This window comes from Agarilytica rhodophyticola (assembly GCF_002157225.2).
GTDB classification, from domain to species: Bacteria; Pseudomonadota; Gammaproteobacteria; order Pseudomonadales; family Cellvibrionaceae; genus Agarilytica; species Agarilytica rhodophyticola.
The window spans coordinates 2976199-3033474 of the sequence record NZ_CP020038.1 but is presented as its reverse complement, the minus strand read 5'-3'; the positions used below and the strand labels follow the sequence as shown (position 1 = coordinate 3033474).

General features: G+C 42.0%; 68 protein-coding genes and 2 tRNA genes (2 of these 70 cut by a window edge). 29 read left to right on the top strand and 41 right to left on the bottom strand.

The genetic code is table 11. The annotated features are described in order from the left end of the window. The 13 genes from BVC89_RS12940 to BVC89_RS12895 form a co-directional block, all read right to left on the bottom strand. Positions 1 to 102: the start of a hypothetical protein gene (locus BVC89_RS12940; RefSeq protein ID WP_086931584.1), read on the bottom strand. It extends 183 nt beyond the left edge of the window; only the first 102 of its 285 coding nucleotides appear in the window; it begins with the start codon at positions 100 to 102; the stop codon falls past the left edge of the window. Position 103: 1 nt separating this feature from the next. Beyond that, positions 104 to 346: a hypothetical protein gene (locus BVC89_RS12935; protein ID WP_086931583.1), complete on the bottom strand. Its 243-nt coding sequence runs from the start codon at positions 344 to 346 to the stop codon at positions 104 to 106. 79 nt (positions 347 to 425) lie between these two features. Then, on the bottom strand, positions 426 to 575 hold the full coding sequence (locus BVC89_RS29730; protein WP_158657912.1) for a hypothetical protein: 150 nt from the start codon (positions 573 to 575) through the stop codon (positions 426 to 428). 2 nt (positions 576 to 577) lie between these two features. Next, a complete protein-coding gene (locus BVC89_RS12930; protein ID WP_086931582.1) occupies positions 578 to 901 on the bottom strand; it encodes a hypothetical protein in 324 nt (107 codons plus the stop codon). 2 nt (positions 902 to 903) lie between these two features. After that, positions 904 to 1269 carry a hypothetical protein gene (locus BVC89_RS12925; RefSeq protein WP_086931581.1) on the bottom strand — a complete coding sequence of 122 codons (366 nt, stop codon included), beginning with the start codon at positions 1267 to 1269 and terminating at the stop codon, positions 904 to 906. Between the two features lie 80 nt (positions 1270 to 1349). Further along, positions 1350 to 1496 (bottom strand): hypothetical protein, encoded by a 147-nt coding sequence (locus BVC89_RS29725; RefSeq protein WP_158657911.1) that lies wholly within the window; start codon positions 1494 to 1496, stop codon positions 1350 to 1352. A 181-nt stretch (positions 1497 to 1677) separates the two neighbouring features. Beyond that, positions 1678 to 2064 carry a winged helix-turn-helix domain-containing protein gene (locus BVC89_RS12920; RefSeq protein WP_158657910.1) on the bottom strand — a complete coding sequence of 129 codons (387 nt, stop codon included), beginning with the start codon at positions 2062 to 2064 and terminating at the stop codon, positions 1678 to 1680. After that, positions 2039 to 2221: a hypothetical protein gene (locus BVC89_RS12915; protein ID WP_086931579.1), complete on the bottom strand. Its 183-nt coding sequence runs from the start codon at positions 2219 to 2221 to the stop codon at positions 2039 to 2041. Before BVC89_RS12915 ends, BVC89_RS12920 begins: the two co-directional genes overlap by 26 nt. Then, positions 2218 to 3579 (bottom strand): replicative DNA helicase, encoded by a 1362-nt coding sequence (locus tag BVC89_RS12910; protein WP_086931578.1) that lies wholly within the window; start codon positions 3577 to 3579, stop codon positions 2218 to 2220. Before BVC89_RS12910 ends, BVC89_RS12915 begins: the two co-directional genes overlap by 4 nt. Next, a complete protein-coding gene (locus BVC89_RS12905) occupies positions 3569 to 4378 on the bottom strand; it encodes a helix-turn-helix domain-containing protein (RefSeq protein ID WP_086931577.1) in 810 nt (269 codons plus the stop codon). Before BVC89_RS12905 ends, BVC89_RS12910 begins: the two co-directional genes overlap by 11 nt. Positions 4379 to 4389: 11 nt before the next feature. Beyond that, on the bottom strand, positions 4390 to 4554 hold the full coding sequence (locus tag BVC89_RS29720; RefSeq protein WP_158657909.1) for a hypothetical protein: 165 nt from the start codon (positions 4552 to 4554) through the stop codon (positions 4390 to 4392). Between the two features lie 23 nt (positions 4555 to 4577). Next, complete coding sequence (locus BVC89_RS12900) at positions 4578 to 4772, bottom strand: hypothetical protein (RefSeq protein ID WP_086931576.1); 195 nt, start codon at positions 4770 to 4772, stop codon at positions 4578 to 4580. A 48-nt stretch (positions 4773 to 4820) separates the two neighbouring features. Continuing rightward, positions 4821 to 5027 (bottom strand): helix-turn-helix domain-containing protein, encoded by a 207-nt coding sequence (locus BVC89_RS12895; RefSeq protein WP_086931575.1) that lies wholly within the window; start codon positions 5025 to 5027, stop codon positions 4821 to 4823. A 108-nt stretch (positions 5028 to 5135) separates the two neighbouring features. Here BVC89_RS12895 and BVC89_RS12890 point away from each other — a divergent pair, with 108 nt between their 5' ends. Continuing rightward, complete coding sequence (locus tag BVC89_RS12890; RefSeq protein ID WP_086931574.1) at positions 5136 to 5543, top strand: helix-turn-helix domain-containing protein; 408 nt, start codon at positions 5136 to 5138, stop codon at positions 5541 to 5543. Here the strand turns inward: BVC89_RS12890 and BVC89_RS29715 are convergent. Both BVC89_RS29715 and BVC89_RS12885 read right to left on the bottom strand, forming a co-directional pair. Then, the gene (locus BVC89_RS29715; protein WP_158657908.1) at positions 5485 to 5853 is read right to left on the bottom strand and encodes a helix-turn-helix domain-containing protein; all 369 of its coding nucleotides are present in this window, start codon (positions 5851 to 5853) and stop codon (positions 5485 to 5487) included. The two genes, BVC89_RS12890 and BVC89_RS29715, sit on opposite strands and share 59 nt — an antisense overlap. Before the next feature lie 5 nt (positions 5854 to 5858). Next, the gene (locus tag BVC89_RS12885) at positions 5859 to 6053 is read right to left on the bottom strand and encodes a hypothetical protein (protein ID WP_086931573.1); all 195 of its coding nucleotides are present in this window, start codon (positions 6051 to 6053) and stop codon (positions 5859 to 5861) included. 374 nt (positions 6054 to 6427) lie between these two features. Here BVC89_RS12885 and BVC89_RS12880 point away from each other — a divergent pair, with 374 nt between their 5' ends. The 22 genes from BVC89_RS12880 (at position 6428) to BVC89_RS12775 (ending at position 16442) form a co-directional block, all read left to right on the top strand. Next, the gene (locus BVC89_RS12880; RefSeq protein WP_086931572.1) at positions 6428 to 6796 is read left to right on the top strand and encodes a helix-turn-helix domain-containing protein; all 369 of its coding nucleotides are present in this window, start codon (positions 6428 to 6430) and stop codon (positions 6794 to 6796) included. Between the two features lie 316 nt (positions 6797 to 7112). Continuing rightward, positions 7113 to 7523, top strand: coding sequence for an LPD29 domain-containing protein (locus BVC89_RS12875; protein WP_086931571.1), 411 nt, complete (start codon positions 7113 to 7115; stop codon positions 7521 to 7523). Between the two features lie 188 nt (positions 7524 to 7711). Further along, positions 7712 to 7993, top strand: coding sequence for a DUF6948 domain-containing protein (locus BVC89_RS12870; RefSeq protein ID WP_086931570.1), 282 nt, complete (start codon positions 7712 to 7714; stop codon positions 7991 to 7993). Then, positions 7978 to 8280 (top strand): hypothetical protein, encoded by a 303-nt coding sequence (locus tag BVC89_RS12865; protein WP_086931569.1) that lies wholly within the window; start codon positions 7978 to 7980, stop codon positions 8278 to 8280. Before BVC89_RS12870 ends, BVC89_RS12865 begins: the two co-directional genes overlap by 16 nt. 45 nt (positions 8281 to 8325) lie before the next feature. Beyond that, positions 8326 to 8664: a hypothetical protein gene (locus tag BVC89_RS12860; protein WP_086931568.1), complete on the top strand. Its 339-nt coding sequence runs from the start codon at positions 8326 to 8328 to the stop codon at positions 8662 to 8664. A gap of 165 nt (positions 8665 to 8829) precedes the next feature. Next, entirely contained in the window at positions 8830 to 8991 is a 162-nt protein-coding gene (locus BVC89_RS12855) for a hypothetical protein (protein WP_158657907.1), read from the top strand. Continuing rightward, positions 8975 to 9403, top strand: a complete 429-nt coding sequence (locus tag BVC89_RS12850) for a Rad52/Rad22 family DNA repair protein (RefSeq protein WP_086931567.1) — start codon at positions 8975 to 8977, stop codon at positions 9401 to 9403. The genes BVC89_RS12855 and BVC89_RS12850 overlap by 17 nt, the downstream gene beginning before the upstream one ends. Positions 9404 to 9405: 2 nt before the next feature. Further along, positions 9406 to 10137 carry a ribonuclease H-like domain-containing protein gene (locus BVC89_RS12845; RefSeq protein WP_086931566.1) on the top strand — a complete coding sequence of 244 codons (732 nt, stop codon included), beginning with the start codon at positions 9406 to 9408 and terminating at the stop codon, positions 10135 to 10137. A gap of 1 nt (position 10138) precedes the next feature. Next, positions 10139 to 10477: a hypothetical protein gene (locus BVC89_RS12840; RefSeq protein ID WP_216825133.1), complete on the top strand. Its 339-nt coding sequence runs from the start codon at positions 10139 to 10141 to the stop codon at positions 10475 to 10477. A 99-nt stretch (positions 10478 to 10576) separates the two neighbouring features. Further along, positions 10577 to 11248 (top strand): KilA-N domain-containing protein, encoded by a 672-nt coding sequence (locus BVC89_RS12835; RefSeq protein WP_158657906.1) that lies wholly within the window; start codon positions 10577 to 10579, stop codon positions 11246 to 11248. Then, the gene (locus BVC89_RS29710; protein ID WP_158657905.1) at positions 11245 to 11421 is read left to right on the top strand and encodes a hypothetical protein; all 177 of its coding nucleotides are present in this window, start codon (positions 11245 to 11247) and stop codon (positions 11419 to 11421) included. Before BVC89_RS12835 ends, BVC89_RS29710 begins: the two co-directional genes overlap by 4 nt. A gap of 164 nt (positions 11422 to 11585) precedes the next feature. Beyond that, entirely contained in the window at positions 11586 to 12065 is a 480-nt protein-coding gene (locus tag BVC89_RS12825; protein WP_086931563.1) for a hypothetical protein, read from the top strand. A gap of 358 nt (positions 12066 to 12423) precedes the next feature. After that, the gene (locus tag BVC89_RS12815; protein WP_216825132.1) at positions 12424 to 12720 is read left to right on the top strand and encodes a nucleoside triphosphate pyrophosphohydrolase family protein; all 297 of its coding nucleotides are present in this window, start codon (positions 12424 to 12426) and stop codon (positions 12718 to 12720) included. Further along, the gene (locus BVC89_RS12810; RefSeq protein ID WP_086931561.1) at positions 12704 to 13027 is read left to right on the top strand and encodes a hypothetical protein; all 324 of its coding nucleotides are present in this window, start codon (positions 12704 to 12706) and stop codon (positions 13025 to 13027) included. Before BVC89_RS12815 ends, BVC89_RS12810 begins: the two co-directional genes overlap by 17 nt. 6 nt (positions 13028 to 13033) lie before the next feature. Continuing rightward, entirely contained in the window at positions 13034 to 13399 is a 366-nt protein-coding gene (locus BVC89_RS12805; RefSeq protein ID WP_086931560.1) for a hypothetical protein, read from the top strand. Next, the gene (locus BVC89_RS12800; protein ID WP_086931559.1) at positions 13396 to 13719 is read left to right on the top strand and encodes a hypothetical protein; all 324 of its coding nucleotides are present in this window, start codon (positions 13396 to 13398) and stop codon (positions 13717 to 13719) included. The genes BVC89_RS12805 and BVC89_RS12800 overlap by 4 nt, the downstream gene beginning before the upstream one ends. After that, entirely contained in the window at positions 13720 to 13905 is a 186-nt protein-coding gene (locus BVC89_RS12795) for a hypothetical protein (RefSeq protein WP_086931558.1), read from the top strand. Between the two features lie 19 nt (positions 13906 to 13924). Further along, entirely contained in the window at positions 13925 to 14176 is a 252-nt protein-coding gene (locus tag BVC89_RS12790; protein ID WP_158657904.1) for a hypothetical protein, read from the top strand. Positions 14177 to 14187: 11 nt separating this feature from the next. Next, entirely contained in the window at positions 14188 to 14847 is a 660-nt protein-coding gene (locus BVC89_RS12785; RefSeq protein ID WP_158657903.1) for a hypothetical protein, read from the top strand. Positions 14848 to 14886: 39 nt separating this feature from the next. Next, entirely contained in the window at positions 14887 to 15219 is a 333-nt protein-coding gene (locus tag BVC89_RS12780; protein ID WP_086931555.1) for a hypothetical protein, read from the top strand. A 36-nt stretch (positions 15220 to 15255) separates the two neighbouring features. Then, complete coding sequence (locus BVC89_RS29705) at positions 15256 to 15549, top strand: hypothetical protein (protein ID WP_158657902.1); 294 nt, start codon at positions 15256 to 15258, stop codon at positions 15547 to 15549. A gap of 179 nt (positions 15550 to 15728) precedes the next feature. Beyond that, positions 15729 to 16442, top strand: coding sequence for a tyrosine-type recombinase/integrase (locus tag BVC89_RS12775; RefSeq protein WP_158657901.1), 714 nt, complete (start codon positions 15729 to 15731; stop codon positions 16440 to 16442). Positions 16443 to 16496: 54 nt separating this feature from the next. Here BVC89_RS12775 and BVC89_RS12770 read toward each other — a convergent pair. From BVC89_RS12770 to BVC89_RS12750, 5 genes are all read right to left on the bottom strand, one after another. Beyond that, a tRNA-Leu gene (locus BVC89_RS12770) sits at positions 16497 to 16584 on the bottom strand. 123 nt (positions 16585 to 16707) lie between these two features. Then, positions 16708 to 16781: transfer RNA gene (locus BVC89_RS12765), tRNA-Cys, on the bottom strand. Between the two features lie 270 nt (positions 16782 to 17051). Beyond that, the gene (gene pgsA, locus BVC89_RS12760) at positions 17052 to 17624 is read right to left on the bottom strand and encodes a CDP-diacylglycerol--glycerol-3-phosphate 3-phosphatidyltransferase (protein WP_086931553.1); all 573 of its coding nucleotides are present in this window, start codon (positions 17622 to 17624) and stop codon (positions 17052 to 17054) included. Between the two features lie 44 nt (positions 17625 to 17668). Next, entirely contained in the window at positions 17669 to 19507 is a 1839-nt protein-coding gene (gene uvrC, locus BVC89_RS12755; RefSeq protein ID WP_086931552.1) for an excinuclease ABC subunit UvrC, read from the bottom strand. After that, a complete protein-coding gene (locus tag BVC89_RS12750; protein WP_086931551.1) occupies positions 19508 to 20161 on the bottom strand; it encodes a response regulator in 654 nt (217 codons plus the stop codon). Positions 20162 to 20959: 798 nt separating this feature from the next. On the opposite strand from BVC89_RS12750, the gene BVC89_RS12745 reads away from it, so the two are divergent. Genes BVC89_RS12745 through BVC89_RS12735 form a run of 3 tightly spaced genes read left to right on the top strand, consistent with a single transcriptional unit; the run spans position 20960 to position 22448 of the window. Next, positions 20960 to 21574 carry a pseudouridine synthase gene (locus BVC89_RS12745; RefSeq protein WP_086931550.1) on the top strand — a complete coding sequence of 205 codons (615 nt, stop codon included), beginning with the start codon at positions 20960 to 20962 and terminating at the stop codon, positions 21572 to 21574. Further along, positions 21571 to 22095 carry an NUDIX hydrolase gene (locus BVC89_RS12740; RefSeq protein WP_086931549.1) on the top strand — a complete coding sequence of 175 codons (525 nt, stop codon included), beginning with the start codon at positions 21571 to 21573 and terminating at the stop codon, positions 22093 to 22095. The genes BVC89_RS12745 and BVC89_RS12740 overlap by 4 nt, the downstream gene beginning before the upstream one ends. A gap of 44 nt (positions 22096 to 22139) precedes the next feature. Continuing rightward, positions 22140 to 22448 carry an isoamylase early set domain-containing protein gene (locus BVC89_RS12735; protein WP_086931548.1) on the top strand — a complete coding sequence of 103 codons (309 nt, stop codon included), beginning with the start codon at positions 22140 to 22142 and terminating at the stop codon, positions 22446 to 22448. 134 nt (positions 22449 to 22582) lie between these two features. On the opposite strand, the gene sthA is transcribed toward BVC89_RS12735, so the two are convergent. From sthA to BVC89_RS12690, 9 genes are all read right to left on the bottom strand, one after another. Further along, a complete protein-coding gene (gene sthA, locus BVC89_RS12730) occupies positions 22583 to 23983 on the bottom strand; it encodes a Si-specific NAD(P)(+) transhydrogenase (protein ID WP_086931547.1) in 1401 nt (466 codons plus the stop codon). Positions 23984 to 24291: 308 nt separating this feature from the next. Then, a complete protein-coding gene (gene nqrM / locus BVC89_RS12725) occupies positions 24292 to 24528 on the bottom strand; it encodes a (Na+)-NQR maturation NqrM (RefSeq protein ID WP_086931546.1) in 237 nt (78 codons plus the stop codon). Further along, on the bottom strand, positions 24528 to 25595 hold the full coding sequence (locus BVC89_RS12720) for an FAD:protein FMN transferase (RefSeq protein WP_086931545.1): 1068 nt from the start codon (positions 25593 to 25595) through the stop codon (positions 24528 to 24530). Before BVC89_RS12720 ends, nqrM begins: the two co-directional genes overlap by 1 nt. Positions 25596 to 25601: 6 nt before the next feature. Beyond that, entirely contained in the window at positions 25602 to 26825 is a 1224-nt protein-coding gene (gene nqrF, locus BVC89_RS12715) for an NADH:ubiquinone reductase (Na(+)-transporting) subunit F (protein ID WP_086931544.1), read from the bottom strand. Positions 26826 to 26843: 18 nt separating this feature from the next. Further along, positions 26844 to 27452: an NADH:ubiquinone reductase (Na(+)-transporting) subunit E gene (gene nqrE, locus BVC89_RS12710; RefSeq protein ID WP_086931543.1), complete on the bottom strand. Its 609-nt coding sequence runs from the start codon at positions 27450 to 27452 to the stop codon at positions 26844 to 26846. Continuing rightward, a complete protein-coding gene (locus BVC89_RS12705; protein WP_086931542.1) occupies positions 27453 to 28112 on the bottom strand; it encodes an NADH:ubiquinone reductase (Na(+)-transporting) subunit D in 660 nt (219 codons plus the stop codon). 3 nt (positions 28113 to 28115) lie between these two features. Next, on the bottom strand, positions 28116 to 28889 hold the full coding sequence (locus tag BVC89_RS12700) for a Na(+)-translocating NADH-quinone reductase subunit C (protein ID WP_086931541.1): 774 nt from the start codon (positions 28887 to 28889) through the stop codon (positions 28116 to 28118). Beyond that, positions 28882 to 30087, bottom strand: a complete 1206-nt coding sequence (locus tag BVC89_RS12695) for an NADH:ubiquinone reductase (Na(+)-transporting) subunit B (RefSeq protein WP_086931540.1) — start codon at positions 30085 to 30087, stop codon at positions 28882 to 28884. Before BVC89_RS12695 ends, BVC89_RS12700 begins: the two co-directional genes overlap by 8 nt. A gap of 3 nt (positions 30088 to 30090) precedes the next feature. Next, positions 30091 to 31434, bottom strand: a complete 1344-nt coding sequence (locus BVC89_RS12690) for a Na(+)-translocating NADH-quinone reductase subunit A (RefSeq protein WP_086931539.1) — start codon at positions 31432 to 31434, stop codon at positions 30091 to 30093. Positions 31435 to 32264: 830 nt separating this feature from the next. Here BVC89_RS12690 and mfd point away from each other — a divergent pair. Genes mfd through BVC89_RS12675 form a run of 3 tightly spaced genes read left to right on the top strand, consistent with a single transcriptional unit; the run spans position 32265 to position 37217 of the window. Next, the gene (mfd, locus tag BVC89_RS12685; RefSeq protein WP_086931538.1) at positions 32265 to 35729 is read left to right on the top strand and encodes a transcription-repair coupling factor; all 3465 of its coding nucleotides are present in this window, start codon (positions 32265 to 32267) and stop codon (positions 35727 to 35729) included. A 1-nt stretch (position 35730) separates the two neighbouring features. Next, positions 35731 to 36798, top strand: coding sequence for a CsiV family protein (locus tag BVC89_RS12680; protein WP_086931537.1), 1068 nt, complete (start codon positions 35731 to 35733; stop codon positions 36796 to 36798). Positions 36799 to 36821: 23 nt separating this feature from the next. Continuing rightward, positions 36822 to 37217: a transmembrane 220 family protein gene (locus tag BVC89_RS12675; protein ID WP_086931536.1), complete on the top strand. Its 396-nt coding sequence runs from the start codon at positions 36822 to 36824 to the stop codon at positions 37215 to 37217. Here BVC89_RS12675 and BVC89_RS12670 read toward each other — a convergent pair. The 12 genes from BVC89_RS12670 to BVC89_RS12615 all read right to left on the bottom strand — a co-directional run. Beyond that, complete coding sequence (locus tag BVC89_RS12670; protein ID WP_086934613.1) at positions 37198 to 38568, bottom strand: alkaline phosphatase family protein; 1371 nt, start codon at positions 38566 to 38568, stop codon at positions 37198 to 37200. The genes BVC89_RS12675 and BVC89_RS12670 overlap by 20 nt on opposite strands. Before the next feature lie 98 nt (positions 38569 to 38666). Next, on the bottom strand, positions 38667 to 39890 hold the full coding sequence (eboE, locus tag BVC89_RS12665; protein ID WP_086931535.1) for a metabolite traffic protein EboE: 1224 nt from the start codon (positions 39888 to 39890) through the stop codon (positions 38667 to 38669). Beyond that, a complete protein-coding gene (locus tag BVC89_RS12660; RefSeq protein WP_086931534.1) occupies positions 39890 to 40780 on the bottom strand; it encodes a TatD family hydrolase in 891 nt (296 codons plus the stop codon). The genes eboE and BVC89_RS12660 overlap by 1 nt, the downstream gene beginning before the upstream one ends. A gap of 406 nt (positions 40781 to 41186) precedes the next feature. Next, positions 41187 to 42065: a UbiA family prenyltransferase gene (locus BVC89_RS12655; protein WP_086931533.1), complete on the bottom strand. Its 879-nt coding sequence runs from the start codon at positions 42063 to 42065 to the stop codon at positions 41187 to 41189. A 90-nt stretch (positions 42066 to 42155) separates the two neighbouring features. After that, complete coding sequence (locus tag BVC89_RS12650) at positions 42156 to 43463, bottom strand: 3-dehydroquinate synthase (RefSeq protein WP_245929392.1); 1308 nt, start codon at positions 43461 to 43463, stop codon at positions 42156 to 42158. Positions 43464 to 43919: 456 nt separating this feature from the next. After that, positions 43920 to 45482 carry a hypothetical protein gene (locus tag BVC89_RS12645; RefSeq protein WP_086931532.1) on the bottom strand — a complete coding sequence of 521 codons (1563 nt, stop codon included), beginning with the start codon at positions 45480 to 45482 and terminating at the stop codon, positions 43920 to 43922. Between the two features lie 134 nt (positions 45483 to 45616). Continuing rightward, positions 45617 to 46027 carry an RING finger protein gene (locus BVC89_RS12640; RefSeq protein ID WP_086931531.1) on the bottom strand — a complete coding sequence of 137 codons (411 nt, stop codon included), beginning with the start codon at positions 46025 to 46027 and terminating at the stop codon, positions 45617 to 45619. Positions 46028 to 46312: 285 nt separating this feature from the next. Further along, complete coding sequence (locus BVC89_RS12635; RefSeq protein ID WP_086931530.1) at positions 46313 to 47629, bottom strand: DUF1552 domain-containing protein; 1317 nt, start codon at positions 47627 to 47629, stop codon at positions 46313 to 46315. A 56-nt stretch (positions 47630 to 47685) separates the two neighbouring features. Next, positions 47686 to 54381, bottom strand: coding sequence for a starch-binding protein (locus tag BVC89_RS12630; RefSeq protein WP_158657900.1), 6696 nt, complete (start codon positions 54379 to 54381; stop codon positions 47686 to 47688). 396 nt (positions 54382 to 54777) lie between these two features. Then, positions 54778 to 55794: a substrate-binding domain-containing protein gene (locus tag BVC89_RS12625; RefSeq protein ID WP_158657899.1), complete on the bottom strand. Its 1017-nt coding sequence runs from the start codon at positions 55792 to 55794 to the stop codon at positions 54778 to 54780. 725 nt (positions 55795 to 56519) lie between these two features. Beyond that, complete coding sequence (locus BVC89_RS12620) at positions 56520 to 56732, bottom strand: cold-shock protein (RefSeq protein ID WP_086931527.1); 213 nt, start codon at positions 56730 to 56732, stop codon at positions 56520 to 56522. 124 nt (positions 56733 to 56856) lie between these two features. Further along, a protein-coding gene (locus tag BVC89_RS12615) for an S-methyl-5'-thioinosine phosphorylase (RefSeq protein WP_086931526.1) crosses the window boundary here: on the bottom strand, positions 56857 to 57276 show its 3' portion. Its footprint extends 318 nt past the window's final position; the window shows 420 of its 738 coding nt (coding positions 319-738); the start codon falls outside the window, past its right edge — the gene reads right to left on this strand; the stop codon is at positions 56857 to 56859.

Sequence of the window (57276 nt, the reverse complement as noted above, 5' to 3'; positions counted from 1 at the left end):
TCTTATAGGCTCCTGCAACCTTTCAAGAGGTTCAGCTAACTCTATTGATGAGCCACCGCTCCAATAAGTCCCGTCCACTTGCACCATCACTCTAATATTCATATCAACATGAACCTCCGTCACAGCCAGAACCACCAGTATCATAATTGTTTACAGACGTATAACTTGTATTAGAATCTGATTCTTTGCACATTTGTTTTTCGACTTTTTCTTTTTCCTTTTTTGTAAGCTTTGGTGGCAAAAACAAGTGGCCAAACTTACGATCAAAGAACACGAACAGTCCTGTTGTGCCAATAAACAATAATATAAATACTGCGAATATCCCCCACTCACTTATATCTGTCATTGTTCCGAGTTACTCGCTATAAATAAAATGATGAGTACAATCATAATGATTACTAGAGTGCTGAGGTTTTGACATCCGCTCATAACTCACACGCCTTTATGTAAGTATCGAACGCTTCTCTAGAATCATGCTCAACCATAATGTCATTCCCTTGCTCTGAAATGATCCAGCACTCACGATGAAATACACCGCTTGAATCACTATAATTTCTTACCTTTCTAATTGACATAATTAAATATTCCCTTTACGTTGGTTGCTGTTAATAGATCGCCACATTTCAATCTGTAGCTCTGCACTTTTCCTTTGATTCTGTATTAAATACCATTCTTCATTGGCGTTTCTTAAGCTCTCGATATGGTTTTTATAGTGCTCACTTCCTTCCGCTTTCTTAAGCCTGTCAGCTGCTGAACCTTCTGTCTCCTCGTTATAAAGCAAGGCAATCATTGTTTTACGCATATCGTCTAAAGCTCCAGATAGTGCCCGTAGTCTCGCCGCTTCTTTATCCGTACTCTTTAAATAATCAAGCGCTTTTTCTGCGTCGTTAATGTCAATCATGGCTAGTCCTTAGATTCTTCCTGCGAATATTCTTCTAAAAACTTATTGGCTGCATTGACTAGATTTTCAGGTAGCTTATCTGCATTCTTTATGTTTGTTATCTGGTGAATAACAAATACTTCATATATCTGCTTTTTATCCAAAGAAACAGTATGTAGCGTTAATGTCACAGCAAATATGTACGCATAAGACTTAATTAGCTTCTTATTCTTCTCAAATCCTTCCGCTACTCTATCGCCATCTAAATATGCAAAGCAGAAGAACATCAGTCCAAAGAGACCAATGCAAATAACTACAACCATGCCGAACCTTAAAATGTCTACAAGATTCCCCGCCCAATTAATAAACAACAAACTAGCTAAACTCATCTCTCTACCCTCTCAAATAAATCAAAAACAAAACTAAAATTAATGCCGCTATAGACCACGGTAAGCCAAGGCTTTTTAAATCATTCATCGTATATAAAACCATGCTCATCAAGTGGCGGCTCTAAATCGTCCAGAGCATCTTCAAGGGCCTGCTGCAAAGCCTTTACTAATTCATCACTGCTATCTATTTTGCACAGTTCTCGCGGCGTCATGTATTCAGGCTGCATACTTATTCTCCTTTTTTGCTTGCTCAACCGTTTTCTTAACTAGATCAAGCGGCTTACCTCTGAATTGATTTTTTTCTGTATTTATCCAAAGCCACGGACTCAAACTTAATTCTTACCGATTCTTTAATCTTTGCTTTGTCACACTCGAATCTAAACATCTGCACAAAGAAATCTAATTGATTCATGATGCCTCTCTCTCGCTCAGCGGATAATAAATACTATATGAACGCTTCTTTTTAGCTTTTGCCGCTCCGCAATTAACAGCGCGTCTAAGTTGTTCACTGCAAACCTTTGCGCTTAACCCGGTATGATCAGCAACTTCTCTTGCTGTCATTGCGCCGTATGTCTGGATGCAATTTAAAACCACTTTTGTACTAGTCTGAGGAATATATTCACCAACAAGGCCTTTTAGTTCAGCTCTCTTAATTGCCGACCTTAGCGTTGTGTACTTTAATAAAAGCGCTCTAGAAATCTGTTTTAAATCCATGTCAGTGGTCATATACAGCTCGTATGCACGCACTAGCTTGTTCAAAGGTATAGAATTACTTCTTCGAACTACTGTTTGCATTTTCACGGCCTCTGGTTTCCGATATGTATTTATCAATGGCATCATGTGCCTTTGAATAAACTCTTGATAAACCATGTCCCGGCTTAACCCATTCTTTTTTAAATATCTCGAATAAATCAGCTCTTAATTTTTCCAATTGCTCCAATTGCTCGATCATTTCTTTTTACCTTTCCCGTATGTCTCGGCAAAACTTTTACCTTTGTATTTTTTTTCCGTGGGTGTATTTTCAGGGATTGCGTAGTCGGGAGCTAAATTAGCAAACCGGCTATAATTGAACTGATGAACCGCGTATGTAGTTCCTGTTTCACCGTCTCTTTGCTTCGCCGTTATAAATTCTGCTATGCCCTTATGTAGCGAATCTTCGTTGTAATAATCATCTCGATAGAGAAATGTAATTATATCCGCGTCTTGCTCAATGCTTCCTGACTGCCTTAAGTCTGAAAGAAGAGGTCTTTTATTCGGTCTGCTTTCAAGAGATCTATTTAATTGAGCCAATGCTATTAACACGCTGTTAGTGTCTTTTGCGATACGCTTTAAACCCTGAGATATCACTGTTATTGATTCCGTTGAATTATCTTTGCTTGATGTCATTAGCTGAAGATAATCCACCATGATTAAATCTATACTTTTTTCACGATTATGTTTTTTTGCGATAGCTTCAGCTCTAGAGATTGGCAAGCCGGAAATATCAGACAAGAATAAATTTGCATCTTTAATTTTCCTTACTGCCAGCTCCAAGCTCGCCCAGTCATCTTCATTAAACTGCGCTGTCTTTATTTTTTCGTAAGGAATATTGCCAACATCAGCAATCATTCTCTGCATGAGCTTTTCTTTTGTCATTTCGACGCTAAATACCAAACAGTTGAGATCGTTTAATATCGCATTGCGCACAACGTTCATGCCGAATACTGTTTTGCCCATGCTGGGACGAGCACCTACAACAAAAAAATCACCCGGTTGCAATCCGCCAATTTTTTTATCTAGATCGACAAAACCGGTCATTAAGCCTTTAGGAGCCATCCCTCTAAACCTACTGTCAATCGTGTCGACGACATTTTTCAATACTGTGTTTACATGTTCGCCGTCTTCGTCCCGAGATCTTTCAACGCTTGTTAGCAGTGAGCTTGCCTCTTGTATTTTTTCGTCAACTGGTTTTTTCTGATCAGCTAAGTCCATGACCTTGAGAGCAGTATTTTTAAACGCTCTGTCACGTGATCGAGCTTTCACTATTTCGCCGTAAGCAAAAATATTACTTGATCTACACGAATTTAAAGCTAGGTCAGTTAGATACTCGAACTTTTCTGGCATTAACTCTGCAACGGTTATTACGTCAACAGCCTTGCTTTGGCCAACTAAATCATCAATCACTGAAAATATCCTGCCGTTCTCGCTTGAAAAGTCTGACGCTGACAAGTCGCTAGGCAAATCAAACCTAAGCGACTGATCTTTCAGTAGCGATCCAAGTACCGATTGCTCGGCGTCATAGGAAAATAAATCTGGCAATTTAATATCCATTAGCTCGATTCGCCTTATCAATAATTTTTTCAATCATCGAAATGAATTTTTTTGCAGTAACCAACCATTCAAGATTGGCCCTCCAGCCGCGATCATTGTTACCAATGTAAAACCCGTTATTTAGATCCCTCACCTCGCTAAAGTACGATTCCCAGAATTCCAAGGACTGATGATCTGGACTCTCAGCCCATCGGGCAGCCAACGCTTTAGCTCTTGGCGATCCAGTCCACAAATTTGGAACTACGCTTTGACACTCAGGTAATATCCTGTGATATGCGTCGATAATCTTCATGTGTGGGCAGGGAGGGGTTTTATTTTTTTTAAGTTCGTCAGAACTGATATCATCATCCGTCGAATCTTCAGTTTCGACAAGAGTATTATGTTCTATGGTTTGTTCAGTGGTTTGTTTATTGGAGATGGTAGTTTTGTCCAATTTGGTATTGGTAGTTTTGTCCAATTTGGTATTGTCATTTTCTGCCAAGTTGGTAGTTTTTGCCAAGTTGGTATTTTCGTCCCTACTGATATCTTCCAATTCGGGTACTGTTAAGTCATAAATAATACGGTTTGAAAACCCTCTCCTTTGCTTACTCAGCCACCCTTTTTTGCTTAATGATTTTGTTATTTTTGATATGCGAGTTTTGTCATTTATCCTTGAGCGCTCTGACAAAGCATCTAGAGACGGATAAACTGTATTTGTGTCTTTACCTCTAAACGAGTACAAAGCAAGAAGAACAAGTCGCTCTGTACCTGTTAATCTATCGTCTGTTACCGCCTCTAAAGGGGCTATAATTAATGACATAAATATCTCTGCTAGTCTTTTTTCTTGCTATTTAACGGTCTTCTCTTCACTTCGCTATTGCGCATCTTCGCCAACGCTTGCCTTAATATTTTTCCCGCGTCCTCCTTTTTAAATCCCGGATAGGACTTTTCGAGGCCCTGTAAATCTTTTTTATTTAGCTCTATGATTCCGCTCATAAAATTACCCCCTGATGAGTCGGTTACGCGGTTTTTAAGTCGTTTTTATTGCTAGATTCTGCTAACAATTGAAGCTCTCGACGAATAATTTCAAATGCGAGAGTTGCTTTCTGTGTGCGCGAATTTCTTGCTAATGCTCCTAGCAATTTTAAATCGTGATCATTGAGACGAACTTTTACAACGTTGTCTCTGATGTCCTCGGGATTATCGTATGCCACTTAATTACTCCTGATTTCTTTTTTAATTTTTTTGGAGACTGCTAATTGTTAAATTTGTGTTTGTTCTTCTTGAGCTTTTTCTTTCAAGCTGTCGCGAAGTTGAAAAATTTTACTCGCGGTTGTCATGAGTACATTTCGCCCACGAGAAGCTTTAGATATTGCGCCTTGAGAGACGCCAGACAGCTTCGCAATTTGAGGCTGATTTAAACCCTCTTCGCGAAGTTCTGCGATTGCGTCTTTTACTGATGTGTCCAATGCTGATCTCCTGATTAATAATGATCAGCCTTAATATATTCCACCCGGAATACTTTGTCAATATTAAAGTATTCCCCGTGAAATAAACTATTAGTTTATTATTCCCAAATGAATAGAAAAGCATTTATAAAACGAAGTCTTGCCGAAACTCTCACTCTGCTATGTGAAAGCGCAGGGCTGCCCTACTATAAGAACAATAAGGTTAATCAGAGTCAGTTAGCGAAAGCGGCGGGGGTTACTCAGGGGGCTATATCAAAGATATTGTCTGGTTATACCACTAGCCCTGAACACTATGTCATTGAAGGGTTGGCGAATGTGTTTGATGTGACAACTGCGCAGGTTAGAGGTGAAAACCCTATATCATCAATTGATGGAGGGCTTGAGGCAGTTAAAGAAGAAATGCTTCGAGACTTTGAAATGGTGAGTCCAGAAGCACAAAAAGAAATACTACAGTTTATTAAGTGGAAGGCAGAGCAGGCCAACAAAAACCAGGACGATCCTCCCGCTGGGGCTTAAACTTTTTCATGAAGTTAAACACGTCCATAACATCATCGTAAGAAACCATTTCTAGAAATAACATAAACTCGTTTCTAAAATAGCGATCGTAATAACTTTCGGCGGGATTCCCTCGCCCATTGATTAACCAATCCGGCGAAACATCCAAGTATTTAGAGAGAAAAATCATGGGAGCAAAGTCTATTTTCCCGCCTTTTTCTAAAGCTAATATATTATTGAGACTAACCCCGCTTTTCTTATGCAATGCCAGTCTTGTTAATCCCGTCAGCTCTCGCGCCCATGTGAATCTGTAACTCAATCCGTAATCCATGACTATCACCCGCTAAGAACCGTAGTGCCGCTAATATTATATTCCCACTGCTCCTCTGTCGGCTCAGCATCTTTGTCACACTTAAAATCAACAACTGCCATATATTGAGACGTCGCGCCGGCAATAGCTGTATTTATCTTTCGCTCCTCTTCTTCAGTTGGGGGATTGGGTGAGAAAATTGCAACGTATGTAATCGACATAAAAATCCTTTGAAACTGCTTCCAATAATTAAGAACATTCGAATATATAAAAAGTTCTGTTTATGTTTTGAAGACATGTTATAGAAAAATTATTGGCTGCACAAAGCTCAGAATGGCGCAAAAAGCATCAGTTCTATAATGGTATGATCCGATTAGTAAAAGTCTGACCATTTTGGGTGTGTTTTCAGATAAAATTTATCCCACCCATATGTATTTAAGTATATTAAATTTATTTTTATAACTAAAAAATATCGATTTTGTCGCTTAAATCTTTCTCAAAAAAATACTGTTATATCTGCCCAGATTTTAAAAAAAACGATTATTACAAATGGCCATTGATAGTTTCTATAATTCTAGGGAAAGGAGGAATTTGAATGGTAGATTTAACGAACGATGAACGAATGTTTCTTGGGCCGCGACTAAGAAAGCTGAGAGAAACACACGGTTTTAAGTCCCGTGCAGCGTTCGCGAGAGAAGCAGCAAATAAAGGATTCCCGCAGCTAACTGAGCAGCGAGTGAAATACATCGAAAGTCGCGATTGTCCACATATCCCTCAGCAAGAAAGCAAAGCTTTTTGTCTTGTTTTGGGTGTCGGCCCCGCATGCCTGCTTCATGGCGACTGCGACTATGACTCGGATGATATAACGACAGAGCTTTCAGTTATGAGCGATCCTCAAAAAAACATAGTCAAATCGACTGTTAAGCCACTTATAGAAGCAGTAAAAGATAACGTTAAGTCTTAAGAGCACCCCACCCTATGAGGCCTTTTGGGCCTCGTAACTTCTCCCCGCCCCGTCCAGTGATAAAAACCGCTCCCCCGTTTAAACCATTACACCGGGAATAAATTTATTTTAAATTATTCCACTCGGAATATTGACAAACTATTCCACACGGAATATTATTACAACCATCAACAGCAAACATTCACAAGTTGATGAGGGCAACCCCAGTAACAAACACCCTCTACTCAATCAAACGTAACGCTCGGCGGCCAAACAGTATAAGACCAGCTTGGGGAGATGATTGAGAATTTAAATATTAATTATCAAGGACTCAATCATGGCTAGATCACCGCAAGCACAAGTAGCAGCGATTATTAGAAAGGGCTTAAAAACTCACGGTATTAAAGCAAGCGTTAGGTCTGAAGGTTATGCGGGTGGAAACTCTGTCACTATCGATTTAGTTGATCAACCACCTTGGGTTGTAAAAGCAATTCAAAGAGAAACATCAAAGTATAAGCGTGGTTCATTTAATGCAATGGAAGATATTTACGAGCATTCAAATAAAAGAGATGACATACCGCAAGTAAAATTTTTATTTGTTCAAAATAGGTATTCAGAAGAAGTTAAAAAAGATATCGATAGCCAATTCTATCAACTATACGAAATAGAAAGTACGGCAAGCAATGCTTTCTTGTTTAATCGATTTGTTGAGCGGGAATACTTCAAGAAGCCTCGCGTTAGAGCGTAAACAACCTTAAAACTAATTGGAGCGATGCGCCAGGACGGCCCATTTAAAAGGACAAACCAATGATCAACATCGAACTAATTAGACATTTAGCAAAATCGGCGGAGTTGAGTTTATCTGCGGCGAGAATTGCGCAGGCGGGACTTAGATTAATTTTATCTTAACAAGCAAAACAAAAAGAGAGTGTAAAAATGGAAAATTTAAAAGCAGTAATTTTAACAACTGAATATCGTGGCGTGTTTTACGCGGAAGTTGAGCAAGATAAAGACTTGAGCGCCGAAACCCTTACTAATTTAAAAAATTGTCGAATGGCGATTAATTGGGGTGCTACAAGGGGCGTTTTCCAACTAGCCGAAACAGGGCCTACGGAGAACTCAAAAATTAGCGCAAAAGCAGACATTCCAGTACTACATAAAATAACAGCAGTAATGGATGTAACTGACGAGGCTCGAAAAGCATGGATTTCGCATTAAAAAAATACTTAACGGCTGATGATGTTATAGCGTCGGGAGCATGTCGAGATGGTGTTAGTGATTTTTTAGAAGAAAATGACGTATCCGCATGCATGCCGGTTAAAGTTCTATTAAGAATCGCGGAGGAATGGCAAAAAGAATACATATTGAAGGCCGCAAATGCTGACGGCTACGGCTACGGCTACGGCTACGGCTACGGCAACGGCTACGGCGACGGCTACGGCGACGGCTACGGCAACGGCTACGGCGACGGCTACGGCGACGGCGACGGCTCTTATCGAGGATAGATTTTATTTTCCATGGATGGTTAATCAAATAAACAGGTAATAACAATGACGGGATTAACAGTAGATTTTAAAGTAAACGCATTCGCAACTATTGAGGAATATAAAGATAGTAAAAAATTAAAAATCATTCCTGCGATTGAAAATTCTGGCCCATTTAGATCTATCGCTCTCGGAGAGTTCGAAAACAGTGGAAACACAGTCACAAGTAAAATGATCGATACAGGAATGAAAAATATCGATAAAAGTATTGCTGAAAGTGAAGATGGTGTGAAGAGCTTGCAATCTCATATTGAAAACTTAAAAGCAATGAAACGGATTCTTGCAGAAGAAGATAGAAAAATTAAAAAGGAGAGGATGGAAAATGGACAATCGGAAGGCAATTAAGAATATCGAAGAGCGCAAAGGTAATAAATTAGAAAGAACGCATTTAGGTCACGTTATATTTTTAACAGGGTGCATGATAGTTACTTTTCTAGTTGTTATTCCTCTTTCGCAGCAATGAAAAATAGATTGATTGTTTTATTTGTATTGGTTTCGTGGATTATTACTATGAATGCTGAAGTAAAAATAGATGATTATTTGCAGGGCGGTATTGACTGTAAAAAAGGAAAGCCAGTTAAAGAAAATGCTAGTGATCAATATTTACAAGGCTATGGCGATCAATATGAATTAGAGCAAATGAGGACGGCAGCAAGTGAACGACATAATTAATAGGTTAAAAGCGCCCTTCCCTCCTGAAGCTGTTCACTGGAGAATCGGAGCAAGGACGCAAGATAGAAGCTCTGGTATTGCATTAGCATACATTGACGCTAGAGATGTAATGAAGCGCTTAGACGATGTATGCGGCGTGTACTGGCAAGATCGATACCCTTTTGAGGGCTGCTGCGAAATAGGGATAAAAATAGATAACGAATGGCTATGGCGGGCTAACGGCTCTGGTGAAACAGATATCGAGGGCGAAAAAGGCCGCTACTCAGGCGCCTTTAAGCGAGCTGCTGTTAATTGGGGTATTGGTAGATATTTATATTACCTGCCTAACATGTGGGTACCCCTGAAAAATCAAGGCAAACAACTAGCGAATCTTCCAGAACTTCCAAAATGGGCTATACCTAAACAGGATTAAATATGAACTTATATTTCGACATAGAAACAATTCCAGATCAATCAGAAGGCGCAATAGATAAAATTGCAGAAAATATAAAGGTTAAATGTCCTCACTCAACAAAGGATCAGATAGGAAAAGACTTAGGGCTTGATGCAAAAGAAATTAAGTTTACTTCGCGTCCTGATTTAGAAGGTCAATGGTTAGAAAGGTTTGGCAAGGGACAAGCAAAAGAGCAGGCAGAGGAAGCCTACAGGAAAACATCATTTGATGGTGCAGTTGGTGAAATAGCCTCCATGGCCTGGGCTGATGAAAACGAAGAGATTCAATCCATTAGTCGTGCCGACTCCTCAGAAATTGAGATGATTGATTTCTTTTTCGCGAATACCGGTACAGCAAGTAAAAACCAAAGACCAAAATTTGTTGGTCATAACATTCGATTTGACCTGAAGTTTTTATACAGACGAGCAGTAATTTTAAAGCTGACACCCCATTTCAATTTGCCGTTTAATGGTCGCCATCGAAATGATTTCTTTGACACTATGGAAGCTTGGGCAGGATTTAACGAACGTATAGCACAAGATGACCTTTGCAAAATATTAGGTATTGAAGGAAAGCCTGATGGCATTGATGGCTCCAAAGTCTGGGATTTTTATAAAGAAGGAAAGATAAACGAAATCGAAGAATATAACCGTGATGATGTCGATAAGGTTCGTCAGATTTACAAAAGATTAAATTTTATAGGAATAAATTAAAATGAAAAAGTACGATGTTGTAGCAACTACAGGAACATACCAGAAAGACGGGCAAACAAAATATATAAATAAGAATGTTGGCTCAATTATAGAAACAAGAGGCGGACTAAGGCTAAAACTCGACTCTTATATTAACCTCGCAGCATTAAAAAGGGATGATGATGGCGGTGTATGGTTATCTCTATTCGAGCCAAAAGACAACAGTCAACAGCAGCAGCAACAACAGGCTCCTCAAGGGTATCAGTCGCAACAACAAGCTAATAATAACTATCAGCAACAACCCCAACAGCAAGGCTATCAACAAGGCGGCTACCAAAACAATAACCCGCCCTCTTTCTAGGCGTATTAGAAATGAGATGCGGGATATTCCCGTATTTATAAAGTGGGAAAATCTCACTTTATAAAAGATAACTTATTTAAATTCATGGAGTTGTCAGCAGTGAGTAAAAGTTTAATTAAGGCCGAGTACAAAGGCGCTAAGTTCCAATTTACTGAAGATGCATGGTTCAACGCTACAGAAGCGGCCAATCATTTCTCAAAAAGGGTGCGTAACTGGCTTAGGACTGATGAGACTAAAGAATATATGGATGCGCTTGCCGAAGTTTTAAACAGCTCAGATGTGAGCTGTTTAGTTAAAACAACACGAGGGAAAAATGGCGCAACTTGGCTACATCCTAGATTGGCAGTTCCTTTTGCAAGATGGCTTAATACTAGGTTCGCTGTTTGGTGTGACATACAAATAGACCAACTTATAAGAGGTAAGCATAAGCATCAGCATTGGAAAAAGCTTCGCCATGAGTCAGCCGCAAGCTACAAAGTGCTATCTGACATGCTCCGATTAAGTCGTGATTCTCAAGGCAAGTCTACAAGTTCAGTTCACTATATGAGTGAAGCTAAATTGGTTAATTGGGCGCTTAAAGGTGAATTTAAAGGATTAGATAGGGATTCTCTCACAGAACAAGAGCTAGATATTTTGGCAAAGCTTGAAGTTAAAGAAACGTTCTTAATCGCACAGAATGTTGAGTATAAAGAACGTAAGCCGATACTTTTGAGCTATGCGAATGAATTGAAAGAGAGTTATTCAATTAAACGGCTGGAGGCTTCCCGATGATACAAGCAGCCGAAACCACCAAAGCTGATTTTGTACTTGAATTAATAACTGTAGTTTTTTTAGTGATATTAGCAACTTCATTTATAGGAACAGATGATGAAAAAATTACTATCGCTTCCGAAGATAAAGAAAGCAAAGAAGGTATTAAACTTTATTGTAATGCTGCTAACTAGCTTCTCTTTCTTGCTAGCAGTAAGCGCTCTACTTCTTTTAAGTGATGCACCAGATATTAAAAGTGTTGTTGCTGGACTTGAGTGGCTAGCTATCTCCTGTTTAATAATATGGTTTCCTGCAATTTTGTGGGCTTTGTTTGATCAGTTTGTGGGGTTGATTAGAGATGAAGGGTAAAGAAGAATTAGAGTGTTTGTTTTGCGCTACAGGTGCAGACACTAGAGAATGGTTAAGGTCATCATTCAACATAGGCAACACCACATTCTTTTGTGACGGTGCGATAGCTTTTCGCGCTCATAAGAATCTTGATTCGCATGAGATATCACAAGAAGATGCTTTTGTAAGAAGGTGGAGTAAAGTCATCTGTGTTGAATACGACAAAGAAGCTACAGAGTTAAGTTTTGATGATGAGTTTATCAATAATCATCGTATTAAAAACCCCAACGAAAAAGGATATAAACACGAGGTTTTCGCTTTAAACCGTAACGATGAAACATATCTCTTTAGTACAAAATACTTGATAAATTTATTCTTAATGGGCTGCCAGATATTTTTACCAAAAACTCCCGCACACAACCATGATTGTCTGCATTTCAAGTGCGAAGAAGGAGAAGGATATTTAATGCCCTGTAGGGGATTAATCTAAATGACTTTAACTTGCATACTATTTTGGATTCTATGTTTAGATCCGATTCAATACGAAGCAATAGAAAAAATAAATTACGCTCATGTTCAATGTGAGCAGATAACAGAAGTAGAACCGCTGCAACCTCAGCCTGTAGCGGCCTACATAGAACCTAATAATTCTCTGCGATATGTATATGTATCGTATAAGCAACCGCAGTATATCGGGTACTGTATGGAGCGGCTGAGACAAACATTTATATTTTAGAGCGGCTAAATGATCAGGCCAAATAAGTTGATCATAAAAAAATGGTGGTTATATGCAGATTGGGCTAAGAAAACGGACTGGAAAACTGATATTTAAAAGGTTATAGCGAATCATGAAAAATATAAAAATACAAGTAAATGAAGAGCTGGAACGAGCAATAAAAAAATTCCCAACATGGCCAGATGATCCGTTGCACGCCCTGGCAATATTGGGAGAAGAATTTGGCGAGCTGAATAAAGCAACCCTCCAAACGATATACGAGCCGAATAAATCTAATATTGAAGATGTGCGAGCAGAGGCCATTCAAACCGCTGCAATGGCTATTAGATTTATAGCTAGCATAGATGATTACTATTTTCATGAGAGCCATCAGCACATCCAAGGATCAGGTCATGAGCAAGAAAATTAAATACAGAGATAGTTGTTGTGCGTTTTATCCGAAAGATGGCGGCCGATACTCAGGCGACGAAAAAGAAGAAATTGATAACTGGGGATCATATAAGAGCAGCAGCTTGTTAATTGCTACTCGAAACGGCTTCGTTAATGCATCAGCAAATATGCACCTGAGTCGCAACGGGGAAAAATGCGAGAACTCATTTTTAACAATTATTAAAGATGGCAAGCAATACTCTCGCGACTTTGATAAATATTACACTCCACGCGGCCTAGTGACAAAAGCAAAGCAATTTTCTAAAGATGTGTTTAACAAGGTGTAGAGAGTTATGAATAAAGATATAAGTGAATTAGAAATCCAGGTACTAAACACAGCTAAAAACTCAGTTGCTCAGGCAATTAGTGATACGTTCAGCGGCTATAACAATCCCCTTAACAAGCTTTGTGGATCTGTTGTAGATAGTCATTCAGATGAATTAAAAGAGATCTTCGAGGACTCTATTCGATCAATAGTTAAAAGTGATGATTTCCGAAAGTCAGTAAAAGAAGCCATGAATCATAAAATTGCTAGAGCTTTGGTTTCAAAAATGGAGGGCACTGTTGATCAAGCGGTAAACACACTACGTCAAGACCCTACAATAAAAGCAAAAATGGTGATCGCGATAGAAAACATTATCAAAGAGAACGAGTTATGAACTACTGGAAAGAATGTTTAACGTGCGCCCTTGATGATGAAAATATTACTCTTAGTGATGCTCAAATATCTAGTATATCCGAGAAATTAGAAGACGCGCATGAAGGCTATGCGGTGTATGCAGGCATTGAAGCTGCAACAAACGGCGAAAAGTCTGATGCAGAATTAGAACTGGAAGAGCTGAAGAGAGAAATAGAAAAAAGAACGCGCTGGGTTAATAATACAAAGCCGTGTGATGTCTGTATAACAACCGGGATAGTCAAAGATTCTTGGGGTAAAGATCAAACTTGTGGTGCATGTGAAGGCGCAGGGAGGGTTTAAATGAAACAAAAAATTAGAAAACACTGGGAAGCCCTACTCATTCAATTAGCTATTTATATTCTACTTGATCGTAACATATCGCGCTCAGCAGTAGTTAGTCGTCGAGACAATAACAGAATGTGGGGAATGAGTGAAGAGCTAGAGGCTATCCGAAATCGCATTCTAGATGAATACAATAATATTTAATTAATGGTGACACATGCAAATGTTAATAACAAAGCCAGGGGAGATTTCCTCAGCTCAAAAAAAGCGACTTTTAAAAAACAATATTGAAGTTATCGAAAGCGAGTACCCAACAGACGTTATATTCAAGCAGCCTGATTGTGAATTCTCATCAAGCGAGTTATTTTCCTGTTCGATGAAAGCATTAAAGAGGTGCATCGGTAGTGATGCAGGGGGATATCTTCTTGATGAAATGTTAAGGGTAATGGAAGAGCGAGAGCAAAATAATAATTAATGGTGATAGATATGAAAGAAGAACCATTGTTTTATTTGAGGGATTCCAGGAGCAATACAGGCTCTAACGCTACATTTTGGGGAAAAGGCTATACAGATAACTTACATGAAGCTCAAGTGTTCACACTGCAAAAAGCGCAAGCGCAACACGATTGCAGAGAGACGGACATCCCTCTATTAAAGTCAGCTGTAGATGCGCTCGCCATCATGCATGTTGATATGCAGTATCTGCGAGATGTTGAAGAGATAGACGAGAGCAACGAATACGTAATACAACATAAAAATTACTACAATGGCAATGATATTTTATTTTTTACAGATTGCGGCCAGTCTTACGATTACAGTAAAGCAAAGGTGTTCACGAAGTTTAACGCTATGCGATTTGTTAAGCATTCAGGGTTATCTGCTAATTCATGTAAAATATTTTCAAAATCATCAATAGATAAAATTGCACGACCTACTTTTCAATTTGGCAATATTGATACGCGCACGATGATCACCAAGCCCGGAATTAAATACAACAGGCCGAAAAGGAAGCGACCAACTACCGGAAAAACTCGCCACAACTGTTTTAACTGCGGAAAGATAGTCTGGGATTATATACCCGATGGTGAGATTTACTGCTCCCGTGAATGCGAGGATAAGCATGATCTTTATTCCGTGAGATGGTAGGCAATGAATCTAACAATATTGAAGAATAGGTAAATACAAATGATTTCATATAAAGAGCACATCGATCTAGCTGCAAAAAAACGAGAGCGATTAATAGCCGAGATGAGCGAAATTGAATACATACTTATCGGCTATGCGTCCGGAAAAATAAAGAATTATTTATGCTGTAACAGCGTGGCGGGATATAAGTACTCTTTTGATAGCGCGAAGTTTAATAATGATCAGTTGATTTTTGAAATGTCTAGAATCGGAGAATATCCAATAGATGAGGACTTTGATTCTGATGAGGGATTCGATAGTTTTTTGGGCGAATTAGCTACAAAGCTACAGCTTAGGCGCGTAGCCGTTCCGTATCGGTATCACCCGAAGTAATTGAATAAGTAAAAGCAAGATGAGTGAGGAGAAACGATGAAACTACTATCTTTCACCGACTGCGCAAAAATGATGCAGATATCTGAGCGCAAGTTTCGAGAGGATTTTGTCAATGAAGGCAAAGTCCCCGTTTTCTTTATTTCCCCTCGCAAGCGTTTTATAGAAGAATCAGATTTAATTAAATTATTAGAGAGTAGAAAAAAAGTAAAATGTCAGTCTATCTCCGAGGAAAAATCTGGTGGATCAAGTTCGACATCAACGGCCAGACAATTAGACGCTCTTCTGGGAAGAAGTCAAAAAGAGAAGCTCAAAAAGTCGAGCGTCAACTAAAGCTTGAATATAAAGAAAGCTTCAAATCAGTCAACCACATCACCGGCCACACTTTTGAAGATGGATTATTGCGCTGGATAAAAAGCGGCGGCCCTGAGTCAATGTTCAGGCACGCTAAAGGGTGCCGAGAGTATCTAGCAGATAAATTATTAAAAGATGTTGTGCCCTGCGCTCACGAGATGAAAGCAGATATGCTTGAAAAGGGTTACAGCGTTGCCACTATTAACCGACGCCTCGCAATTGTTCGAAGAATATTAAATCTAGCTTACAAAGAATGGGAATGGATCGAACAACCCCTTGGCCAAAAAATAAAACTGCTCAGCGAGAAAGGTCTGGCAAGAGAGGTTTTTTTAAGCAAAGAAGAAGTCCAAAAACTAATCGATTTAATTGAAGATGAAAATATAAAAAAAATTGTGTTGCTCGCTGTGTATACAGGCCTACGGCAAGGCGAGATTAGAAAATTAAAACCTGAGAACTGGCAGGCCCCGTATATTGTTTTAAGCTCGAAAACTAAAAGTAAAAAGGCCCGGTCAATACCGCTTATTAATGAGCTTCATCATGTTATGACAAGCACTCAATTCAACGTTACCGAGTGGACAATAAGAAAGAATTTTGAAGCGGCACGTAAAGCCATGAGGCGCCCAGATATTCGTTTTCACGATCTTCGGCATACATTTGCATCTTGGCTCATTCAAGATCCAAGCATACCACTTGGGGTTATTAGAGACACACTTGGCCATTCGAATTTATCAGTAACAAACAAGTACAGCCATTTAAGACCTGAGAGTTTAAATGTAATCAAAGGCGCGCTCTCCTCAAACATGGTGAATTTCACGGGGGATTTTGATGCAGGAGAAAAACAGGCACAAAATCAGGCACAGAAAAATAAATAAAATATTAGCGAGGATTAAATTAAATGAAAAAGGTATTTAAAAACAAAGTGTTAGTGGTGCCCGGGGCCGGACTTGAACCGGCACGATCGCAATGATCGGGGGATTTTAAGTCCCCTGTGTCTACCAATTTCACCACCCGGGCAAAGGGAGGTATTTTTGAGTAGGTATTGGATTAACCTACCATATCCGAGACTTACTCGAAATTTTGAAGCTTAGACAAACTTCACTAATTTTCCTTTTTCTGGATACTCGTGCTTCCAAAATATGGAGGCGCGAGCCGGAGTCGAACCGGCCTAGCTGGATTTGCAATCCAGAGCATAACCGCTTTGCTATCGCGCCGTGTATCCTTTCAACTCTATTGCTGTATTGTGCAATTTTGTATTGCGTGTTTTTATCAGTTTTCTCTGATTGTTGCTTATTTTACTAACTCAATAACTCTCAGCTGAAGCTTTCGTTCTCTCCCTCTGAGGGCTGCGCATTCTACTGGATTTATTTGCTAAAGCCTAGCTTTTATTGCCTCAGTTTTTCAAATTATTGGTAATTATTTTATGTTTTAAAGGTTTGACGAGCAATTCTCATGCAAAATACTCACAACATAATCAGGTCGAGCTATTCACTGCCAACGAGTGTCGGCCATGCCGCTTTGATGTATAGGCACATAGACCATATCGTCAGTATGGCAGCACCGTAAAGCGCGACTAAACCAATAGTATTGAATATTTGATAGGTGTTGGGGGCAAATGCCAGTAATACTACTATCGCCGTTATCTGGAAGGTAGTTTTGATCTTGCCAATACTGGAAACAGCGACACTGGCACGTTTACCTAATTCGGCCATCCACTCACGCAGCGCAGAGATAACGATCTCTCGACATATAATTACAATAGCCGGTAGTGTAAACACCCAACTGCCGTGGCTTTCGATAAGTAAGGCCAGAGCCACAGCGACCATGAGTTTGTCTGCAACAGGGTCGAGGAAGGCGCCAAAGGCTGAAGTTATTTCATATTTGCGAGCGATATAGCCGTCTAGTGCGTCAGTGATACCCGCTAGACCAAATAGTGCAGCAGATGCCAGAAAGCGCCACTCAAAATGTGAGTAATATACGATCACCAGCAATGGAATAAATATTATTCGACAAAACGTCAGTTGGTTCGCAGGATTAACAAAGGGATGTTTTGCCACGCAATATTGTTCCTCTATATGTGCTCAAATTGAGGAAGTGAACGTTACTCACTGTGAAGCGCGCTGTAAACCTCTTCAGCCATTTTTTTGCTAATTGAAGCCACTTTCGCCAAGTCATCGACATTCGCGTTCATCACTTCCTGCAGCCCGCCGAAGTGTTTCAGAAGTTCGCGACGACGCTTGGGGCCAATACCTGGGATACCTTCAAGCACTGAGGTCTTGCGACTTTTATCTCGTCTATGTTTATGTCCGGTAATAGCAAAACGGTGGGCCTCATCGCGCACCTGTTGAATTAAGTGTAAACCAGGATTGTCACTTTCAATAGTTTGCTCACGTCCGTCTTCAAACACGAGGGTTTCAAAGCCAGGCTTACGCGTTGTCCCCTTGGCAACCCCAACCAGAGTTATTTCGTCTATTCCCAGTTCACCCATTACCTTTTTGGCAATCCCCAGCTGCCCTTTGCCTCCGTCTATCAATAGCAACTCAGGCAAGGCCTTGGCTTCTTTTTGCACTCGGGTGTAGCGCCTGGACAAGGCTTGCTCCATAGCAGCAAAATCGTCCCCTCCGGTAATTCCATCAATATTGAAGCGGCGATAATCACTTTTACATGGGCCATTTTGATCAAACACAACGCAAGAGGCTACCGTTTTCTCACCACTACTATGGCTAATATCAAAGCATTCAATAGTATTTGGCATATCATCTAATGATAATGCTTCTTGTAACGCCTCATAACGTTGTCGCAATGTTTGCTTATTATTAAGGTGATTTTTTAAGTTCTGACGCCCAGCCTCCAAGGCCATTGCCAACCATTTGGCGCGATATGTTCTTACATTCGAGGTAATTTTTATTGCTTTCTTACTGCTCAACATGATGGCTTCTACCAGTGCTTCTTCGTCGTTAAGTTTATGACTGGTAATTAATGCGGCAGGAAGCTCCATCTGAGTGCCTCCGATGTAGGTATGGGCAATAAATGCACTCAGCACATCCGCTTCGTTATGAGCAAGACGATCTTTAGGTAAGTAATTTTTACTCCCCATAATCCGGCCTTGGCGAACATAAAGGATGTGTATACACGCCACCCCGTTCTCAGAAACGCAGGCAATAGCATCGAGATTACTATGCCCTGCTTCTACCACTTGCTGAGCCTGTACTTGCCTCAGGGCGGTAATGCGGTCTCGAATTTGTGCCGCTTTTTCAAATGCGAGACTCTCGGAAGCCTCCTCCATTTTAGCGGTCAATTGCTGGTGGAGAACTTCATTTTTTCCTTCCAGAAACATGACCGTTTGCTCAATATCAGCGTGATAGTCTTCATCGCTGACACGATCCACACAAGGGCCGGAACAACGGCCTATTTGGAATAGTAAGCAGGGCCTATGGCGATTTTTATAGACACTATCTTCACACTGCCTAACCCCGAAAGTTTTCTGCAGAAAACTTAGGCTCTCACGCACCGCGCCCGAGTTGGGGAAAGGGCCGAAATACCGTCCCTTCTTTTTTTTGGTGCCACGGTGGAAGGCAATCCGAGGATGACGTTCTCCCTGAGAGAGAAATATATAAGGAAAGGATTTATCATCGCGCAAAAGCACGTTAAATGGGGGCTTCTGAGCTTTAATAAGATTGTGTTCAAGCACCAAAGCCTCTGCCTCACTAGGAGCAACGGTAATCTCGATGGAGGCAATACGCTTAACAAGCACTTGAGTTTTAATAGGTAAACCAGAACTCTGAAAATAAGTGGATACCCTATTTTTAAGATTCTTGGCTTTACCTACGTATAAAATCTTCCCGTCGCTATCGTACATCTGATAAACGCCGGGTTGCTTAGTGAGATTTTCTAGAAAGGTTTTGTGATCAAAATCAGTGGGAACTGTGCTATTCGCCATTTATGACAGGTTTTCTACATCGAGCATCTTATACTTCACCGCCAACAGCGCCAACTCAACATCACTGTGGATACTTAGTTTTTCAAAAATCCTGTAACGATAACTATTAACAGTCTTTGGGCTGACACAAAAAGACTCAGCAATCTGATTCACTTTAGTACCGTTGGCAATCATAATGGCCGTTTGCAGTTCTCTCTCTGAAAGCTGCTCAAAAGGAGAAGCCTCACTCTTACCGCCAGAAAAGTTGCGCAATGCCAATTGCTGAGCAATATCCGTACTCATGTATAGCGAACCCTGCAGCACGGTATTAATGGCACTTATGATTTCATCGAAGCCAGCACCTTTGGTGACGTAACCACAGGCACCCGCTTTCATTAAGCGCTCAGTGAATAGCTCATCAGAAAGGGCTGTTACGGCGATAACTCTCGCCTCTTCACAGGCTGTTTGAATTTTCCGTGTGGCCTCTAAGCCACCAATGCCTGGCATTTTAACATCCATTAAAATAACATCAGGTGATAACTCGCGAGCGAACCTAACAGCCTCTTCACCAGTTTTCGCTTCACCAACAACTTCGAATCCGTCCACATCTGACAGCATACGTACTATCCCCATACGTACTAAATCGTGATCGTCTGCGACGAGTATTCTGGCCAAGCTTTACCCCCTTCGTGTTCTTTTATATAAGGCAATAATTTGAGGAATAAACATCCATATTATAGTTCTTAATTTACTCAGCATGCCTAGTTGCATATTGTATCGGGATTCTAGCGCCGCTGTAATACCAGCAACAAAACAGTAGCATCTGCCATTAGACAATACTGCGCTAAAATTTTTAATTCTTAAAAATCATCTATAATTAGACTACAGGATTAGATATTAGTCATTGCCGCTTATATGCTTTTATAAGCCTCTATTTCCTATTTCAAACATATTTCGTACTACAATATATTATTTTTACGCAATGTGTTATTTATATACAACGCAATATCAAGCAGTCTAATAGTAATTTTTTCATCAACAAAGATATTTAGCAAGTTATCACTAACTTTTAACGCGTTTTTTTAAGCAATCGATTAAACGGATATTGTTTAATCACATGTGCCATTATATACAGTGAAATAAAATTTACGTTATTCAAACTGTTCAAATACAACTAGATTTGTCTAACAGCAACCACCGCAATCTTGCCAAACAAGCATGAAAATAACTATTAAGCCAACAATATAACGGCAGACCTATCATTAAGCGCCAACTAGAGCAATTTATCATTGTTATCTGGTTTTTCATAGGACCAACAACGTCAAGGCCGATGTAAAAAAACATCATTTTTATATGCAAAATCAAGCATTTAGAAATGCGTATTGGACAATGCGGTGTTAATATAAAGAAGCACGCCAGTCGCCCTTACAAACATAAACCCACCCCCTTCCCTGGCGTTATGATATTCCTATAATGGCAACAATAGTCCTGATAAATAAGCCTTATCACATGCTGTGCCAGTTTACAGATAAAGATAATCGCCCAACTTTAGCAGATATCAAAACTTTGCATAAATTTAACAATTTTTATCCCGCAGGACGCCTTGACTTTGATTCCGAGGGCTTAATAGTGCTCACCAACAATGGTGCTCTCCAACACCATATATCCCACCCAGATCATAAACTTAGTAAAACTTATTGGGTACAAGTAGAGGGCGCAGTGGATAAGGGTGCACTAGCAAAGCTCAGCCGAGGCATAGAACTAAAAGATGGTCTGACGAAGCCAGCTAAGGCAAAAGCTATTTCCTTACCAAAGTTATGGGATAGGTATCCACCGATACGAGAGCGACAAAACATCCCAACTTCGTGGCTTGAGCTGACAATTAACGAGGGCAAAAATAGGCAAGTGAGAAGAATGACGGCAGCGGTCGGTTATCCTACTTTAAGACTAATAAGAGCTCGCATAGGTTCATGGGCATTAAATGGTTTACAACCCGGTGAGATTCGGGTGGAGCAAGCTCATTTGCCTCGATCGTCTAATAGCACTAAAAGTAATTCCAGAAACAAAAGAAGTCGAGCCCAGAGATGAATGATAACAATCCATCCCATTTATTGCCTCATATAACAGTCGCTACTATTGTAGTTAGAGAACGTGTAGCTAAAGAGTCCATTCCTGGAGAAAATATTGCAAGAGAGAATGCCGCGCGCGAGAACGAATTTCTATTTGTTATAGAAGCGCCAACAGGAAACAAGGTATACAATCAACCGGCAGGTCATATGGAAGTTAAGGAGACACTATTTGACGCGGCCAAACGCGAGACATTGGAAGAAACAGCTTGGCATGTGGAGCTAAAAAGCTTTCTTGGTGTCAGCCACTATCATGCACCAAGTAATGGTATTACTTATATCAGGCATTCATTTGTCGCCGATGCTTTGTATCACGATACCACGGTCACCCTGGATACAGATATTCTAGATACCGTTTGGTTAACATATGAAGAAATTGTCGAGCGCAGAGATCAATTAAGAAGTCCGTTGGTCTTGCAAGATATTGAAAACTTTCGCCTTGGCAAAACTTACGACCTGAATATTATCAAGGCTTTCGTCTAAATCTTTTATTAATGTCGCACCTGGGAACAATAGAGGAAACGTCAATGAGTACTGAGAAAAAATATTTAAAATCCAAGCCTATATGCAAGGTTAAATTTATTGCACCAAAAGAAATAACAAAAAACGCAAAGACTATCGCTATTGCTGGGGACTTCAATGATTGGAATATTGAACAAACAATATTGCGCAAACAAAAGTCAGGGGTGTATGCCAGAACCTTAGACCTTGAAGTAGGTACAGAATATCAATATCGTTTTGTTATCGATGGCGTGCGCTGGGAAAACGACTGGGATGCGGATAAATATGTCCCCAACAACCACAGTTTTGACGATAATTCGGTAGTTGTTATTTAACAACAGAAATAAACATTAGCTTTTTCGTTCCACATCATCGACCCTGTTACTTAAGCTGCGCCACACCCAAAAGGCTAAAGCTTGTGAAAGTCAACCCGGTAGTAATACTCATGACCGGGTTGGGCCTGTTGACACTAATTATGACGGTGTAAACGATTTAGACCATTTAACGATGCCACCCGATAGGCTTCTGCCATAGTAGGATAGTTAAATGTAGTCTTTACAAAATACTCCACATTATTTGCCCCTTCAGGCTGACTCATAACCGCTTGTCCAATATGAACAATTTCTGTGGCCTCTGCACCGAAGCAGTGAATTCCTAAAATTTCCAAGGTGTCTATATGAAACAGCAGTTTTAACATCCCTACATCTTCACCACTGATTTGCCCACGAGCGGTGTCTTTGAAAAAAGCACGTCCGACTTCATAAGGAATTTTTGCGGCCGTCAATTCGGCTTCGGTTTTTCCTACTGAACTAATTTCAGGCAGTGTATAAATACCGGTGGGCGCATCTTCAATAAAACGTGCCTCGCGACCAAGTATTGCATCGATAACTGCACGCCCTTGATCATAGGAAGCACTGGCTAAACTGGGCCAGCCAATAACGTCACCAGCGGCATATATATTATCGACTTCGGTACGATAATTTTTGTCGACTTTTAATTGACCACGATGATTCGCCTCCAGGTCAACACTGTCTAGCCCGAGGCCATCTGTATTACCGGTACGACCATTACACCAAAGTAAAGCATCAGCCTTAATACGTTTACCTGACTTAAGTTTTACCAATACACCATTATCCGATGCTTCTACAGATTCATGCTCTTCACTGTGACGAACCATCACACCGTTATCACGTAAGTGGTAACTCAAGGCATCTGAAATTTCGTCATCAAGGAAGGATAGCAAGCGTTCCCTGCCGTTGATGAGATCAACTTTAATCCCCATTCCTGCAAAAATAGAAGCATACTCACAACCAATTACACCAGCCCCAAAAATAATGAGTGTTCTGGGAGTATGTTTCATTTCCAGTATGGTGTCACTGTCATAAATTCGAGGATGGGAAAAATCTACTTCGCTGGGGTGATAAGGACGAGAGCCTGTGGTAATCACAAAGTGTTGTGCGCTGATAATATCGCGTGTGCCATGATGGTCCTTTACCTCTACCTGGTTGTTACCAATAAATTTAGCGCGACCATTATGCACATTAATACGATTTTTAAGCAGATATTCAGTGTGCAATTTCACTTGCTGAGGTATCACTTGAGAGGCAGCTTCTAACACTTGGGGGTAGCTCAGGGTTTTGGAGTTCCCCAATGAACGAAAGATGGGCTGAGATCCAAAATGGATAATCTGCTTGACTGCGTTTCTCAAGGCTTTTGATGGAATGGTGCCTTTGTGAGTGCAGTTACCCCCTAACATACCGCGATCTTCAACAACGCAAACGCGCATATTATTTTTGGCTCCGGCAATTGCCGCCGACTCCCCTGCCGGCCCTGCGCCAATAACCACTAAATCGTATCTATAATCCGCCATATTTCCTTCCAATTAACATATTAACTTTTTTGATCGCTGAGTGAGCTCGAATGGTAAAAGAACTTCAAGAGATAATAGAGGTCGTTAGGGCTTAGCCTGCGAGGTTTACCTTGTAGTTTCAGTAACTGCTGTAGTAATCGTTGTCGCAATAAGTATAAAAACGATTCAGATAACACCTCGTAGTAAAAGCTTGCCCTAAGTTTTATGTGAGTTCAAAACCAGTGCCATGCGCGAAGCAGCTGCCAGGACACCGAGCCTTTGAGTTGATGTTCAAGATAAACAACAAACGCTAATCTACTCGACAAGGCTTACTTAGATGCATCGTATGCCAGATCAGTCTTACTCTTTTGAACGTCTTTATTTTTAGCATTCTCCGTCTCGCAAATGCTCTGATCACCGCCACAGATATCACATTCAGTATCGATACCTAAGGCCGCCATACCGCCGCACGATCCTTTAATAGGTTTGTTGGCCAAAATCACGCCAATTGACATACCGATAATAATGATCATCAACACTACAAAACTCAATAAATATATCACCATCACTGCACCATGTATTTCTCAAATTCACTTGTATATTTTATGCGAAAACTGTCGCCTTCACTAACAATAAAAAAAGCGGCTAGTTTTTCTCGTTCTGCCAACTCATAGCCTTCTGCTGGCCCCAGTACATTCAGGGCAGTAGCATAGGCATCGGCATAACCACCCAGTTCAGTAACCACGGTTACTGAAGCAAGTTTGTGCCGTATTGGCTTACCCGTCACTGGATTTAGGGTATGAGACACTCTCACGCCATTTTCTTCATAGTAATTACGATATTCACCTGAGGTTGCAATAGCCACATTATCGCCGGTCACTGCTTGTACAACACCAGTGCGACCTAATGCCGGCTTCTCAATACCTATTTTCCAATGCTTATCCCTTTGATTGACACCACGTATCTTTAGTTCACCGCCAATTTCAATCATATAGTTATTAATACTATTATTTTCCAATAGGCGGGCAACCACATCTGTAGCATAACCTTTGGCGACCGCAGACAGGCTGACCTCGACATTTTTCTGCCTACGCGCACGTTTACTCGCTTCGTCGATTTCCACATAGTGATGGCCAATATCCGCTTTAACACTGGCAATCATCTCATCACTGGGTGGCGTCGAGCGAGTTGCCGGACCGAAACCCCAAAGATTAATTAAAGGGCCAAGGGTGATATCGAAGGCACCATCTGAGATCTGACTTACCTGCTCACTGACATGCAAGATGTCAAATAAGTCATCACTTAAGCTCACCCATTCCCCTACCGGCGCACGATTAAAACGCGATAGTTCTGAATCGCTGATATAAGTGGACATCACTTCGTTATAGTCTTCCAAGAGCATTTTTATCTGCTGTGCTAGGGAGGCCATATCGATGGTATTGTCAGGTGCTACTACGGCTTTTATGGAGTAGGTGGTCCCCATGGTATCGCCAGAGAAGAATAGCTGCTCAAGCTTGGCGTGCTGTGTATCGCTTGAACAGGAAGAAATCACCGCCGAAACAAGGGCGACTAAAAAAAAGGCCAGATATACTGGCCCTTCTTTTATTTTTTGCTGAAGAGAGTTTCGCAACACGATCGATTAGCCACCGAAGTCGTCTAGCATAATATTCTCATCTTCTACACCCAGATCCTTCAGCATTTTAACCACTGCTGTATTCATCATAGGTGGCCCACACATATAAAACTCACAATCTTCTGGTGCAGGATGATCTTTGAGATAGTTTTGAAGTAGCACATTGTGAATAAAGCCTGTTAAGCCATCCCAATTATCTTCCGGCTGAGGATCAGACAAGGCAATATGCCATTCAAAATTGTCGTTTTCTCTAGCCAATTGATCGTACTCATCTTCATAGAAGAGTTCACGTAAAGACCGAGCGCCATACCAAAAGGAGATTTTTCTATTGGTTTTGATACGCTTAAGTTGGTCAAAGATATGTGAACGCATAGGCGCCATACCTGCACCCCCGCCAATAAATACCATTTCAGCATCGGTATCTTTAGCGAAGAACTCACCGAACGGGCCGTACACGGTAATCTTGTCACCTGGCTTCAAGCTAAACACATAGGAAGACATTTTACCCGCGGGAATTCCCTGAGATTTTGGTGGTGGTGTAGCAATACGAATATTGAACTTAACCACGCCCTTTTCTTCTGGGTAGTTGGCCATGGAATAAGCACGAATAACAGGCTCATCCACTTTCGACTCCACATCAAAAAAGCCAAAGTGATCCCAATCACCTCGATATTGCTCTTCAATGTCAAAATCTTCGTACTTCACATGGTAAGGTGGGGCTTCTAACTGCACATAGCCGCCTGCACGGAAATCAACATTTTCACCTTCAGGCAAACGCAATGTTAATTCCTTGATGAAGGTTGCCACATTTGGGTTGGACTCAACCGTGCATTCCCACTGCTTCACCCCAAACACTTCCTCAGGCACCTTGATCTTCATACTTTGCTTAACAGGAACCTGACAGCTTAAACGCCAGCCTTCCGCCGCTTCTCGCTTGGTGAAAGCAGATTCTTCTGTAGGTAGCAAAGAGCCACCCCCTTCAGTGACAACACAGGTACACTGTTGGCAGCTACCGCCACCACCACATGCCGAAGGTAAGAACAAATCTGCTGCTGCCAAGGTTTGCATAAGCTTACCGCCAGCAGGCACAGTCAAGGTTTTCTCACCATTAATTTCAATTTGTATATCACCGCTGCTAACAAGCTTTGCGCGCGCACTCAAAATAACAATAACCAGTGCGAGTACAATGGCGGTGAACATAGCAACGCCCATAATGATTTCTAAATTCATCGTATTCTATTCCTCGCTTTAAATTTTGATACCGCCGAATGCCATAAATCCTAATGACATCAAGCCGACAGTAATGAAGGTAATGCCCAAGCCTTGCAGGCCTGCAGGCACATCGCTGTACTTCATCTTCTCACGGATACCAGCAAGCGCGACAATCGCCAAAGCCCAGCCAACGCCAGAGCCAAGACCAAAGACAACACTTTCGGCAAAGTCGTAATCTCTCTCAACCATCAACAGGGCGCCACCTAAAATAGCGCAGTTAACGGTGATAAGAGGAAGAAATACGCCAAGAGCGTTGTAGAGCGCAGGCACATATTTATCGAGCACCATCTCCATGATTTGTACGATGGCAGCAATCACTCCGATGTAACTAATTAAGCCGAGGAAGCTCAAATCCACTTCAGGAAAGCCTGCCCAAGCCAATGCACCTTCAGAAAGCAAGTAAGTATTGATCAAATTGTTAGCAGGCACTGTAATACCTAAAACAACGATTACCGCGATACCTAGACCAATAGCAGCGTCAACCTTCTTAGAAATTGCCAGAAAGGTACACATTCCCAGAAAGTTAGCGAGTGCCATATTCTTTAAGAATATGGATTCAACAAAAATACTCATTAACAATTCCATTTACACAGCCTCCTTAGTCACAGTGTTAGGTGCGATCTTGAATTCAGACACTTCCACCTGATCTTTCTTATAGGAACGTAAGCCCCAAATGATAAGACCAATAAGGAAGAAGGCACTAGGAGGTGCGAGTAATAATCCGTTAGATACATACCAACCACCTTCAGTAGAAAGAGGCAGTATTTCAATACCAAATAACTTGCCAGAACCGAATAATTCGCGCACAAAAGCCAAGGCAATTAGCAGCGCACTATAGCCAAGGCCATTACCGATACCATCAAAGAAACTTGGGATCGGTGGGTTTTTCATGGCGAAAGCTTCGGCACGCCCCATCACAATACAATTAGTAATAATGAGACCGACGAATACTGATAGCTGTTTACTTATGTCGTAAGCCACCGCCTTCAAGACTTCGTCCACCAAAATTACCAGTGACGCAATAATGGTCATTTGCACAATGATTCGAATACTGCTTGGAATAAAGTTACGAATCAACGCAACAAAGAAGTTTGAAAATGCCGTTACAAAGGTAAGTGCAACACACATTACCAAGGTAACACGTAGGCTTGAGGTAACCGCCAATGCGGAGCAAATTCCAAGAATCTGCAGAGCGATGGGGTTGTCATCTAATATGGGTTTGAGTAAGAGATCTTTTGTTTTCATCGACTATGCCTCGCCTTTTTTCAAGTTATCAAGGAAAGAAGCAAAGCCATTTTCTCCCAACCAAAACTTAATCATATAATCCACACCGTTGCTTGTGAGTGTCGCGCCAGAAAGGCCGTCGACCTTATACTCTGCGCCTGGGGCAGAAGTATCCACCGCACCCTTGAGAACACCCAGCTCAACGTTGCCTTGAGCGTCGTACACTTTTTTGCCTGGCCACAGGGCCTTCCATTTAGGATTATCTACTTCACCGCCCAATCCTGGAGTCTCTTTATGCTCGTAATACCCTAATCCAATGACCGTGTTTAAATCTGACTCAAGTGCAATAAAGCCTTTCAGAGTTGACCAAAGACCGTAGCCACGAATAGGTAGGATAATACGCTCTACACCGGCATTGCCTTGGACGACATATACCTTGGCGTATTTTTCCAGACGTGAAAGGCTGGCAATATCCACTTCCGTAGGAAGATCTTCAGACATCGCTGGATCTTTTGACGCTTTAAATTGATCATAAGTCGTTACATCAACCGCATCAGAAAACTTGCCCGAAGATAAATCCACCAGCTTAGCCTGAACTTTCTCAAACTGCTCATCAATGGATTTTCCTGGTTCGTACATATCCGCTGCACGTAAAATATTAGTTTTGATATCCGCTTCTTTGTTTGCTTTTTGTGCCGGTCTCAAAACCACAGCAGCTGTGGACACAATAACTGAACACACCACACAAAGAGTAACCGCAACAGTGATAGTTTTTTGAATAGTATCTTTATTAGCCACGTGCCAATCTCCTCTTAACGTTAGATTGCACAACAAAATGATCGATCAGTGGTGCAAACAAATTGCCGAAGATAATGGCGAGCATCATCCCCTCTGGGAAGGCCGGGTTCACCACACGAATGGTGACCACCATAAAGCCGATAAGACCACCGAACCACCATTTACCAGCATTCGTCATAGATGCTGATACAGGGTCTGTTGCCATAAAGAAGGCACCAAAAGCAAAGCCACCTAGAACAAAGTGCCAGTAAAACGGCATGGCGAACATGGGGTTTGAGTTAGCATCCCCTAGAGCGCCATACAGCAGAGAAGTCAGCGTCGCGCCAACAAACACACCGACTACAATTCGTGCAGATGCAATACCCATCACAATCAAGGCAATACCGCCGATCGCAATGGCAAGAGTTGAAACTTCACCCACCGAGCCGTGCATGTTGCCAAAGAAGGCGTCCAACCACGTCATTTGTGATTGCAGAGCAGCCATGCCGTCTTGCGCAGCTACCGACAGTGCCGTAGCACCGGTATAACCATCGACACCAGTCCAAACAGAATCACCTGACATGTACGCAGGGTAAGAGAAGAACAGGAAAGCACGTCCTGTGAGGGCTGGGTTGAGGAAGTTTTTACCTGTACCACCGAACACTTCTTTACCAATGACAATACCAAAGCTAATACCTAGAGCAGCCTGCCATAAAGGTAAGCTAGGTGGACATGTGAGAGAGAACAAAATCGAAGTAACAAAGAATCCTTCGTTAATCTCATGACCACGCTTGATAGCGAACAATACTTCCCAAAAGCCGCCCACAACAAAAACGGTGGCATAGATAGGAATAAAAAATACTGCGCCGTAAATAAAGTTATCCCAGACACTGTTAGGATCATGACCGGCAAACAGAGAGATCAAGGCTCCGCGCCACCCCTCGATGGAGCTTGCGCCCATTTCTAGCAAAATCGTGTTGGACTGGAAGCCAAGGTTGTACATACCGTAAAACATCGCGGGGAATGCACACAACCATACAGAGATCATGACACGCTTTAGGTCAATACCATCGCGCACATGAGCATTGGTGCGAGTGACAGAATCAGGCTGGTAAAAAATCGTATCTACCGCCTCATACAAAGCGTACCAAGAGGCGTACTTACCTCCAGATTTAAAGTGAGGATGCATATCATCGAAGATTTTTCTCAATGCTTTCATGTTTTAACCCTCCCTCTCGATCTGTGTTAAATTTTCCCTCAGTAGGGGACCATATTCGTATTTGCCTGAGCAAACAAAAGTACACAAAGCAAGATCCTCTTCATCCAACTCTAAGCAACCTAATTTTTGCGCCATATCGGTATCGCGAACAATGAGTGATCGCAGCAACTGTGTTGGCAAAATATCCAGCGGCATTACTCGTTCATAGGCACCGATGGGTACCATGGCGCGCTCACTACCGTTGGTAGAAGTTGTGAAATTAAACTTCTTACCACTAAATAATTTAGAGATATAAATACCTAAGGCAGAAAAACGATCGGAACCAGGTGTGAGGTAATGTAAAAACGGACGTTCACGCCCTTCTTGCAGCACACTTACTTGATTGTGATAGCGACCTAAAAAGGCAAAAGGCCCCTTGCCAACGGTGCCACCGAAAACAGAACCGGAAACCAGGCGGTTTTCCCCGGACTTAACCTGCCCCGCCGTCAGTTCCTCCAAGTTCGCACCCACACGTGTTCTTACTAAACGAGGATCTTCTACTTGCGGACCTGCCAGTGATACAACTCGATCAAAGTGAAGCTTACCGGTGGTGAATAATTCCCCCATAGCAGCAACATCTTGGTAATTTACTGTCCACACTGTGCTATTGGCACTGACTGGAGACAGATAATGAATATGTGTTCCAACATTACCCGCAGGATGAACACCGCCAAAGGTTTCATAGACAACACGCTCAAGTCCACATGCGGGAATTGACGCACCTTGCGCATGACACACATAAACCTTGCCCTCAGTCAAATTCGACAGTAGCGCCAAACCATTCTGGAAAGCTTCATCCTTTTCTTTAAGAACCACCTGTGGGTCGGCGGCCAGAGGATTGGTATCCATGGCAGCAACAAATATTGCTTTAGGAGTTGAATCAATCGCTGGAACTTTGCTGTATGGTCGTGTGCGAATAGCAGTCCATAACCCGGAGTTGACCAAGTTTTCAACCACCTCTTGACGACCAAGAGAAGCAAGCTTAGCAGCATCGTACTGTGCAAACTGCTCAGCCTCATCTCCTTCAACATCGATTACAACTGATTCAAATACCCGCTGGTAACCACGATTAACCGCAGCAACTGTACCAGCCGCTGGTGAGGTGTAATTCACTCCAGGGTTCTTTTTGTCAGAGAATAATATTTGGCCTTCCTTCACCTTGTCGCCAACTTTCACAGCTATGGTAGGTTTCATACCATGGTAATCACTACCAAGAAGAGCGACTGAGCGAATAGAAGCACCATCTTCTATGGACTGCCGGGGAGCCCCGGTAATAGGTAAATCCAATCCACGACGGATCTTTATCATACGTCTAGCCTAGTTTGAGTTTATAAAATCTGGGGGGTAGCTGCTCATTTCTGTCTCTTTACTTAACTTTTTTGCGATCAAGTTAAATTAAGATCAAGTTAAGTCTATGCAAAGCCTAAGCTTTCTGCTGTCTCTATGCCCTACTATATCTTAGCTATTCATAAATCATGTCTTACGCAATAAGACATGTCCTAAGCCATCTTCTTCTCTGCTTAACCCAGAGCGCATAAAGATCAATAAACAATCAAGTAGCAACTGCCCTAAAATTTTCTAGCAGTATTTAAAGCCTTTCATCAGCCTTAATTAATATGTGAAACATCCGGAGAATTATCGCCGAAGCTTAAAAATACCGCGCACACTGACCTTAATTTAGTCAAGCTATGCGAATTCTGCACTGTACACGCAAAAAAACCGCACCAATTATACGGACTGAGTGTGATTTGCGCCAGTCGCAAGAGCAATATAAGTTACTGTTTTTTCAATTCTTTTTGATTCTGTGTGTTTTTTAAACGATAGTAAACTGAAGAATATTTATTTCGCTTAACACGTGAAAGAAATTACTGATTTTGGCATCAATTACAACAACATAAAATCCTGCAGCTTTGTTATCAAGAGTTCGCAAAAGAGTACATATGTGGGCAACACATGCCACCGTTCACAAGCACTCGCAAAGAGCTGACACCCTCATCCGTGCAGTAAATATACAATAGCGCTATATAGCTAATTCATTTTTATTTACGTCAAAAATAAAAATCTGGATTTTCCGGTGTACAGACACAACATCCGAGCTAGAATAGCCGCCTTCTTGTGCCGCATTATATTGTATTTAAATGAAACAACTTCTCTTATCTCCACCTGCAGCAGGCAAACCAGGTGATAAAACCTCCTGGGGCAACTTTATAACAGGAAGTAGTATGGCCTGTGCGGTTGCTTTTAGTGCCATTAAACATGCCTCTTCTACGGTTTTAATTGCCCCAAATATGACGGTAGCAGAGCGTATTGCCGCTGATTTAAAGCAATTTCTTGACCGTGTTGAAAAGGCGCCGCAGCTAGAAATCTTCTCCGACTGGGAAACCCTACCTTACGATACCTTTTCGCCCCACCAGGATATTGTCTCCAATCGGATGCGCTGCCTATATCGTCTGGCCCATAACCAGCGCAGTATTATTATTGTCACGGCACAAACTCTAGCCCAGCGTCTGGTGCCAGAATCTTACATTCTCTCTAAGAGCCTAATATTAAAGAAAGGCGATCTTTTTGAGAGAGATAAGTTTCGCGATCAACTGGTATTCGCCGGCTATAACAGCGTCGATACCGTCTATCAGCACGGTGAATTTGCCCTGCGTGGCGCCCTTATTGATGTCTACCCGATGGGCAGCTCATCGGCTTATAGAATCGAGTTATTCGATGATGAGGTAGAGTCTTTACGCGAGTTCGACCCTGAAACACAACGCACGATAAGCCAAGTAGAAAAAATTGAATTATTACCGGGTAAAGAGTGTCCTCTGGATAAAAAGAGTATCGCCACTTTTCGCGCGGCGTGGCATGAAAGGTTCGATACTGACCACAAGGCATGCCCGGTATACCAAGATGTTAATTCAGGCTTATCTCCCGCCGGTATTGAATATTTCTTGTCATTATTTTTCGATACTACCGCGTCCTTATTGGATTATTTACCCAGAGAAAGCCAACTGTTTGTTATTGATGGCTTCGAGAAAGCCTATGAAGAGTTTTGGCGCGAGGCCCATAAACGCTATGACAGCCGCTGCGGGGATCTAGAACGTCCCATACTGCCACCACAGGAGGTATTTTTCCCTACTGATGAAACCTTTGCCCGTTTCAAGCAATTTCCACGGGTCACTTTACATACTAAGAGCCTAGAAGAAAAACAGGGGCAACTTAACTTTGATGCCGCAAGTCCACCGCTGATACGCATCGACAACCGCTCCAAGAATCCACTGCATTTATTAGAAGAACTGATTTGTAACAGCGACAAGAGAATTCTGTTTTGTGCCGAGTCCAGTGGTCGTAGAGAGGTAATTCTTGAGCAATTACACACCATAGGCATTGAACCTGCATCCTGCGACAGCATACAAGCCTTTCTTGCCAATGATGAAACCATGGCGATTACGGTTGCAGCCATTGAGGAAGGCATTAATTGCTTATCACCTGGTTTACTGCTTATTTCTGAAGCGCAGTTGTTTGGCACTCATGTTAGGCAAGCTAGACGGCAAAAATCTGCCCATGATGACCGCGATAACATTATTAAAAACCTCACCGAGCTGAAAGTCGGGGCGCCTGTGGTACATATCGACCATGGTGTTGGCCGTTATAAAGGCTTACAAAGCATCGAACATGATGGCCAGGCAGAAGAGTTTTTGGTATTGGACTACGCCAACGAAGCCAAGCTCTACGTACCGGTTGCCAACCTGCATACCATCAGTCGTTATTCTGGCTCGGATGAAGTCCATGCGCCGCTGCATAGGCTGGGCAATGAACAGTGGCAAAAGGCTAAACGCAAAGCCGCAGAGAAAGTGCGTGATGTGGCGGCTGAGCTGCTTGAAATTTATGCCAAGCGCCAGGCAAAAGAAGGCTTTACCTACTCGAATCCCAAAGAGGATTACGCCCTATTTGCTGCGGGCTTTACCTTCGAAGAAACACCGGATCAAAGAGATGCGATCAACGCGGTTAGAAGTGACATGCTATCACCTCGGCCCATGGATCGTTTGGTGTGTGGTGACGTAGGCTTCGGTAAAACAGAAGTGGCCATGCGGGCAGCTTTCATTGCTGTACAAAATAGTAAGCAAGTGGCTGTCTTAGTCCCCACCACCCTGCTCGCCCAACAACACTATGAAAACTTTAAAGATCGCTTTGCCGACTGGCCTACCAATATTGAGGTTATCTCCCGCTTTCGCAGCCAAAAACAAATTACTGAAATACAGAAAAAACTCTCCGATGGCAAAATTGACATCATCATCGGTACCCATAAGTTAATCCAAGGAGAATTGGACTACCCCAATCTAGGCTTGGTCATTATCGATGAAGAACACCGTTTTGGTGTCCGCCAAAAAGAAGCGTTAAAAGCGCTGCGCGCGGATGTGGATATTTTAGCGATGACGGCCACTCCAATACCGCGAACACTCAATATGTCCATGGCAGGTATTCGCGATTTATCTATCATCGCAACGCCCCCAGCAAAACGTTTATCGGTGAAGACTTTCGTTAGAGAATTGGATAAAAACTTAGTCAAAGAAGCCATTTTGCGAGAAATTATGCGCGGTGGCCAAGTCTATTACTTGCACAACGAAGTTAAAACCATCGAAAAAATAGCGCGCGAGTTAGAAGAACAAATACCTGAAGCCAGAGTACAGATCGGTCATGGTCAAATGCGTGAGCGAGAACTGGAATCGGTGATGACGGATTTTTATCACAAGCGTTTTAACGTTTTAGTCTGTACCACCATTATCGAAACCGGTATCGATGTGCCTAGCGCCAATACCATTATTATAAATCGTGCCGATACCTTTGGCTTGGCTCAGCTACATCAGTTGCGCGGCCGTGTGGGTCGCTCCCATCACCAAGCTTACGCATACTTGCTAACACCGAATAAAAAAGCAATGACCGCCGACGCTCACAAGCGCCTGGACGCGATCGCTGAGGCACAGGATTTAGGTGCTGGCTTCACCCTCGCCTCCCACGATATGGAAATTCGCGGTGCCGGTGAATTGCTAGGCGAAGAGCAAAGCGGACAAATCCAAAGTATTGGCTTCTCCCTTTATATGGACATGCTCGATCGCGCCGTAAAAGCGATTCAAAACGGCGAAGAGATCTCCCTTGAAGATGCGGCGCCGTCAGGCGTAGAATTTAATTTACGTATTCCAGCTTTGATTCCCGATGATTACTTACCCGATGTCCATACCAGGCTTACCTTGTACAAACGTATATCGTCAACGAACAATAATGACGAGCTGAACGACCTACAAGTCGAAATGATCGACCGGTTTGGCCTGTTACCTGACGCCACCAAAAACCTCTTTAGGCAAACGCGTTTGCGCTTTGAAGCAGAGAAGCTAGGCATTGCTAAAGTAGATGCAGGTAAAACACAGGGACGGCTAGAGTTTGGTAAAAATACCCAGGTAGATCCACTGACAATTGTGAAGCTTGTGCAAAAACAGCCCCAATCTTATCGTCTTGAGGGGGCAAATCATTTAAAGTTTATGTCAGACATGGAAACGGCTGATGAACGCTTAAAATCTGTTCATCACTTATTTGAGAACCTAAACGCAACGGGTTGATATGTACGCAAAAAATAGGTCAGTGGCTGCACTAAAAAAGCCTTACGAAGCACTTAAAGCACGTTTGCACTTGTTATCCCTTGTGCGATCAGTACAGTATTTCTGTGCACTCGGTTTTACTTTGATAAGCACATACAGTGATGCTCAAGCACAAAAAGTATTACCACAAGAATCAAAACAACAGATTTTTGAGCAGCACTTTAAAAATTGGTACCAGGTAGAAGTCATTATTTTTGAACGCAAACAGGAGTTGAGTCCTGAGGCGGAGTCCTGGCCAACCAATCTCTCTCTGTCCTACCCTCCGCGCATACAACTACTGGGTAGTGGCAACCAAGAAGAGAACAGCGAGTTAGCCGGCGATACATACGCACTTGCGCCAGAGGATAGCGCGAATAGCTTGCCCGATAGCCCAGAAGAACAATTCCGTCAAAGCTTAGAGCAACCCTTTATCCCACTCGATTCGCAGTTGCGTACCATGAACAATGAAGCAAATCGTTTACAGCGTCGCTCCGCAATGCGAGTTTTATTCCATGAGACCTGGCGGCAACCGATGGTCGATAAGAATAATGCGGCAGCCATTGTTATGAGTGCGGGCGATACATTTGGAGAAAACAGCGAACTTGAAGGCAGCATCATCCTTCATATTAGTCGCTATCTGCATATCGACACGAATTTATGGTTGACCAAATTTGAGGCCAATTTTGGACAAGAAAATGAACACTGGCCCATACTCCCCCGCCGGCCAATATTGCTGAGCTATCAAGAGCAAGAGGGAGATACAAATGAATTAGCCCTTGCAGATATACAAGAAAACACCGACGACAGCTTAGACGAGCAAAACAACTGGAACATTGCCTTTAATAAAAATACGGCACTGGCCTCCAATGACAGCATCTCTGGAGATTTATTGGGAGACTATAGTAGCATCGCCCAACAGCCTTATGTCGTAAAACAGTTGGTAACTATGCGGCAAAAGCGCCGTATGCGCAGTGGTGAGTTGCATTACCTCGACCACCCACGCCTCGGTTTGTTAATTCGTATCGACAAATACAATCCCCGCTTGCCGTAAGGTATCAATACAACCTAGGATTTATGATGATTAAACGACTGCCATTCGCGTTTGGCGCACTAGTATTTTTAATTTTCACACTCTTACAGTTCAATGATGCTGGACAGTACGGCAATTATGATGCGTGGATATGGATAGCAATATATGGCGCTATGACGGCGATTAGTGCAATGATGATATGGCGCCCCATAGCACTGCACTGGCTTTTCGCGTGGGCAGGTTTTACTTGGGGAGCTCTATTGTTCCGTTTACAAGATGGCCAAGGCAATATTCATATTGAATGGTTACATCCCGCTAACTATTGGGATGAAACCAACACCATGGTGCAACAATCAAATGAATCTGGCGGCTTACTAATACTTGCCGTTTGGGCAAGTTGTGTTGCTATAATCACCTACTTTAATCAAAAAAAGACATAATCACTTCTGGCACATCCGTCATTCGCATTCCTTCTCGGGCCATATCCTTAGGCAAAATGATTAATGGCCCCTGCTGCTCGTCCGTGGCTAAACGGCCGTGACTACCGCGAATAAGATCTGCATCCAGTGGAATCACATCCATTAACATACGAAAGCCTAATTTTTTCTGCAGTAAACGCCAAGCAACACGTGCCACTGGAAGTGTCAATTTAGGATCGACAAACATTTCCACAGGATCGTAGCCAGGCTTGCGATGAATATCCACTGTGCGCGCAAAATCGGGCGCTTTTTTGTCATCCAGCCAATAATAGTAGGTAAACCAGGCGTCGGGGTTTGCAATAGCAATTAAGTCTCCCGCGCGGTCGTGGTCAATATTAAAATCCCGTTTGCCCCCCTGATCTAAAACCCTATCAATACCGTCTGTGTTTTCTAGCAGTTCTTTTAGCGTGGCTTTTTTGCTGACATCATTGAGATAAATATGCGCTATTTGATGATCGGCTACGGCAAAAGCTTTACTTGCACCGGGATCAAGTAATTCCCATGTTAATGAATTTCGTACTTTAATAAAGCCATTTTCTCGCAAAACTCTATTGATATGAATAGGTTTACTTACCTCAGTAATCCCATATTCAGAAACGATAATAACCTTTACATCAGAGGCTTGATAAAACTCAAGTAAAGACCCCACAACAGTATCAATAGCGCGCACTTCAGCAGCAATAGACTCATGATGAGGGCCATACTTTTGTAAACAATAGTCTAAATGCGGAAGATAGACTAGCTGCAAATTAGGGCGATGCATTTCAAACTCTAATTTTGCCGCTTCGGCAATCCATTGACTGGATTCAATACCCGCTTTAGGCCCCCAGAAATTAAAAAAGGGAAACTTGCCAAGTTTTTCTTCTATCTTTTCATGTAAACCTTCTGGGGTTGAATATAAATCAATGATTTTACGACCGTCCGCAGGATAATGTGGCCGCGGTGTTATCGATGCATCCACATTGGCATACATGTTGTACCACCAAAATAGCTTAGAACAACTAAAACCCTCATGTTTGGTTTTGAGCCTGTCCCAAATTTTATCTCCCTGCACGAGGCTATTCGCTTGCTTCCAAAACATTACTTCTGCATGTTCTCGCTCATACCAGCCATTGCCGACGACACCATGTCGATCCGGATTATATCCGGTCAACATTGAAGACTGTGCGGTGGTGGTCAAAGCTGGGAAAACACCCGTTAGAGGACTAAAGAAATTATCATTTAAATAGCGATTTATATTGGGCGTATTATCGCCGAGAAGATCCGGAGTTAAGCCAACAACATCAAGAATGACAAGGTTTTTATTTAGCATGTTATTTAAAATAATAGATTGCAAAATGATTTAAAAGTTTATTTTTTCTTCGGTGTTTTAAGCACAGCCAGATAGAAATATTCTACTCGGGCTAATAGTTATGTATTTATCAAACCGCGTTTGGCCATCTGCTCCACTAGCCACTGACGCTCTAAACCTAAGCCTTCTATTAATGCATGCTCAGTAGCGTTGTGTTTAAACTCCGGTAAGACATGCCAAGTATAAGTTTCCACTTCTATATGAGGCTTATAAGAAAAAGTCAACAAGCTATCTAAAAACTCTTCGATCGCCTGTCGGGTCGTAGTGAAACCAGGTAAAGCTCGCCCTTGTTCCATAATATGGTGTTGCTGGATGGGTAAATGATAGTGAATTTTCCAGGACGAACTTCGAGGAAAATCTTTATTGTCTATAGCATCCACTAAATCATCGCAAAAATAAAAAACCTGGTCACGGTCACGAGTAGAAAGTTGATGCATATATTTTGGCTCAGCAAATGTTCGTAACGAGGATAAAGCATCGTGTCCATGTTCTAGGGCAAGGTTAAAATCCACTTGCAAAGCTGAAGATACTTGCACCTTGCCAATAGTAATTCCCGCCTCATGAATAGCATTGACACTGGTAGAGATATTCTCTTGCATCACCGCTTGATGACAAATGTCGTAGCAGATTCCCAGATAACTTTTAACCCTATCTTGCGAAATACCAAGCCTATCGGCACATTCTGGTAGATCTTTCGTAAAGAAATCGATAACTTGTTCAGTTGTTTCCAAGACACAGCCAGGCTCCATTTCTAGACAAAGCCTGATATGTTTTCCCGTTGCCTGTGCTTGCTTGTGCGCGGCCTCAACATAAGCCATTAAATTCTCGCAAGCTTGATGATGTTGACTCTTCGTCCATGAACTACGATACGCCAGAGGAAGTGTGGAGATAGTACCCCAGTCAACACCTTCAGGTAGACAGCGCGCGAGTACATCTGCTAATTCAATGGTGTAATCAAGACGACGTCGATCTGCCCAGGTTGGCTGATAGACTTTGTGCTTTACAACATCTTGATGAAAATTGACTTGTGGGAAGCCATTTAACGTTACAACTTTTAGCTGCTCACGTTGCATGGTATTGAGTAAATCCGTGAGCAAAGCTGTATCACGATATTCATGCAGTGCCGCTTCACAAATCCACAAACCTGCATACATTGAATTTAAGCGAGCGTTACTGCGAACAGCACTGGTAATGGAAGTTAAATTATTAGCAATTTCCCGAGCACTTATGCCTGGGTGAACATTCGCACAGTAAGCTATCTCATCGGGGTGCCAACAAACCACTACAAACTTCCTTTTTCAATGAGTGGCGTTTGCCCTCGTAAAGCGGAGTTATCTTGGTATAACTGACTTTGGTCGATAAGTGGACGAGTGACTTCGTCGATACTGATGCGGCCACTTTGTGCAAAAAAATTGATAGGGTTATTAAATAGCACTTTTTCAACTTCGTCACCGCTAAAACCGGCCTCCAACATCGCTGTACCCACTTTAGGCACTTTCAATGGATCACTAACACCCCAATCTGCTGCACTATTGACCATCACTTTATCGGTACCATATTTTTTTAGTAAATCCACCATACGACCTTCAGACATTTTAGTTTTGGGATATACAGAGTGTCCCCTCCAACACCCCGTATCAGTAACCAATTCTATAGTAACCTCGTTAAGATGGTCGACAACAACTGTTTCGGGGTTAACTCCTACCTCTTTAATAAGATCAAGAGTTCGTCGCGTCCCCTCTATTTTTTCTCGGTGCGGGGTATGGACAAGTACAGGTAATGCAAAGGCTTTAGCCAGCTCAAGTTGCTCAGCAAAGAAACGTTCTTCCAGATCATTGATGTCATCATAGCCAATTTCACCCACAGCAACTACACCCTCTTTAGCTAAATAATCCGGTAGTAACTTCATCACCTCTTTGGCAAGGGACAAATTATTCGCTTCTTTGGGGTTTAACCCCATGGTGCAATAGTGACGAATGCCGAACTGGCTAGCGCGAAAGCGCTCCCAGCCAACAAGTGAGTCAAAATAGTCGATAAAAGTGCCGATTTGAGTACGGGGCTGACCTTGCCAAAAAGCCGGTTCAACAACACCGATAACGCCAGCAACTGCTAAATTTTCGTAGTCGTCGGTGGTACGCGATAGCATATGAATATTGGGCTCAAAAAATTGCATTAGTTCTCACCTTGTACATTAAATTCAATTGTCAGTTGGCGAATTCGCGTACTGTCATCTTACTGTACCTTGCTACATGCAATGCCAGAAAACTCTTTGTCAGCTAACACCTGGTGACACTAAGAGCGCGATACATCATAACGATGCTGTTCATTATCGCTAAAGGACTTTTTGGGGTAAGGGTTTTCTATGGCCAGCGTTTCGAGCATAGACAAAATATTTGGTTGGCATGCATTTACTGCCAATAAATCAAACTCACCCTTCTCGTCCAGTAAGTATAGCCCTTCGAGCAGCGCTTCTTATTCATATTCACCGCCCCATTAGTAGGCATGTCCGACGATACTTAGCATATAAAAGCATAAGGCAAAAGCGTTATACCGCTTGTGAGCGCTAGTGCGAATGAACATTAAGTTACATACAAACGCCGAGCAAGTAGCTTACTGGGTATAATAAGTGCTAGCAAAAAGATAGCCTGCCAATAATATCCAGCAACAAATACTAGGCATGCATCTAGAGGTATCATGCCGATGATAAAAAACATGACCACAGCACGAATGTTTTCTGGTCTGTAATCCTTCAATAATTGCATTATCTTAGCGAAAAGCAAAAGTAGGCCAGCCACAACAATTGCGCATTTAAACCAATAAAATGGTGATTCACTATCAAAAGCCCACAAAAAATAAATACCACCTAGTAACAAGCTGGATACACTCAGCACGACCAACCATCTTCTATCGGCGTAATTTTCATCGCGACTGAGGAAAGTAAGAGACATAACATAAATACCCACTAAAAAGGCATAAGGTGCATATTCTTTCCAAGTACCGAAAGCGACCAGGGGCAGCAGCCAATTTAAACTTCGGCATGCCCCCATCAAAACACAACCAAACAAACTTTCGCGAGGAGAGAAGTTATAAGCAACGATAGATATCGCCAATAGCACCGCTACTAAAAACACAGCCTGACTTAACAGTAGTGGCAATAGTGTAGCCACGCCCATCAAAACTGTAGCCAAGATCCACGCAAAGGATGTGGAGATTTTACCGGAAACCAAAGGGCGATGAGGTTGAGTAAGTTTATCTTCGGCGATATCTAGGCAGTCATTAAGCACCATACCACCGTGATAAAAACACAAGCTCGCCAGCAGTAGGATAAAAAATACAGTTAAGTCTATATGCCCTTGGGAGCCAATTAATGAGGCCGCAACAATATTGGCAATCACCGTAAAACTATTGGGGAGACGAATTAGTAATGCAAGCTGACGAAAATCACTGACCAATATCACAAATACTCACCAAAACGGCCTAAGTTTAATGCTTAGGCAAAACTCTTTAAATAAAAACTTATCACTTCACCAAAGCAGATATGAGAGTAATTATCGAGTGAAGTGAGTAAATTTCTCGTTACTAAAAACAGTAGAACTAATATTTTCGATACTATTATTTTTTATTGCTGCTAAGCAATTATTCATTAACATGATATCTATATCATTTGCTTCAAAAGAAGAGCCAATAGCCGTTAGTAGAGTAATACTTAAAAAGCCTCCGAGGTGCTCACGAAATTCTTCCAGTGAAGCTTTAATATCAAGTTGATCGAGTTCAGGGTAGTTTAATGTGAAACCCAGATCGACTAACAGCTCTAGCACTCTATCTTTATCTGATTTTCCAAGTAAGCTCTTGCCGTGAGAATACAGCGTATCAAGAGCTATACCGACAGCAACGGCTTCACCGTGGCGAATACGATAATCAGATAGAGCTTCTAGTTTATGGGCTGACCAGTGACCAAAATCAAGCGGCCGCGCAGAGCCCATTTCAAAAGGGTCGCCGCTAGTCGAAATATGGTTAAGATGTAATTGAGCACAGCGAAATATCATGTGCTGCATTGCTTCAGGCTCAAATTTCGCCAAAGCATGACGAGTGTTGTAGAGTTCTTCAAAAAAGGTCTGGTCTTTAATAAGAGCCACTTTGATCGCCTCAGCAATACCCGCACGCTTATCCCGATCGCTTAGAGTCGCTAACAATTCATAATCGTTAATAACCGCATGAGGAGGAGCAAAGGTGCCCAAAAAATTCTTGCGATCGAGATAATTAACTCCGTTTTTAACCCCAACACCAGCATCGTTTTGTGCTAACACCGTGGTGGGCATGCGGATCAAACGAATACCCCGATGGGCAGTGGCAGCGGCATACCCTACTGCATCTAAAGTGGCACCACCACCAATGGCAAGAATGTAGGAATGGCGATCAATTTTTTCATCGGCAACTAAGCGATAAATATCCTCTAACACTGAGTCATCGGTTTTAACTTGTTCTCCGCCACTGACAATTAATGGGGTTTTGATCAGATCGATTTGATTGGCGAAGGCATAAGTTTTTATTTGCTGTACTATATTCTGGCTAGATACGTTCTGGCTAGATATATTTTGACTAGAGGCGTTTTGGTTAGATGTATTTTGGCTGCTTGAATTGCTTGGGCGGTCGTTGTTTTGATACGCAGCGTGAACCCCCGCATCGATAACCACAAGAACTTTCACTGATTTGCGCTGTCCGCAAGATAAAATATTGGCCAGCGTTTTGTTCTCTATATCGAATACAGACTCAGTAAACACGACAGGGTAATCGTAATTTACTTGCACTTTTTGATTTAAAGTAACACTTTTTAAACTCTCTACACTTTCTACCACACTTCACCGCCTTCTTTAAACATCGGGAACTCGCCCTAAACATTCAGATGAGTCGTATCGCTGTTAAAGATTGGTCAGGATTATAGGTTGTATCAATAAGATGTGCACCTATATTCACGTGGTTTATTCATGCTTCCTTATTTCTTTCAAATTCCACTTTATAGGTTTTAATTCCATAGAGTCGCTAAACCCTAGCCCTTAAACCCTGACTATCATAGCAGTAACATCACATCAGTAAATCAGTTCGGCATTTTACTGCACATAGTAGATGAACAAAACAATCATTCATGCCATGAAACTCTCACTATGAGAACTCGCGCCGCAAAAACCACCTTACCAAGGCCAGTTGACACTCACGGAATTACATTGGCGAGTTTACACTTCAACAATCGGTAAACTCGCTACATGATGATTCTGCACTATTTACCATCACCATAATAAGGCTTACTCACCCGCTCAATCATGCCTGCTTGCAAGTTCTTTATCAAACTCCTTTTTATAATTGAGTGCGTAGTTTGCATGTATAGTATGAATATCTTCAGCTTCTTTTACTTCGCCCTTGCCCATCAGAAAAACTTGATCATAAGCGACGACTTCGCCCTCTCGATCTTTTGAAAAACCCACATGACCAGGAGTGTTATTAGAGTATTGAACCCTAGTATCACCTGAGTGCTTTTTCAGCGAAGATTCAACATCGGCTGGAGAATGATTCATGTCTCCAACAACAATGTGGCTACCGCTATTTATCTTTGCGTTATGATGGCTTAATTTATCTATGCCACTGAAGTCTGCATGAGTGTTAGTAAAAGCAAACTCGTTACCTGTGGCCTTACTCCTTAACATTACTGTTGTAATGTGCTTATTGCTACGGCCTCTACTATCCACATAACTGGACACTATAGGTTCTCCAAGGACTTCATACTTTTCAGTATCAACAAGCACAACACCATTATCTTGTAATGCAGGATTCACACTACCATCAACAACGTCACGAGACTTACGGGCAGAAGGAGTAATAATAGCTGCAAAAGAATTATCGCGGGCAATACTCTGGATTTCCGTGGCATGTTGGCTGGTGACTTCATTTAACCCCAAAAGGTGCATTGTTTTAGCTTTTAGCTGATCATTGATATAAGCATTTTGTGCCTGGCGACGTAAGGCAGGCAAGTTCCAATCTTTGCCGACGCCTCGCGAATCTCGCCATGGTGTTGCCTCTCTCCTAGCGAAGGTTGGTTTTTCTTTTCCTTGAACCGTGGATGGCTTAACAAGTGGTTGCTCAGACACTCGCTCATCCTCTTTATGCACATAGCGTGAAGATAATTGACCACCTAACCCCTGTGAGGTTTGCAAACGGTTATCATCAAAGCCCTGCTTAAGAAGGTTCATTGTGGCAACTTTCATTGCACCAGGCTCACCTGCAATCTTCACCTCAGATACTGCAGGCAAGTGGTCTGAAGGCCAGGGCCAAACACGTGCGACCTCCCAAAGTTCTGTAGGTGTTAAGTTAGCATTGTTAACATATTGGTCTAACTTTGAAAAATTAGCTTGATAAACCTCTTTCATAGAAAGTTTATGATTATCGTTTAAAAAAGATATAGCACCATTTGGAGCGAGAGATCCTGATGTTTTTAATCGATAGGTTAATTCATTGCTAATATTTTCTGATCCACCGGTTTTCTCCGCAGATTGTATAGCTAAAGTACTTAACCGATCAGCGCGGCGTATATCGTCAGCTTTACCTAAATCAGGAATACCAGCACGATCAAAATTACTATGGCGCTGTTTAATGTTTTGAAAAATCTGTGTTAACTCATTGTCTGTAGTAGAGGCAGTTTGACCATTCGTATTTTGTGTTTGTTCAGGTAATTGTCCACTAGCTAAGGACTGTTGGTGCGGATTTATAAGCACACATTTATGTTCTTTAACTGAAAAAGAGTTGTCACTATTAGCATGAGTAGTATGAGCAGAAAGCATCGGAGTATGAAATATACCAACTCTATTAGGTGTACTAATGGGCATAAGAAGTTTACCTTTTATTTATTTTAAATAAGAAAAAACACATCCATTTATAAACGCTATTACAAAATAAATACAATTTGAAACAGATTCTTTCATACCTATCAAAGCTTATAAGGTATGTTCGTATATTGCGATTAACGAGCCCATGACGGAGGGTGTGCTCCTAAAAGTGCGGCATCCTGTTGCGCAGCAGCTTGAGCGTATGCTCGCTCAGCACGGCTCATGCGACGATAATTTGCTGGGGGCTGAGACGAGGCTCGTCCAGGTTCTGTACTGGATTGATGTTGTCTTCGACTATGGCGAGGCACAGGTTTAGTAGCAATAACGGTATTGTCATATGGACACTTTATTGAACTACCCGCGCTGGTTGCACTAATTAATGATTTGGCGCACTTTCTATGAACTGGATTCCTACAATTTGCACATTTAAAAGCAACAGGCTTTTTTCCAGGTTTAAGCGTACGAATTTTAAAGCTATGTTGGCATATACCGCATATCGCATCTGATGATGAAGGTCTAGCAGTAGATTGATAATGTCTCGGCATGTTTATTATACCTATATAAATATGTTTTTAGCCATGAGTGGTGAAATGCAATGGCAAGTTCGGTTACAAAAAATAGTTTAAAAAGACATCTTTAGGGTGTTTTTCAAACAAACCAGAAGCCGTTCACAAACTCAAGATAGAGCTCGATTGCCAGAGAAAAAAGAACAAATTGATAAAAAGAAGAATCAGTAAAAATAAGCGCCTTAATATTTACGCCGACCACCATACTTACGGAGCGAAAATAATCAGGCGCATTATTTTTAACTAAAAAAACATAGACGCGAGCTAAACAAGAAAACCAGGAATGCCTCCGTTACTTTTTCCATAATTGGGCCATCCACGTCCAAAGGCATTACTTATATCCCAAAAAAGACTCGCGACTGTTTTATTACCAGCATCAATTCCTTGGCCAATATTAATTCCTGTATTTGTTCCGGCAACAACAAACACACCAGGATTTTCTTGCTGATGGTTCCCTCCCCCCATTTCAGACATCACCAAAATTGCCGTGTTATCCATCAATGTACCGCCGTAAGTATTATCCGCACGAGCGCTGAGCTGTTCTACTAAATAATTAACCTGCTGACAATACCAATGGGCCTGAGCAGTGAAGGTAGGCTTTTCATCGTGAGAGGCAACATGACTTTTGGTTTCGTTGTATTCAAGTTTAGGGCCTGAACCAAAGTCGCCCATATATGGGCGAATACTAGGAAAATTAATTTTTAATGAGTCGTCCTGCGCTCCCATAAATTGCAAACTTGCAACATTGGTAATATCGGCCTGAAAGCACATGGCAATATTACGCATTTGTGCTTCAGCTAAAGCGTGGGCCTCTTCGTTTATTCCTGTCATGCCGATACCAGGAGAAACAATACCATCAATAGCGCCGCTGCTATTTAAAATGGTTTGATAAAAATTAAGTGCCTCCTCATGGCTTAAGAGTTTACCGCTTTGTGTTATATTTAATTGTTGTTCTTGTAATATATCTAAATTCTCATGCAAGGATGCCAATATTCGCTGGCGCATTTCATCTTCGGGGTCGACACTGCCAGAGCTTTGGAAACTGGACAAATTGACATTAAAGAAGGTTTGAGGATCATCTGGCACTAATATTTTTCTGCCGTTTTTATCAGAAAACGGCATATGCTCAGTGCTAGCAGCACGGCTCGACCATACACCTAAGTGAATATTGTTTCGCAAGCGACCACCGATAGATTCCCCCAAAGCCACATCAAAAGTCGTACCGGTATTACCCCCTGCAAACAAAGCACGACACGCTTCGGGATGACCCGAGCTACCGCCTACACCTGCAAAAGTAAGGTTTTTAAAGGCAACAATTTTATCAGCATGATCAGATAACTGTGATAAAGGGCTATTTGCGAAGCTATTGCTACCCAGAGCGCCAATATTAAACTGATGCCATTTATCATCTCCTCGTGCCACTCCATTGGGGTAGTACACCATAACAAAACGTTTTGCTTGATTACTCTGAGCAAAAGCTTTAGGCGCAACCCATTGACTAGTAAATGCAACGGTCATTCCGGCACGCGCAAGGTTACGCAAAAAATCACGTCGCTGGATCTTATTTTTAAGAATATTCATTATTATTTACCTTTTAAAAAGGATTGCAGATAAACTTAAACAGCTATCTACAGTGTTTATTTGCGTAACGTAAAGTTTTTAGTTTGTGAATATTGAATCATTAAATCCAATACATTTGCCTGATTATCCTGCTTAAAGCTCTGCCCGAAACTTTGCAATGTACAACTGTCTTCAGGGGCTTCACGGCGGCCACGGGCATAGCGGAACCATTGTCTAGCAAAACACGCTTTACTATTTGAACTTGTCGCAATTAAATCACTTAACTCATCTAGACCTTCATAATTCACCACTGGCTCAGACTCTGATAAAAATGTTTCTGCAGAGTTGAGGCTGCCAATAAAACCGCTGGCATCAATGGGCAAGATAGAACCATTACCTGTAACTTCGGTGGTGACAAATTGGCCTAGTGCATTGTAGGACTCCAAACCAAAACCAATACCGTCAATATATTGATGACAAGCGTCGCAACCAGGCTGAGCATGAGAAACCTCGAAACGGTGACGCACGCCTTTGGTAGGGTCAGATTCAGGATCAAGGGCAGCACCTAGTGGCGGTGGAGGAAAATCCTGGCACATCAGGCTGCGGCGCACGAACAAGCCCCTTCGCACCGGATGAGTTTGCTCTTGCGCAGATTGAATCGTAAGAACTGACGCATGTCCAATAACACCACGGCGCTCGGAATTTTCACCATCATAAAACACTTGTTGCCAACCTTCGCCACCAGGCCAAGGCAAGTTGTAGTGCTCAGCTAACTGTCGGGTCATATAGCTATAATCGGCGGTAATAAGTTCGTCGTAGTGCCCTCCACCAAAAACAATATTTTTTACAAAACGGATGGTTTCCTGTTTCATATCGACTTTTAAACTCTCGCTAATCGCATTAGTGCTGATATCTTTATCGAGATTTAGCCAACCTAGGATAAAACGTTCAAAAGCGATTTGCGCGCGCGGATCATTAAGCATGGTAGTTAACTGAGAGCGAATTTGCTCAGCAGTAGTGAGCAGGCCTGCGTCGGCCAAACTTAATAAATTATTATCAGGCGTTGTCCCCCAGTAAGTGTAAGATAACAAGCTGGCAACTTCGTGATCTGTTAATGCATAGTAACCAAGCTCATCACCAGACGTGATCAGCTCCCCTACTTCTGAACGGTATAACATGGCAGGAGAAGAAAATAATGCAATTAATAAAGCCCTATCTCCTCTTTCAGTATGTAAGGTAAGTAATTCATTTTCTTCAATGACACTAAGAGGTCTTCGGAAAACTTTTTTGGCAAAACTGCGAATAATACAATTGTTATCGCTACCGCAACTGGGCACTAAACCTGCTATAGAGTTACCCGCGAGATCCGCAACCTCACTTGCGGCGTTGATATAGCCTTGAGCGTAGTCATTGGTAAAGATTGTATCTGCTGCCGTTTTAAATCCATTAACAGGAATATCCGCAGGCAAATTACCCGAAGTAACATTCACATCTTCTGCTAAACCAAGTAAATCGCGAACAGAGTTGTTATATTCGTATAGCGTTAATAAACGATAGCCTCGGTCTTGCGGCACGATATCGTCAAGGCTGTCCACATTACACACTCCCGCCGGAGGGAGATAGGCTTGTGCCAATATCATTGCCGCTAAATCAGCAGCACAATCACCTGTACAGGCAGCAGCATTATTAAGCGGCATATTGACAGAGATGTATTGAGTAAGCTCACTTAGCGAATAGTTGTTCGGCACTTGGTCGAGAGGAGGAGATCCCAATCCATCGGCACCATGACAACCACTACAACCTAATGCTGCCGATTGATATAGCTGACGTGCTTGCACGAAGTCATCGGTAACTGAATCGAACACAGCATTTAATGTAAGGGATAATGTTGCCGGCACTAACATTTTTGAATTGGGGTTATTAGGGTCGAGCATATAAGGTGTGGCTGTACCTTCCCAACGAGCAAATACTTGTCCAGTACCAGGGTTGTCCGCAACGATATCTACCACGGCACCAGGGGAAATCAATGTCCCACTAAGGTTTTCACCGTTGTCTGCCCAGGTTACTTGACCACGCCCCAATACAATTTGCGTTCCTTCAATACTTGCGCCGGCTCCGACGGGTTCTGTATTTAGCCACTGATTGCCACTGACATCAGCAAACCATGAAGGGGTCGTTGTATCTACAAGTAAATCATCTGTTTGACACGCATCGCTGCCGCAATTAAAAATGACTTCTGTGGATTGTGCGCCCAGCATATTGGCAAGAATCCCATAACGCAGCCACTTACCACCGTATTCAATAGACGGCTCAAGGGCATCCCCAGGCCAAGTGGTGTGGCTCGTTTCACTGCCATTACTAGTGGAGAAAACATGGATGCGCACCTCATCCCAATTGCTCTGATCATTATTGAAATACACATAGTGGCCAGGCCCCTGATTAACAATATCAACACTTGTTGTGACCCCATCTACTGAAGCGCTAATAGTTGCGGTACCTGCACGACTGCCCCCGGTGAGCATGCCGCTAGAAGAGACACTCACCACTTGGCTATCACTGCTTTGCCATTGTGCAAAGAGTGTCGCACTACGGATATTCGATTGTGATCCAGCACTATCGCCGCTATAAGCCAAAGCAACAATTTGACGGGATTCACCAGCCAGCAGAGAGAAGTCGTTACCGGTTTCAATTTCTATTGCAGTGGTACCTCCACTTTCTAAGGTATCGGAAAAAGCGGTGGCCGCTACTGAAGTACCCTCTTGGCTAATAGCACGAACCTGATAATAGTAACGTGTAGCAGGTGTCAGATCCCTATCCACATAAGCCCGTGCAGCAGAATCTACGGTAGCTATGGTGCTATAAGGGCCGCTGATAGCATTAGCCCGAGATATAACAAAGTTGGCAACACTTGTGCCGGTTCCATTAGCATATGACCAAGCAAGGCTGATCGTGCTGGAGGATAAAGCATTGGCGACAAATCCTGACGGGCTATCAGGACCACCGAGAACCTCCAGGTTAACGCTGGTGCTTAAGCCTTCTAGCTGCGCAGTGAGAGTAACTGTCCCCGGCGCTTTCGGCACCAGCGATACTTGAGCCTCAGATACAGCGCTTACGTCAATAATACTGGTATTATCAGAAAACCAATCCACCCTGCCTGGGGGGATTGCCTCAAAGCCATTGTCATACTCGGTAAAAACAGTCACTTCTAATGGACTTTCAACGCGAATATCATCAGCTGGATTTGGGGTTTTGATTAAAGCCCGATTTACTCGCGCATCTTGTGCATCAATCCATGTACGAAATAATTCTTCGGCTACGGGGTTAGTGAGAGAGCTGCCACGCGGCATACGATTATTATCGCTTGTTTGAAATCCATAGATCACACTGCGTGTATGATCAAAGGGCAACATACGAAACTGCCCTCCTCCTACCGGCTGATTCATAATGTCCATGGCATTTAAGGGCGTATCGTAACGCAGATCCATTAGCGTGCCACTGTGGCAAGAAGCACAATTGGTGTCTAAATACGTTTTTGCGCGAGCACCAATCTCTGCTTGAAGATCATTGGGGTCTACCAGTGCTTCGTAATTGGAGGCAGCGCCAATACCTGTTGTAAATAAACCAATTTGGTCAAACGCATATAATTGATTATCGACAATACCTTGGTAATCGTAGTTTCTATTGAGCTGCCGTGTGGCAATCGCGCGAGGCTCCTGACTCCCCACGCCTGTATGACACGACGCGCAGTCACTTCCTGTGCGAATACTTCGCATCACATCCACCATTGCCCCGTTAACAAACTGCGAGACTGTGACCGACTGGGTTTGCTTAACAAGTTGTGCATCAGTGCCTGCATCATTCCAGTGATAATTGGCTGCCGCCCAACCGCTCGTTTGTTTAAAAAGTACCGACGTTTCTAAAGGCTTGATGCTATTTGCACCGGTAGGAATATCCACATGTTTCACCAGTACTGAGCCTACCGGTAAATCCCATAAGCCAGTTTCAGCAAAGTCGATAGTCTCACCGTTGGGCACAGAAATAAAATGCCGTAATTTAGCTCCATCTAACCAAGCTTTAGAATTTACCTCATACTCAATAACACCGCTGGCAGGAAACTGACGCGTAAGATCGGCAAAAATATTAGTCGCAGAAAGTGAGTCTGGAATAATGGCAGCTTGAGCATCGCGATCAACAACGCGATAGATACTCGATACGCCACCACCGAACTCAATACCATGGGTGGATACAAAAATCTGCTCACCTAAGAGATCTGTACCAAAAGATGAAATATTTCCAGGGAAACCGTCGCTTAATAAAGTCTTATTTTCTCCTTCGGCAACACTCCATATGCGCTTACTAATGTAGTCACCAAAAATAAAACGTCCATTTAAGGCAGGCAACTGTGAGCCGCGATAGACAAAGCCTCCAATGACCGACACTGAACCGGTGCTATGGGCGTAGCCTTCAACAGGAGCAATTAAATCATCAGCGCAAGCGCGACTAATCCCTGGATCACCTCCGGCATTACCTCTGTGTGTATTGCCCTCACAAATAGGCCAGCCATAATTGCCGCCTTTTTCAATGATATTAACTTCCTCAAAACCAGACTGTCCTACTTCGGTTTGCCATAGAGTGTAAGGTGCTTGTTGATCGAAAGCCCAACGCCAAGGATTGCGGTGACCATAAGACCAAATTTCATCGCGAATATTAGGGTCAGAGGTAAAAGGGTTATCCGCAGGAATACGATAATATTTCCCATCAGCTGGAGCCTCTAACATTTGCAAACGGATAAAGCTTCCCAATACATTATCTAATTGCTGAGCGCTGTTATTGGTACGCGGGTCCATGGGGTCTGGAACAGTGGCTGTTGCACCATATGCACCATCGCCAACACTTAAATAAAATAAACCTGTTTGCGGATGAAAGGCCATTTTCCCGCCCTTGTGATCGGGGCCAGGTTGCGGAATTCGCAATACCTCAACACGAGAATTAGGTTCAATCCCTGTAGGAGCAACAGAACTATTTAATGTAACACGCTCGAGTACCCCATCACCAAAGCGACCGTTAGAACTTTCCTCATCCGTCTCTCCTTCAATGTAATATAAGTAAAGAAAAGCATTTTCATTAAATTGTGGATGGAAAGCGATCGCTAATAATCCTTGTTCATGATAATCACGAACGCGATCACGAATATCTAAAACTTGACGGGTTTGCGCTTGTGTAACATCCCTATCATTTTCAAATACTGTGATCGTACCTGGCTTATCCACCACATAAATTAAATCGTTATTACCATCATTCGTTACCATAACAGGTGAACGGAACATGCCATCGAGATTGGGAAAAGCACTTTCAAACTGGTAATTCCCACTGGCGACACTGCCGGTTGTAGGAAACGCTAGAGGTTTAAGTAAAGGTGGGCGTTGCGCTAAACCTTGGGTGGGACTGACAACCGTTAACACAAAACTATCAGATATCTCATTTCCTGAAGAAGTTGCCAAGGTAAGGGTTACAGTAAAACTGCCAATGCTATTTAATAATGGGCTAAGAATATTGGCACCTGTAAGTTCTCCATCCCAGGCATCACTTGTCCAACGTGCTTGACTTATATCACGACGAACATCATCACTTAAAGCAACCGGCAATAGTTGTATTTGCGAGTTTTGATTCACCTGTCGATCCGGGCCCGCATCTATTTGACTTTGCAAAGGTACACCACACTCTTCTGGCGTCATCCATATACCTTCGCGATAGCAGAGACGCTCGGCCTGATATTGCAAATCGACAGTTTGGTTGGCGCCATTATCATTAAAAATAATATTACCTCCGCTCACCTCTTCATCTATCTCTATATACCACAAGTCTTTACCACCAAAATCACTCATGACATTTCCGGGCCAATTACTATTAGGCATACTGCCTTGGGGTAATGCATTCCACAAATATGCTGTGGGACTTGAAAAACTATTCGTATTAACAAAATAGATAGCATTGCCTTGAGGATAGTTATACCTTACATCAGGATTCGGTGAAGGCGTGGGTACAAATGTAGGCACAGGTGTGGGAGTGGCTGTAGCCGTTGGTGTAGGGGTAACGGAAGGCGTAGGTGTTGTACTTGGCTGAGGGATTGTATATTGACATTGAGCAATACTGACAAAGCGATTATTTTGAAAACAAGGTGTGCTTTGAGCAAAAGTTAAATCAACACTTTGATTAGCACCACTATCACTAAATACAATTCCACCGCTATTTACCGTCGAAGAAAACTCAAAAGAAAACCAGTTATTGCCAAGATCCCTCATAGCTTCACCAGGCCAATTAGAGTTTTGCTGGGCTGGGCTTAAGTTAAAATAATGTATATATGGCTCGTTGTAAGCAGCTTCATTATGAAAGTAAAGTACTGTGTTTTGTTGTGTGCCGGTGTTAAATCCACATGCCCGCAAGGTTTTCCAAGTACCATTTTGATAACAATTATTGCCATTTTGAAAGCTAAGATCTGCCGTTTGCTCAGCACCATTATTATTAAAAATAATATTCATGCTATTTACGTTCACAGTATCTGAAGAACTTTGTAAATTGTGACAATAAAAATTGTTAACTGACAACAGTTTAATCCCTGGCCATTGCACGCTTGGCAATTCACCAGAGGGGTTCACATTCCAATAATAAAGATGTGGATCGCCATAACCATTTATATTATCGAAACAAATATTACTATTTGGAATACTTGCAGCATGCCCATATAAGGCCAAGCAGGATAGTAAAACAACCACACACCGCACTGCGCACACTGCCCTACGAGCAGAAACATATAAAGAATATTTAAGCATCGGCACCAGTCTCATTTAGATTTTATTATTATTTTTTTGAGTCGATTCTCGATAAACATCGATTCAAAGATAATTGTGATAGTGAAACGCTGGCAAGTATAAGAACTGTAAGGTGAAGAAAGGGACAAGAACCTTGAGGATGAGTTTTAACATCTTTTTCTTAACAAATCCTTTTGTCTATATCATCTTTTTATAGATTAATCCTGTAAAGATTAATCTATAAATACATATGCATCGTAAACACGTAAAAACATATTAGTTTAGCTATTAACCCAACATCAATACTTGAGTAAATATTTGTTAAGTTAACAGCTAACTTTTACATTTGGGCGTGTATCTTTAGGCACGACATGCCTCGTAAGAACGAACAGATTCGTTGAGCACGACTTCGGCCTTTTTCAACTCCTGATACGATTGTTTGTCGTCCTTGCGTAAAATATTTAACATTAATTCTCCCAAACGCTCACCGCTATCTCTAGCTGGCGCTTTAATCACACTCATGCCGGGGATTTTAATATCCGTTACATCATCATCCCAGGCAATCACAGACACATCCTTTGCCAGAGTAAGTTGCAATTCCGCCAGCGCCTTTAAGACACCTTTTGCATTGAGTATGCTTGAACAAATAATAGCACTTGGTCGCTGCTCGCTACCTAAAGTAAGTAACTTTAATGCAGCCCTGTAAGCAGCATTTTCTTCAAGATCAGCCTCCAGGCAAACAGGTGAACCAACAGAGTATTCCGTAATTGTATTCATCAACCCCTGTTTTCTTTCCCACGCAAAATTGAAATCATCAGAAGGATTAATAAAACCAATCTTTCGATGCCCCATTTCAATTAAAGTTTTTGTAGCTCGCGCAATGCCATCGCGATTATCCACATCATACCAGGAGTATTGCTTGTCCAAGTCAGAGCGACCATGAGAAACAAAGGGGATGTTTTTATCCAGTAACCACTTTATTCTTTCATCATCTCGGCGAGTAGCCACAACTATAAAAGAATCCACTCGTCCACCGGTATACATGCGCTCATACAATGTAATTTCTTCCTTGAGGTTTCCGGGAATCACAAAGAGATCTATTTTCTCTTGTCTTAAACGTGTACTGAGTGTGCGAATCATCTCTAAAAATACAGGAGAAGATCTTAAACTTTCGTCAAACGGATAGATAACACCAACAGCTTCAACTTTTTTACCAGCTAAACGCCTAGCAACACTACTTGGGCGATAACCGTATTTAAGTGCAGCTTCTTCTACACGCTTTTTTGTATTTTTATTAACTTCAGGATAGCCATTTAAAGCACGGCTAATTGTTGTTTGAGAGATACCTAAAATATCGGACAGTTCTTTTAAATTCATAGAAAACCACAACTTTGCTATCGGCATTTTAATAAATGTACGATACAGCACGTCATAAAATTAATACCGGGGATACTTAATCATTTAAATATCGATTTCGAGAGCAATAAAGAATGACATTCCTTTGAATCATATTTAATCGACGAAATTTGACGATTTAGTCTTTATTCAAAACATATTACAAATGACACAAAATTAGCACTTTAAGCAAATAGTTCAGGTCAAAGTGACGCGCTTTTTATAAAGTCACAATTATTCGTTACGAGTGGTTTTCAAACCATTTGATTAAAAACATATAAATACACAGCCGTATATGTTTTCAGCACTCTCACCATAAAGGGACACAAAAAACACATCCATATCGATATGAACCATTTGTGTGCAATGGTGACCAGTGTAGGAAATACATCATTATATTCAATGTCGCTATTAACAATATGGAAATTATTCTAAATTTTATCTACGGTCGAAAGCGTTTGGAATGAGAAGTAATTCATAATAATAAATATTCAGTGACACAGCCCCCATTATTTACACGACAGCATAAAAATTTGAAGAGCGCTGAAAGAACGAACATTCTAAAGCCAAAAGTCAATATTTATACAAATACAGACATGAAAATAAATGTGGAGATACGTGCTTGGATTAAAAATTATGTAGGAGATCTGGCTGACTACACATAAGTGTAGCCAGCCAACATAGTCAGACTATGTATTTACCAGACATCAGACGCACTCCACGTCATCAGCCTGAAGACCTTTTTCACCTTGCTGGAGTTCAAATTCGACTTTCTGCCCCTCTGCTAGGCTTTTGTAGCCATCTCCTCTGATATTTCTGTAGTGAACAAAAATATCATCGGAGGCTTCACTTTGGGTAATAAAGCCGTAGCCTCGTGCATTGTTGAACCACTTAACAGTGCCGGTTTTTCGAGCTGCCATAATGCGCACCTCTGTTTTTTATTATTAAAATTAAAACTCAATATAGAAAGTAATAGCCACATCAAACAGCGATATAATTATCATTTTCTATAAATGTGAAGATAGGATAAATCATAGAATATGTCTATAAAAACCTAGTGGTTTTGAGTATTATTTCTCTAATTTTTGGCACAAAAGAATTTAGAAGTGCCAATATGTTATCTATGAGCACCTTCTCATTTTCCATCCCTGCTCCCCAATTAGCAACAAAACATAAAGAAGCATATTGTAGACCTTTCTCTCGTGCGAGAGCTGCTTCAGGCATTAGGGTCATGCCAACAAGATCGCATCCATCATTACGCAATTTTCGAATTTCAGCAGCACTTTCTAAACGCGGCCCTTGCGTACATCCATAAGTGCCTTGATTTAAATATTCAAACTCACTACCGGACAAAGTTTTTATTAACGCTTGACGAATTTCTTCACTAAATGGTTCTCCAAAATCAATGTGAGCGAGTTCGTTTTCAAAGCCATCAAAAAAAGTGTGTTCGCGTCCATAGGTGTA

Coding starts and splice junctions, on each gene's coding strand:
- BVC89_RS29705 (WP_158657902.1), top strand. CDS start 15,256: ATGAAACTACTATCTTTCACCGACTGCGCAAAAATGATGCAGATATCT.
- BVC89_RS12860 (WP_086931568.1), top strand. CDS start 8,326: ATGACGGGATTAACAGTAGATTTTAAAGTAAACGCATTCGCAACTATT.
- BVC89_RS29720 (WP_158657909.1), bottom strand. CDS start 4,554: ATGAGCGGAATCATAGAGCTAAATAAAAAAGATTTACAGGGCCTCGAA.
- mfd (WP_086931538.1), top strand. CDS start 32,265: ATGAAACAACTTCTCTTATCTCCACCTGCAGCAGGCAAACCAGGTGAT.
- BVC89_RS12880 (WP_086931572.1), top strand. CDS start 6,428: ATGGTAGATTTAACGAACGATGAACGAATGTTTCTTGGGCCGCGACTA.
- nqrM (WP_086931546.1), bottom strand. CDS start 24,528: ATGGTGATATATTTATTGAGTTTTGTAGTGTTGATGATCATTATTATC.
- BVC89_RS12885 (WP_086931573.1), bottom strand. CDS start 6,053: ATGTCGATTACATACGTTGCAATTTTCTCACCCAATCCCCCAACTGAA.
- BVC89_RS12675 (WP_086931536.1), top strand. CDS start 36,822: ATGATGATTAAACGACTGCCATTCGCGTTTGGCGCACTAGTATTTTTA.
- BVC89_RS12790 (WP_158657904.1), top strand. CDS start 13,925: ATGTTAATAACAAAGCCAGGGGAGATTTCCTCAGCTCAAAAAAAGCGA.
- BVC89_RS12660 (WP_086931534.1), bottom strand. CDS start 40,780: ATGCAATTTTTTGAGCCCAATATTCATATGCTATCGCGTACCACCGAC.
- BVC89_RS12845 (WP_086931566.1), top strand. CDS start 9,406: ATGAACTTATATTTCGACATAGAAACAATTCCAGATCAATCAGAAGGC.
- BVC89_RS12735 (WP_086931548.1), top strand. CDS start 22,140: ATGAGTACTGAGAAAAAATATTTAAAATCCAAGCCTATATGCAAGGTT.
- BVC89_RS12840 (WP_216825133.1), top strand. CDS start 10,139: ATGAAAAAGTACGATGTTGTAGCAACTACAGGAACATACCAGAAAGAC.
- BVC89_RS29710 (WP_158657905.1), top strand. CDS start 11,245: ATGATACAAGCAGCCGAAACCACCAAAGCTGATTTTGTACTTGAATTA.
- BVC89_RS12890 (WP_086931574.1), top strand. CDS start 5,136: ATGAATAGAAAAGCATTTATAAAACGAAGTCTTGCCGAAACTCTCACT.
- nqrF (WP_086931544.1), bottom strand. CDS start 26,825: ATGAATTTAGAAATCATTATGGGCGTTGCTATGTTCACCGCCATTGTA.
- BVC89_RS12625 (WP_158657899.1), bottom strand. CDS start 55,794: ATGAATTTAAAAGAACTGTCCGATATTTTAGGTATCTCTCAAACAACA.
- BVC89_RS12810 (WP_086931561.1), top strand. CDS start 12,704: ATGAGCAAGAAAATTAAATACAGAGATAGTTGTTGTGCGTTTTATCCG.
- BVC89_RS12785 (WP_158657903.1), top strand. CDS start 14,188: ATGAAAGAAGAACCATTGTTTTATTTGAGGGATTCCAGGAGCAATACA.
- BVC89_RS12705 (WP_086931542.1), bottom strand. CDS start 28,112: ATGAAAACAAAAGATCTCTTACTCAAACCCATATTAGATGACAACCCC.
- BVC89_RS12905 (WP_086931577.1), bottom strand. CDS start 4,378: ATGTCATTAATTATAGCCCCTTTAGAGGCGGTAACAGACGATAGATTA.
- BVC89_RS12815 (WP_216825132.1), top strand. CDS start 12,424: ATGAAAAATATAAAAATACAAGTAAATGAAGAGCTGGAACGAGCAATA.
- BVC89_RS12635 (WP_086931530.1), bottom strand. CDS start 47,629: ATGAATATTCTTAAAAATAAGATCCAGCGACGTGATTTTTTGCGTAAC.
- BVC89_RS12865 (WP_086931569.1), top strand. CDS start 7,978: ATGGATTTCGCATTAAAAAAATACTTAACGGCTGATGATGTTATAGCG.
- BVC89_RS12780 (WP_086931555.1), top strand. CDS start 14,887: ATGATTTCATATAAAGAGCACATCGATCTAGCTGCAAAAAAACGAGAG.
- BVC89_RS12645 (WP_086931532.1), bottom strand. CDS start 45,482: ATGCCCATTAGTACACCTAATAGAGTTGGTATATTTCATACTCCGATG.
- BVC89_RS12670 (WP_086934613.1), bottom strand. CDS start 38,568: ATGCTAAATAAAAACCTTGTCATTCTTGATGTTGTTGGCTTAACTCCG.
- BVC89_RS12925 (WP_086931581.1), bottom strand. CDS start 1,269: ATGAGTTTAGCTAGTTTGTTGTTTATTAATTGGGCGGGGAATCTTGTA.
- BVC89_RS12825 (WP_086931563.1), top strand. CDS start 11,586: ATGAAGGGTAAAGAAGAATTAGAGTGTTTGTTTTGCGCTACAGGTGCA.
- BVC89_RS12920 (WP_158657910.1), bottom strand. CDS start 2,064: ATGCAAACAGTAGTTCGAAGAAGTAATTCTATACCTTTGAACAAGCTA.
- BVC89_RS12695 (WP_086931540.1), bottom strand. CDS start 30,087: ATGAAAGCATTGAGAAAAATCTTCGATGATATGCATCCTCACTTTAAA.
- BVC89_RS12690 (WP_086931539.1), bottom strand. CDS start 31,434: ATGATAAAGATCCGTCGTGGATTGGATTTACCTATTACCGGGGCTCCC.
- BVC89_RS12930 (WP_086931582.1), bottom strand. CDS start 901: ATGATTGACATTAACGACGCAGAAAAAGCGCTTGATTATTTAAAGAGT.
- uvrC (WP_086931552.1), bottom strand. CDS start 19,507: ATGGCGAATAGCACAGTTCCCACTGATTTTGATCACAAAACCTTTCTA.
- BVC89_RS12805 (WP_086931560.1), top strand. CDS start 13,034: ATGAATAAAGATATAAGTGAATTAGAAATCCAGGTACTAAACACAGCT.
- BVC89_RS12640 (WP_086931531.1), bottom strand. CDS start 46,027: ATGCCGAGACATTATCAATCTACTGCTAGACCTTCATCATCAGATGCG.
- BVC89_RS12795 (WP_086931558.1), top strand. CDS start 13,720: ATGAAACAAAAAATTAGAAAACACTGGGAAGCCCTACTCATTCAATTA.
- BVC89_RS12915 (WP_086931579.1), bottom strand. CDS start 2,221: ATGATCGAGCAATTGGAGCAATTGGAAAAATTAAGAGCTGATTTATTC.
- BVC89_RS12935 (WP_086931583.1), bottom strand. CDS start 346: ATGACAGATATAAGTGAGTGGGGGATATTCGCAGTATTTATATTATTG.
- nqrE (WP_086931543.1), bottom strand. CDS start 27,452: ATGGAATTGTTAATGAGTATTTTTGTTGAATCCATATTCTTAAAGAAT.
- BVC89_RS12875 (WP_086931571.1), top strand. CDS start 7,113: ATGGCTAGATCACCGCAAGCACAAGTAGCAGCGATTATTAGAAAGGGC.
- BVC89_RS12855 (WP_158657907.1), top strand. CDS start 8,830: ATGAATGCTGAAGTAAAAATAGATGATTATTTGCAGGGCGGTATTGAC.
- sthA (WP_086931547.1), bottom strand. CDS start 23,983: ATGGCGGATTATAGATACGATTTAGTGGTTATTGGCGCAGGGCCGGCA.
- BVC89_RS29730 (WP_158657912.1), bottom strand. CDS start 575: ATGTCAATTAGAAAGGTAAGAAATTATAGTGATTCAAGCGGTGTATTT.
- BVC89_RS29715 (WP_158657908.1), bottom strand. CDS start 5,853: ATGGATTACGGATTGAGTTACAGATTCACATGGGCGCGAGAGCTGACG.
- BVC89_RS12910 (WP_086931578.1), bottom strand. CDS start 3,579: ATGGATATTAAATTGCCAGATTTATTTTCCTATGACGCCGAGCAATCG.
- BVC89_RS12740 (WP_086931549.1), top strand. CDS start 21,571: ATGAATGATAACAATCCATCCCATTTATTGCCTCATATAACAGTCGCT.
- BVC89_RS12620 (WP_086931527.1), bottom strand. CDS start 56,732: ATGGCAGCTCGAAAAACCGGCACTGTTAAGTGGTTCAACAATGCACGA.
- BVC89_RS12870 (WP_086931570.1), top strand. CDS start 7,712: ATGGAAAATTTAAAAGCAGTAATTTTAACAACTGAATATCGTGGCGTG.
- BVC89_RS12775 (WP_158657901.1), top strand. CDS start 15,729: ATGAAAGCAGATATGCTTGAAAAGGGTTACAGCGTTGCCACTATTAAC.
- BVC89_RS12800 (WP_086931559.1), top strand. CDS start 13,396: ATGAACTACTGGAAAGAATGTTTAACGTGCGCCCTTGATGATGAAAAT.
- BVC89_RS12680 (WP_086931537.1), top strand. CDS start 35,731: ATGTACGCAAAAAATAGGTCAGTGGCTGCACTAAAAAAGCCTTACGAA.
- BVC89_RS12745 (WP_086931550.1), top strand. CDS start 20,960: ATGGCAACAATAGTCCTGATAAATAAGCCTTATCACATGCTGTGCCAG.
- BVC89_RS29725 (WP_158657911.1), bottom strand. CDS start 1,496: ATGCAGCCTGAATACATGACGCCGCGAGAACTGTGCAAAATAGATAGC.